Genomic DNA, 56,859 nt, shown 5'->3' with positions numbered 1-56,859 from the left:
AGTCCGCCAGCATGGGGTCATCAGGCCAGGTGGTGATGTGGGGGCGGGTGGCCATCAGTACCTGCAGATTGGCGGCATGCAGATGGGTACAGGCGGCCAGATTCACCGGGCCGCCGGGGTGCTTGAGCAGCCAGTCGAGCAGGGTCTCGGCGTCCTCAACGCCCAGTATGTCACTCACCCGCAGGGTGTCTGCGTTGGTTTCGATGCCCATCACAGCAGTTCCCGGGGATTGAGCACCAGCAGTACCGAGCCGTCCCCCAGCAGGGCGGAGCCGGCATAGCCCTGCAGGTTGCCGAGGAAACCGGCCAGGGGTTTGAGGATGATGTCCACGGTCTCGCGACAGTCATCCACGATGATGCCGAGAAGATCATTTTCGATGCGTACCACCACCACGGCCATTTCACCATCCTCATTGGGGTGCTGGGCTTCGTCCAGGGCCAGCAGGTCGTTGAGCGCCACCAAGGGCACCACACGGCCCCGCAGAACCGTGGTCATCCGGTGCTTGATGCGCCGGATATCAGTCTGTGCCACCCTCACGGTTTCCGCCACCGCATCCATGGATACCCCGAAGCGCTGTCCGGCGGAAACGATGATCATCACGTTGGTCACGGCCATGGACAGGGGCAAGGACAGCCGCAGTCGGGTTCCCTCGCCGGGCCGGCTTTTGAGGTCTATGCTGCCGTTGACCCGCGCCACCGCCGTGCGCACCACATCCATGCCCACGCCCCGCCCGGACAGGTCGGACACCTGGCTGGCCGTGGAGAAGCCCGGGGCGAAGATCAGATTCAGTGCTTCCTGATCCGTCAGCCGCTCCAGCGCCTGTTCGTCGATGATACCCTTTTCGTAGGCCTTCCGGCGGATCACCGCGGGATCGATGCCGCGGCCGTCGTCGGTGATCTCGATCACCACCCGGTCCGATTCGGAGCGGGCGCTGATGGCGAGGCGGCCTGCGGCGGGCTTGCCGGCAGCGCGACGTTCCTCGGGGGGTTCCAGACCGTGATCCAGGCTGTTGCGGATGATGTGGACCAGGGGGTCGGCCAGGGACTCGATGACGTTCTTGTCCGCCTCCGTGGCCTCGCCTTCCAGCACTAACCGTACTTCCTTGCCCAGTTTGTGCGCAGTATCCCTGACCAGTCTCGGGAACCGCTGGAAGACGAAGGACACCGGCAGCAGCCGAACCTGCATGATGGCGTCCTGCATTTCATCGGCGATGCGATTGAGGGTGCCGTACTGCCCCTTGATCTCCCGGGATAGCTCTCGCACCCCGAACACATCCTCGGCACGGGCGGCCAGATAGGGCAGGGCATTCTTGGCCACGATCATTTCGCCGATGAGGTTCATCAGGCGGTCGATCTTGGCCTGATCCACTTTGATGGCACTGGGGCCGGCATGGGCGTCTTCCATGCGCCGCCCGAACTTACGGGTGTCACCGGGACCGTTTCCCGTGCCTGGGGTTGCGGCAGGGGACACGGGTGCGGCGGTGGGGGGTGCGGCCGGTACGGGATCGGTCCCGACCTTGGCCGGCAGGGCATGTGCGGCCAGCCATCGGGCCAGAGGGGCGGATGCGCTCTGATCCAGGGCGGCCTGCAGGGCCTCATCCAGACCGTCAAGGCGCGTGAGTTGTCCTGCGTGGGTGAAGGCGGCCCGCAGGCTGGCGGCGACGGCCCGCAGACGCCCGGGGAGCCAGGGGGGGGCATCGCTTAAGGCGAGGATTTCGGCCTGGGTCTCGATGATGCCGGCAATGGGGTCGGTGATGCCCTGCACGCTTGCTGCAAGGGAGGGTGGGGCGGCAGCCTTGGCGGTGTCAGTGCCTTGGCTGATACCCGCCCCGTGGCGGATCTCGTCCAGCAACTGTTGCTGCAGCGGGACGTCCTCCGGTCGGGTTTCCAGCACCAGCAGCAGCCAGCGCAGGGCCGAGGCCACCCGCAGCCCGGGTGATGACAGTTCCAGCAGGAGGCGGCTGGCCTGGATCAGGCCTTCATGGTCACCGGACTGCAACTTTGCCGTGGCGGTCTGCAGATATTCCGCCGTGGGGATGCCGTCATGGGCATCCCCGGTGGGCATGACCAGCATCGCCGGGGAAAGGGGACTGAGCTCCACCTGATCGGGGATATAGCGGAAGTGCTCCGTCAGCGCCTGCAGGTCCATCGGGATGATGGATTCAAAGTGGAGCAGGCAGCGGTAGGCATCCAGGGTTTCAGGGGCGGACCAGGGTTCCCGCGCACTCACCCGGCGCCAGAGGGGGGTGGGGAGCTGGGTGATCTGATAGAACGGATCTTCCCCCTTGAAAAAACAGTCTTCGTCGGGCCGATAGCTGACCCAGGAACAGGGTTGTCCATGGACCATCCGGCGGTACGCATCCATGCGTGCGGCTTCGGGTATCCGCGCCAGGGGGAACGTCGAGGCCGGTGGCTCATCGGCACATGAGGTCGTTACCGGAGCAGATGCCATCGCGGGCTCGGGGGCGGGTGTTGCGGGGTTGATCCGTGCGCCCTGGCCCGTGATCAGCTGCCTCAGGGCGTCGGTCAGTGCCAAGGCGGCTGCGGTGCGTTCACTCTCGGCCGGCAGATCACCGTTGCCGTTGCGGAGGATCTCATCCAGCAGGGCGGAGACAAAGTCCATGGCATCAAGCAGCTGATCCGCCAGCGATTGGGAATAGCTGATCCGGCCATCCCTGACCGCATCCATCAGATCCTCGGCGCCGTGCAGCACCCGGGTCAGCTCGGGGAAATCGAACAGCCCGCTGTTGCCTTTGAGGGTATGTACCAGCCGGAACAGTTCATCCATGAGCTCATGATCAGTCGGCGCGTTTTCCAGCTGCAGGAGTCGTTCGCCGATGGACTGGATGGCGTCTCTTGATTCGCTGATGAACTGGTCCAGCAACGGATTCATGACGAATCCCCCTCTCCAAGCAGGCCCCGTACCTGGGGCAGCAGCTGCTCAGGTCTGATCGGCTTGATCATGTAGAGGTTGGCGCCGGCGATCAGGGCACCTTCACGGTCCCTGGGGGATGATTCGGTGGAAATCATGATGGCCGGTGCCTGCGGCATGTTTTTCTCGCGCAATGCCTTGAGAAAACCGTAGCCGTCCAGCTTGGGCATGTTGATATCCACCAGGTAGAGATCGAAGTGACCTTCCGTTTCCAGTTTCTCCAAGGCCTCCAGGCCGTTGATGGCCTCGGTGACGGCGAAGCCCGCCTGTTCGAGGATTTCACGGTGATAGAGCCTGACCGTGGCCGCGTCATCTATGACGAGAATGCGTTTCATCTCGCCTCCAGAGGTTTCTGATACACGATAGCTTCGGGAAAACGCCGGATCTGGAACAGCGAGGAGATACGGCTCATGGATTCGGAATGCCCCAGGCAGATGAAGCCGCCGGGATTGAGGGCATCAAAGAAGGACTCGGCGGTTTTCTTGCGTGACAGGTCGTCGAAATAGATCAGCAGGTTGCGGCAGAAGATCACATCAAACTGTCGGTGACTGCGCATGTCGGCGGTGTCGTGGACGTTCACCCGAGTGAATTCCACCGCCTCCCGCAGACTCTGGCTGATCTGGTAATGGCCGTCCACCCGGCGGAAATATTTCTTCAGCAGCGGGCCGGGCATGTTCTGGATCGCCCGGGCGGCATACAGTCCGTTGCGGGCCTGTTCCAGGATCCGGGTGTCGATATCGGAGGAGATGATCTCCACGTCCCACTGTTCAAGCAATGGCCAGTGTTCCAGCAGATAGATGGCAATGCCGTAGGGTTCCTCGCCGGAGGAGGAGGGGACGGACCAGATACGGATGGGGCGGAAGGACGAGCGCCGGGCAACGATCTCGCGGAGGATGGAATCCACCAGACAGCGGAACTGATACTCCTCGCGGAAGAAGTAGGTTTCGTTCACCGTCATGGCATTGATCAGCGCCTGCAGTTCGGCACCCGAGGCCTGGAAGCGCAGCATGGTGAAGTAACTGCGAAAGCTCTCGTTGTCGGTGGCGGCCATGCGCTCCAGCAGACGCTTGTCCACGAAATAGCGCTTGCCGTCTTCGAACAGCATGCCGGTTTTTCGATAGAAGAATTCCCGGAACTTCTGAAAATCCTCATCACTGATGACGGAGGGTTTCTGCACGAGCATCACCCGACCCCGATGCGCTTGAGGGCCAGATCGGCGGCAAACCGGATATAGGGCTCCTGGGGAAAACGCTGCTTGAGTGTCTGCAGGGCTTCCCGCGCCCGCAGACTGCCGACTTCACCCAGAAGGTCCAGGGCGGTGGCGCAGACGTTGACCTGATCGTCCTTGAGGATGACCTCGATCAGCCATTCCTCCACGTTGGGGTGGCGCAGGGATTCCAGTACGTTCACGGCAAAAATACGCACATCCGGGTCAGGATCGTGCAGAAGCTGCCCCATGTGGGGCGCCACCGGCTCGGGCAGTTCCTTGAGTACTTCAATGGCGGCATTGCGCCGCAGGGCATGTTCTGAGTACAGGCAGTCAATCAGTCCTCGAACAGCGACATCGTTGGCCATGCAGCCCAGCGAGGTGACGATCACCTGCAGTACGGTGGTATCCGTCTCATGTTGCAGCTGAGTGACCAGGGCCACGGCCGCCGCCGGGTGTTCCGCCAGATCACGGGCGGCCCAGCGACGTTTCATGGGGTCCTCGTCCAGCAGGGTCTGCAGCAGGGTTTCCAGGTTCCTGGGCTCCTGGCGCTCCCCGGGACTGTGGCAGGCGGGTGTGGGTTGTCCCTTTTTCAGTGCCATGAGGGATGCCGGGTGCGCGATGGGGTCAGCATGTCCTTACCCACTTGATGATCTGTTCGGCAATCTTTTCCACCGGCAGTACGGTGGTGGCGCCGCCACGCTTGATGAGTTCCGCCGGCATGCCGAAGACCACGGCTGATTGCTCGGATTCGGCCACGGTGCGCGCCCCCCGGTGCTTGAGTTCGGTGAAGCTGTCCGCTCCGTCGTAGCCCATGCCGGTGAGCATGACACCGATCACCCGACGCGGATCACAGTGCTGCAGCACCGAGCGCCCCAGCAGTTCCACCGAGGGGTGCCAGAGCATGTCCGGTGACTCCGGGCGGGCACTGACCAGGAGTCGGCCAGCCCGGCGCGTGACCAGGATATCGGCGCCGCCTCGACCAATGTGGATCTGGCCGGGTACCAGTTCCAGCGGTCGTCGCAGTTCCAGGACTTCCAGGGCGCACAGGCCATTCATGCGTTCCGCGAAGGGGCGAGTGAAGCTGGGGGGCATGTGCTGGGCCACCAGAACCGGCCAGGGGAAGTCCGCCGGTAACTGAGGCAGGATCTCTTCCAGGGTACGCGGCCCTCCGGTGGAGACGCCGATGATGACCAGTCCGTCACCGGAGATCTCCTCTCCCATCGGCGGAGGCTGTGAGGTGCGGGCAGGCCTGGCCGCCGCAGTAACACTCAGGTTGCCGCGGATACGGGAAGCCAAGCCGCGGGATTTCCGCAGGCGGGCACCGGCGGCGGCCCGCACCTTGGCGATGATCTCTGCTTCCACCTCGGTGATGGACAGGGAAATGGTGCCGCCCGGCTTGGGGATGTAGTCTACTGCCCCCAGGTTGAGGGCCTCCAGGGTGGCGATGGCACCCTTCTCGGTGAGCGAGGAAACCATCACCACGGGTACAGGGCGCTCTGCCATGAGCAGGGACAGGGCGGTCAGTCCGTCCATCTGCGGCATGTTGATGTCCAGGGTGATGACATCCGGCTGGAAGCTCCGGTTGAGTTCCACCGCTTCCTGGCCATGACGGGCCACTTCCACCTGGAAGTCCCCTTCCGCCATGAAAATGGCCTTTAGCTGGCGGCGCATCAGCGCGGAGTCATCGACAATCAGCAGCTTGATCAAGGTCCGCCCCGGGTCCTGTTGGCATTGAAGTGAAGCCGGTGCCGGCGTGGCCTGGCCCGGTTGTTGTTATGGGCTTTCGCCGTTTTCGTGATCCGTCAGGGTCGCGAGCGCTTCCCGCTGCTCCCGGGCAATCAGGCATGATGGGTCGATCAACTGAATCAGGCGTTTGTGTTGCTCCAGATTGGCCACCCGGGCGATCAGGCGGGCCTGCTCCACGGACAGTTGCGGCGCGGGTTCGATGGCGGCGCGAGGGATCTTGAGGACCTCGGCCACGGAATCGACGATGAAGCCGGTGCGCATGCCGTCCAGCAGGAAGACCATGATGCGCTGACGGTCGTTGCGCGGGGTGGGGGGCAGGCCCAGCCGGCGCCGCTGGTCGATGACCGGCAGCACCGAGCCACGCAGATTGATGACGCCCTCGACGAAGGTGGGCGCCTTGGGCACCCGGGTGAGTTCATCGGGGACCCGCACGATCTCCTGCACGCTGCTGATGGGGACGCCGAATTCCTCCTTGTCGAGACGGAATACCACCACCTGCTCTTCATCGTCGTCCTGTTCTTCCTGGCCGTCCGGCGCGGACGGATCGTCTTCTTGCATGTTTTTCACGGTGCTGACCGCCTCCTGAATGGAAGAGTGCCGGAACAGGTGCTCGATGGCGATGATGGAGACCAAGCGTTTGCCATCCTGTCCCAGGCGACAGATCCGGGAGATTTCCCCCATGTCACCGCTGCCGGCGAGCATGGCCGGCATGGCTTCCACGGCGGCCAGTGGCACCCGCAGCACTTCGTTGACACTGTCCATGACCAGTCCCACGGTTACCGTACCCAGTCGCACCACCACGATGCGGCTGTGCTCATCAGGGGTGCGCACGGGGAGTTCGAACAGGCAGCGCAGCGAGACCAGAGGCAGCAGTCGGTTGCGCAGGGTCATCACCCCCAGTACGTGGGCCTCGGAGCGGGGCACCTTCACCACATGCTCGGGGAACTGGACGATCTCCTGGGTATGCTCGATGGGGATGGCGTACTCCTGTTCCGCCACTTCGAAGCTGACCAGCTGGAGTTCGTCCAGAGCATCCTCGTTATCGTCCTCATCGCCGTTTTGTTCCTGGGCCAGGGCCCGGGCCGCGGTGTTTCGGGCCATGCGGGCGATCTCGGCAAATTCCGCGCTGATCAGACGCTCGAAATCCATCACCATGACCATGGGAAAGCCGCCCACGCCCTTGAGCAGGCCTGCCAGCATCTCGGTATTCACCGTCGTGCTCAGGTCGGTGATATCCTCGATCTGTTCCGGTTCCACCGCCACCACGCTGCTGACCCGGTCGACGACGAATCCCAGCGGCTGGCCCAGGTCGATCACCAGGGCACGGGAGGCATCGTCGCTGTCCCGTTCCTCAAGGCCGAACAGGCGGCGCAGACTGATGATGGGCAACACCTTGCCGCGCAAATTGGCCAGCCCTTCCAGGGTGGCTGGGCCCAGCGGCACCCGCACCACCTCAGGGACGCGGATGATTTCCTGCACCGGGGCCATGTCCACCCCGAAGACCTCGTTACCGCAGATGAAGATCACGAACTGCCGGACGTCGGATTCGTGCTCCGGGTCCGGTGACTGAGTATCACCCCCGCCTGGGGGGGATGATGCGACCGTTTCGTTGGTCATGACGATCTCCCGCAATACGGTGGCTGAGGTCAGGCGCTCTGCAGTTCATCGGCCAAAGAGGCAATCTCTTCGATGGCCGCCGCCAGTTCCTCGGCGCCCTGTGCCTGCTGACCGGCAGCCGAGGCCGCTTCGGCGGAGGCCTTCTCCGCTTCTTCGGCGGCGGCGGCGATCTGTTCGACACCGGTTTTCACCTGGCCGATGGCGGTGGCAATCTCGGTGGCGGCATTGAGTACCTCCAGCGCATTTTTCTGCACCGTGGCCACGTCGGTTGTTGCCGTCTGCAGGCCCTGGGTGATGGACCTGGCCTTCTCGGCCTCGACATTGGCGGTATTGATGTTTTCTTCCAGGTCTCGCCAGACGGTATCGATCTGATCCTGTACTGCCTTCACCAGGTCCTTGATGCGATCGGCGTTCTCCGCCGAGTCATGGGCCAGGTTGCGGATATCCGTGGCCACCACCACGAAACCCTTGCCGAATTCGCCGGCGCGGGCGGCTTCGATGGAGCCGTTGACCGCCAGCATGTTGGTCTGGATGGAAACGGTGGTGATGGCATCCACGATCTTGTCGATACGCCGTGAGATCAGTTCCAGGTTCTTGATTTGGCGCAGGCTTTCCCGGGACGCATCAGCGGATTCCGCAACGCCTCGGATGAGGTTTTCCATGCCGTCCTGGTTGGACTTGAGCAGCTGTGTGATGTTGCGGATATTCTCATCCGCGCTCGTCGCCCGGTGCTGGGCAACCTCCAGCCCTTTTTCGATCTGGTTTACGGCGGCGGCGGATTCCTCGGTGGCGGAGGACTGCAGCTGGGCACTCTTGCGGATCTGGTCCAGGGCCGCCATGACCTGCGCTCCGGACCGGTTGATCTCCTGTACCGCCGACGACAGCTGTTCCGCGGCCGAGGCCACTTCTTCGGCGCTCTTGCTGATGTCGGTGGAGCTGCGCAGTTCTTCCGCCAGTTCGGACAGGCTCTGGGCTGCCTGCTCGCATTCACCCAGTGCCTGGGTCTGTTCCGCCACGGTCTTGGCGGATTCTTCGGCGGCGGCGGATTGCTCCTCGGCGGCGGTGGCGATCTCTTCGGTGCCTTTCAGGGCCTGCCTGGCGGCGGTCTCGGACTGCTGTGCGCCGGTGGCGATTTCCTGAATGCCATTGGTGATCAAGGCGGTGTCATCGCGGATTCGGTCCAGTTGCTGGGTGATCTGCTTGCCGTTTTCCACTTCCTGCCCGACCTTGCCGGCGGAAGTGTTGATGCCTTCGGAGATCTGCTTGACGTCGTTCTGTATCTGGGCGACCAGATCCTGGATCTGCTTGGCGCTCTTCTCCGAGGTTTCCGCCAGGGTGCGAACCTCGTCGGCGACCACGGCAAAACCCTTGCCGTGCTTGCCGGCCCGGGCTGCCTCAATGGCGGCATTGAGGGCCAGCAGGTTGGTCTGATCGGCGATGCGGGCCACGGCCTTGACGATATCACCGATGTTGGCCGCCTGTTGCTCCAGTTCTCTGACCATCTTCACCGACTCACCCTGACGCTGGGCGCTCACCCCCACATTGGTGATGAAGCCGGCGATCTCGCCGCTGACCCCCGTGACCAGCTCCTTGAGGGTCTCCACCCTGGTTTGGGCGCTGTTGGCGTTTTCCAGCTGACGGTTCAGGGCCTGCGTGACTTGCTTGAAGGCGGTGAGGGATTCCTGGGCGGCACCGGAGGCCTCCTCGGCGCCGGAAGCGATCTGATCGGAGGCACGTTTGAGTTCTTCGGCGGCGGAGGCGGCCTCATTGATGCCGGAGGCCAGCTGGGCGGTGGCGGAGGCGATGCGCTCGGCGGCCTGCTGTTGCTTCGCCAGGGTGCGAGCGCGTTTGCGCTGGGCTTCTGCGTCGCGGGCCGCGGCGGCATGGGTGCGGGCATCCTCACCGCCGGCGGATGAGGGCGAGGTGCCGGGAGTCTTTTTCACGAGGGCCATGGCGCGTTCCTGGACTGGGTGACCAATCAAAAGAGGGGGGGCGAATGCAGCGACGCTCACCTGATTCTAGACCTGGTATCGGCAGCAAGGCGGGATTCTGGATGGCCGCGAAAGGATTTCGGACAAGCGCGCAGGGATGCGTGTCACGATCTAGACCTCCTGGCCGGTTACTGCGCATTTCGGACAGGCGCGCAGGGATGCGCGTCTCAGTTGAGCCCATGTTTCCGGGAATCGCTGACGGGATGGCTCGCCGGAGGATGGCCGCATGAATTCCATGTGGTGCGGCCGGCTCGGCTCCGGCGGCCCATGATTCTCAGCCCCCCAGCTTGCCCGCGATCCGCGCCACGTGGCTACCCTGCAGCCGCGCAATCGTCAGTTCCTTCTCACTGGGTTGGCGGCTGCCGTCGCTGCCGGCGATGGTAGCGGCGCCGTAGGGGCTGCCGCCCCGGACTTCGGAAATGTCGGTGGTTTCCGGTATCGCATAGGGGACGCCGACGATCACCATGCCGTGATGGGCCAGGGTATGCCAGAAGGAGGTGATGGTGGTTTCACCGCCGCCGCCGGTGCCGGTGGACGTGAACACGCTGCCCACCTTGCCCACCAGCTTGCCCTGGACCCACAGGCCGCCGGTGCGATCCAGGAAGCTGCGCATCTGGGAGGCCATGTTGCCGAAGCGGGTCGGGGTGCCGAAGATCACGGCGTCGTAATCCGCCAGTTCGTCGGGCTGGGCGATGGGGGCCGACTGATCCAGCCTGGCACCGGCCTTGCGGGCATCTTCCTCGCTCATCAGCTCCGGCACACGCTTGATGTCCACGACGGTGCCTTCCACGCTGCGCGCCCCTTCGGCAACGGCCCGGGCCAGGGTCTCGACGTGACCGTACATGGAGTAATACAGGACCAGGACCTTGCTCATGGTGATCTCCTTGAAAGAGGGATGTGTGCTTTGATTGGAGCCCTTCTACTGTGCTTGATAAACCCGGCTATCGGCATAATATCAATGCATGAAAAACATCAATCTGCCGGACTTTGACCTTGTACGCGCCCTGCGGGTCTTCGTGACCGTGGTGGAGTGCGACGGCTTCAGCGCCGCTTCGGAGCGGCTGTGCCTGGCCCGAGGGCAGCCCAGTCGTTATGTGAGCAAGCTGGAGCGCCATCTGGGTACCCGGCTTCTGCAGCGCACCACCCGCCGCCAGTCCCTCACGGAGGCGGGCAGCGCCTTTTATCCGCGGGCGGTGCGCATTCTGCAACTGGTGGACGAGGCCGAGCAGGACCTGGCCCTGGAAACCGACACGGTGCGGGGCCGTCTGCGTCTTTCGGCGCCGGTCAGTTTCGGGATTCGTCATCTGGCGCCGGCCCTGGCCGAGTTCAAACGGCAACATCCCCAGGTGTCACTGGATGTGACCTTCAACGACCGTATCGTGAACCTGGTGGAGGATGGGTTCGATCTGGCGATCCGTGTCGCTTCCCAGCTCAATCCCACCCTGGTGGCCCGGCCGCTGGCCACGGTGGACCTGGTGCTGTGCGCCGGTCCCGGCTATCTGCGGGAACGGGGCTCCCCCGCCCATCCTCGCGATCTGTCGGATCATGAATGTCTGGTGTACACCAACGATCCCGCCGGCCATGACTGGCGGTTTTGCCACGACGGGGATGAGCAGGTGGTCCGGGTGCACGGTTCGGTGCGGTCGGACAACGGCGAGATGCTGGTGGCCGCCGCCGAGGCCGAATTGGGCTTGGTGCTGATGCCTCGCTTCCTGGCTGCCGATGCCCTGGCGCGGGGCCGACTGGTCACCTGCCTGGATGCCTGGCAAGCGCCGACACTGACCGTATATGCCGTGTATGCCGACCGACGCTGGCTGCCGCCCCGGGTGCGGGCGCTGATCGATTTTCTGGTGGCGCGGTTTGAAGACGGGGTGTAGGGGGCTCGTTCGTCTGATCGACATCGTTGATTCGATTATCCTGTCTATGCCGACCGACGCCAGCCCCCCGAATCACCCCGGAGGAGCCCCCCATGTTTCGTTCGATCCGATGTCTGATTCTCCTGATGGGCCTGTGCATGGCAGGGCCTTTGGCGGCGGATCCACCTCCCCATGGTGTTGCCACCCCCCATCCCCTGGCCACCGAAGCCGCCCTGGAGATACTGGCCCGGGGAGGGAACGCCTTCGACGCCGCCGTGGCCGTGGGGGCGGTACTGGCGGTGGTGGAGCCTTACGGATCCGGTCTGGGCGGGGGCGGTTTCTGGTTGTTGCATGAGGGCGAGACGGGGCGTCAGATCATGGTGGATGCCCGGGAGCGGGCGCCGTTGGCGGCCCGCTCCGACATGTTCATGGACGATGAAGGCGAAGTGAACCGTGACCGGGTGATGAACGGCCCCTTGGCGGCCGCCATTCCCGGTACGCCCGATGCCGTTGACCATATCGCGCGGAAATACGGTGCGCTGCCCCTGTCGGTATTGCTGGAACCCTCCATCCGTCTGGCCCGGGAAGGGTTTCCGGTGGACCCGATCTATCATCGGCTGACATCCTTTCGCCGAGACACGCTGCGGGAGTGGCCCGAGGCAGCGGCGGTCTTTCTGGATGGTGGCGAGGTCCCGGAAGAAGGCTTCGTGATCCGTCAGCCGGATCTGGCCCTGACCCTGGAGCGACTGGCGGAATCGGGACGTGACGGATTCTACAGGGGACCCGTGGCCGAGCGGCTCATCCAGGCCATGGACGAGGCCGGGGGGATCTGGACCGAAGAGGACCTGTCGAGCTATCAGGTGGTGGAGCGCGAACCGGTGACCTTCGGCTACCGGGGCATGCGGGTGGTGTCGGCGCCGCCGCCTTCCTCCGGTGGCATCGCCCTGGCCCAGGCACTGCAGGTGTTGGCCCATGTGGATCCGGATGCCGGGGATGACGCTGCCCGCGTGCATCATCAGGTGGAGGCCATGCGCCTGGCCTATCATGACCGCGCCCGCTACCTGGGCGACACGGACTTTGTGCCGGTGCCCGTGGAGCGTCTGACCGATCCGCATTACGCCGCCGGTCTGGCCGCCACCATCCACCCGCGCCGTGCCCGGCCCAGTGATCAATTGCCGGGGGTAACGGATGTCCCGGGTGGCGAGGACACCACGCATTTTTCCATCATCGATGCCCGGGGTAACCGGGTGTCGGCCACTTTGTCCCTCAACTACCCCTTCGGCTCCGGCTTCATGCCCGCCGGCACCGGTGTGGTGCTCAACAACCACATGGATGACTTCACGGCCGCGCCGGGGGCACCCAATGCCTATGGCCTGATGCAGTCCATGGCCAACCGCATCGAGCCGGGCAAGCGCATGCTGTCGAGCATGTCACCCACCTTCCTGGAGATGGACGGGCGTATTGCCGCCCTGGGCACACCCGGCGGCAGCCGCATCATCACCATGGTGATGCTCGCGGCGCTGGAGTTTCACAAGGGGGCGGATGCGGAACGACTGGCGTCGTTACCTCGCTTCCATCACCAGTACCTGCCGGATCATATCGAGCATGAGCCCGATGCCCTGGATGATGACCTGAAGACCTCCCTGCAGGCCAAGGGACACGCACTGGAGGCCCGTTCCCGACCCTGGGGCAATCTTCAGGTAGTCATCGTCGAGCCGGACGGTCGTTTTGAGGCCGCCGCCGACCCGCGCGGGGTCGGCACTGCTTCATCTGAAAGTCGGTCGCTTGCACCCTGTCAATAACGGGCCGGAGCCCGTACCATGCTCGGTCCGGTTTTCGGGCCCTCATCGCCGTTCGGCGACGACACCATCCTTTTCCCGCAGGACATTCTTTTGATCTCCACCGCCAATATCACCATGCAGTTCGGGGCCAAGCCCCTCTTCGAAAACGTATCCGTCAAGTTCGGCGGGGGTAACCGCTACGGCCTGATCGGCGCCAACGGCTCGGGCAAGTCCACCTTCATGAAGATCCTGGGGGGCGATCTCGAGCCTTCCAGCGGCCAGGTGATGCTCGAGCCCAATGTGCGCCTGGGCAAGCTGCGCCAGGACCAGTTCGCCTATGAGAAGCACAGCGTGCTGGACACCGTGATCATGGGTCACGAGGCGCTGTGGAAGACGCGTGCCGAGCGCGACCGCATCTATTCCCTGGCGGAGATGAGCGAGGAAGACGGCATGAAGGTGGCCGAACTGGAGACCGAATTTGCCGAAATGGACGGCTATACCGCCGAAGCCCGTGCCGGCGAGCTGCTGCTCGGCCTGGGGATTCCGCTGGCGCAACACAACGGGCCCATGAGCGAGATCGCACCCGGCTGGAAGCTACGCGTCCTGCTGGCTCAGGCGCTGTTTTCCGATCCGGAAGTGCTGCTGCTGGACGAGCCCACCAACCACCTGGACATCAACACCATCCGCTGGCTGGAAGGCATCCTGACCTCGCGTAACAGCACCATGATCATCATTTCCCATGATCGCCACTTTCTCAACAGCGTCTGCACGCACATGGCGGATCTGGACTTTTGCGAACTGCGCCTGTTCCCCGGCAACTACGATGAATACATGACGGCCGCCACCCAGGCCCGCGAGCGCCTGCTGTCCGACAACGCGAAGAAAAAGGCCCAGATTGCCGAGTTGCAGACCTTCGTCAGCCGCTTTTCGGCCAACGCCTCCAAATCCAAGCAGGCCACCAGCCGCGCCCGGCAGATCGAGAAGATCCAGCTGGATGAGGTCAAGCCCTCAAGTCGGGTCAGCCCGTTCATCCGCTTCGATCAGTACAAGAAGTTGCATCGCCAAGCCGTGATCCTCGACAAGGTCAGCCAGGGGTTCGACGGCGAGCCGCTGTTCAAGAACCTGAGTCTGCACATTGAGGCCGGTGAGCGCGTTGCGATCATTGGCCCCAACGGCATCGGCAAGACGACGCTGCTACGCACCCTGGTGAATGAACTGCCGCCGATGACCGGCACGGTCAAATGGGCCGAAAGCGCTGATCTGGGCTATTTTGCCCAGGAACACGCCGATGATTTCAAGAACGACGAGACCCTGATCGACTGGATGGCGCAATGGACCCTCGGTGGCGACCAATTGGTGCGCGGCACCCTGGGCCGCATGCTGTTCTCCAACGATGACATCCTCAAATCGGTCAAGGTGATTTCCGGTGGCGAGCAGGGCCGCATGCTGTTCGGCAAGCTGATCCTGCAAAAACCCAACGTGATGATCATGGACGAACCGACCAACCACCTGGACATGGAATCGATCGAGGCGCTGAACCTGGCCCTGGAGAACTACCCCGGCACGCTGATTTTCGTCAGCCATGACCGTGAGTTCGTCTCCAGTCTGGCAACACGCATCATCGAGCTGAACGAAAACGGCGTGACCGATTTCAACGGCAGCTACGATGATTATCTGCGTGACTTGGGCGTGGCGGTCTAAGCGCTGCTTCAGCAGCAGGCCTCCTCCACCCAGGTGAGCAGGGCCTGGGTGTCCTCATCACCGCATTCCTCGAACAATTCCCGGATCTGATTGATGTTGGCATGGATGAGAAACAGATCATCCGGCTTGGGTCCGGACTTGGGATTGCGCTTGCCCAGGAAATAATCCCAGAAGGGGGACTGCTGGGCCGGATCGGCGGTGTACTCCTCGATCAGGCTCATGACCATGCGGGCGTTGCCGTCACAGTCCAGGTCCTTGAAGCTGATGTAGCGGGCGTTGGCGGCGTCGGGGTGGAGATTGGGACGGGTCACGAACGGGCTCCTTGATTCGGTTTTTCTGAATATTATGCAAATATCGAGCCAGTTTTTTGAGTTTGTAAGTGTTTGTTAATCTTCTGGAATTGCCGGAGCAGGGCGCAGGATGTGCGGGGGATTGTAGTGAATGTGACAGGTTGGGGGCTTTTTGAGGCCCTCACCCCAACCCCTCTCCCGCCAGCGGGAGAGGGGCTTTGACCCAGTGCGCGGCCTCACAGTCGTCGGATCTTCTCCAGCTGGGCTTCCAGCTCCCGCAGGGTCGTTCCCATTTCGGCCACCCGCTCCCGCTCCTTGGCCACGACTTCGGCCGGGGCACGCTCCACGAAGCCCGCGTTGGCGAGCTTGCCCTCGCACTGGGCCAGGTTCTTCTGCACCTTGGCGATTTCCTTTTCCAGACGGGCGATTTCCGCGTCCTTGTCGATCAGACCCGCCAGGGGGATCAAAAGGCGCATCTCGCCCACCAGGGTCATGGCAGATTCCGGGGCCTCGGTGCCTTCCAGCCACTGCACCGACTCGGGTCTGGCCAGGAACCGGATGAAGCCCTGGTTGGCGGCGAAGCGGGCCTGATCTTCCGGCTTCCAGTTGTCCAGCAGCACGGGCAGGGGCTTGCCGGGGGAGATGTCCATTTCGGCGCGGATGCGGCGCATGCCCAGGATGAAGGTCTTCACCCACTCGATCTCCTGCTCTGCGTCGGCATCTTTCAGGGCCTCGTCCACCAACGGGTAGGGGCGGTGCATGAGGGTGTCGCCGGTCACGCCGGCCAGCGGGGCCACCTGGCGCCAGATGGCTTCAGTAATGAAGGGCATCACCGGGTGCATCAGGCGCAGCAGGGTCTCCAGCACCTGCACCAGGGTGCGGCGGGTGCCGCGGCGGGCGGCCTCGCTGCTGTCTTCGCCGGTGAGTACCGGTTTGCACAACTCCAGATACCAGTCACAGTAGTCGTACCAGGTGAACTCGTACAGGGCCTTGGCCGCCAGGTCGAAGCGATATGCCCCCAGCTGGCGGTGGGTCTCGGCGATGGTGTCCTGCAGGCGGGAGGTGATCCAGCGATCCGCCAGGGACAGTTCTACCGCTCCGCCGCCGAGGCCCGTGTCCTGGCCCTCGGTGTTCATGAGCACGTAGCGGGCTGCGTTCCACAGCTTGTTGCAGAAGTTGCGGTAGCCTTCGATGCGGCCCAGGTCGAACTTGATGTCCCGGCCGCTGGAGGCCAGGGCCGCCAGGGTAAAGCGCAGGGCGTCGGTGCCGAAGGCGGGGATGCCGTCGGGGAACTGCTTGCGGGTGGCCTGAGCGATGCGCTTTTCCATCTGCGGTTGCATCAGCCCGGTGGTGCGCTTGGCCAGCAGGTCTTCCAGGCTGATGCCGTCGATGAGGTCGATGGGGTCGAGCACGTTGCCCTTGGACTTGGACATCTTCTGGCCCTCCGCATCGCGGATCAGGCCGGTGACATAGACCTCCCGGAAGGGCACATCATCCATGAACTTGAGGCCCATCATGATCATGCGGGCCACCCAGAAGAAGATGATGTCAAAGCCGGTGACCAGTACCGCGGTGGGGTAGAAGGTTTTGAGTTCCGAGGTCTGCTCCGGCCAGCCCAGGGTGGAGAAGGGCCACAGGGCGGAGCTGAACCAGGTGTCCAGCACGTCCGGGTCCTGGGTCAGGCGCACCTCATCCCCCAGTTGGTGCTTGCGGCGTACTGCGGTCTCGTCCTCGCCCACGTAGATGTTGCCGGCCTCGTCGTACCAGGCGGGGATGCGGTGGCCCCACCAGATCTGGCGGGAGATGCACCAGTCCTCGATGTTGCGCATCCATTCGAAATAGGTCTTGCTCCAGTTCTCGGGCACGAAGCGGATGCGGCCGTCTTCCACCGCCTGGATGGCGGGCTCGGCCAGGGGCGCGGCCTTCACGTACCACTGGTCGGTGAGGAAGGGCTCGATGACGGCGCCGCTGCGGTCACCCCGGGGCACCATGAGCTTGTGGTCGTCGATGCGCTCCAGCAGGCCCTGGGCCTCCAGGTCGGCGATGATCTGCCGACGGGCGTCGAAGCGGTCCAGGTCGCGGTAGGTTTCGGGCGCGGCATCGTTGATGCGGGCATCCACGGTGAAGATGTTGATCATGGGCAGATCGTGCCGGCTGCCCACGGCGTAGTCGTTGAAATCGTGGGCGGGGGTGATCTTCACGCAGCCGGAACCGAATTCCGGGTCCACGTAGTCGTCGGCGATCACGGGGATCTCGCGGCCGGTGAGGGGCAGGATCACGGTCTTGCCGATGAGGTGGCGATAGCGCTCATCCTCCGGATTCACCGCCACGGCGGTATCCCCCAGCATGGTTTCCGGGCGGGTGGTGGCCACCACCAGATGACCGGAACCGTCGCTCAGGGGGTAGCGCAGGTGCCAGAGCTTGCCCTGTTCCTCCTCGGAGATCACTTCCAGGTCGGAGACGGCGGTGTGCAGTACCGGGTCCCAGTTCACCAGGCGCTTGCCGCGATAGATCAGGCCTTCCTCGTACAGGCGCACGAAGACCTCGGTCACCGCCCGGGACAGGCCGGCATCCATGGTGAAGCGCTCCCGGTGCCAGTCGATGGAGGTGCCCAGGCGACGCAGCTGTTGCTGGATCTGGTTGCCGGAGTGGTCCCGCCATTCCCATACCTTGTCCAGGAAGGCCTCCCGGCCCAGGTCGTGACGGGACTGGCCGTCCCGGGCCAGCCGGCGTTCCACCACCATCTGGGTGGCGATGCCCGCATGGTCGGTGCCCCCCTGCCAGAGGGTGTTGTCGCCCCGCATCCGGTGGTAGCGGATGAGGGTGTCCATCAGGGTGTCCTGGAAGGCGTGGCCCATGTGCAGGGTGCCGGTGACGTTGGGTGGCGGCAGCATGATGCAGTAGGGCGTGCCCTCACCCGCGGGAGCGAACCAGCCGCGGCCCTCCCATTCCTGGTAGATGGCTTGCTCGATGGCGTGGGGGTCGTAAGTCTTGTCCATGGTGCCTGTGTCTGGGTGCGGGCGGAAGTGGCGGATTATATGATGCTTTTCGGTGGGAGTGGTCATCCCAGCGGGTGGTGGTGCAGGTCGCAGCCGTGTTCCCGGTAGTAGCGGAAGCGGTCGCGCCCGGCCTGTTTCACCACGGGATCCTCGTTGACGATCTCCGCCACCCGGGCAAAGCCTTCATAACCCTGGGGCACGGTCTCGGCCAGGTTCAGCAGCAGATCCCGCGCCGTGGGCGGGACCCGGTCATGGCCGATGCTTACCGGCATGTCGGTGTCCTGGGGGTTGATCTCGTGGGGGATGAAGGCATCGTCCCGGAAGGTCCACAGCAGTTCATCCAGTTGTCGTGACAAGCCGGGGGCGCCGGTATGCACATGCACCCGGTGCCCCAGTCCGAAGGCCTTGTGGATCAGCCGGCAGGCGGTGGTCAGACGGGCCTGGGGCTGGTCGCTCTTGATGGTGTAAAAATCGACTCGGGTCATGGTGTGCCGCATTCGTTGTCCGGTGGCCGGTTTTCCCCTCATCCCCGGCCCTTCTCCCCTTAGGGGAGAAGGGTGGTAAAAGCCCCATCCCAAGGGAAGAAGGCTGGTAAAAGCCCCTCTCCCCTTGGGATGGGGGTTGTGGGGTGAGGGAAGGGGTTCCCCGGAGGAGCAGGATGCCGTCTAGTCCTTCACCCGGTCGGCCAGAAACTGCATCAGCAACGGCACCGGACGCCCGGTGGAACCCTTTTCCTTGCCGCTCTTCCAGGCCACCCCCGCGATGTCCAGGTGGGCCCACTTGTACTTCTTGGTGAACCGGGACAGGAAACAGGCTGCGGTGATGGTGCCTGCGGGACGACCGCCGATATTGGCCATGTCGGCGAAATTGCTCTTGAGCTGTTCCTGGTATTCATCCCACAGGGGCATCTCCCAGACCCGGTCGCCGCTGTGCTTGCCCGCGGCCAGCAACTCGTTGATGAGCGGGCCGTGATTGCCCAGTACCGCCGAGGCCTGATGGCCCAGGGCGATGATGCAGGCGCCGGTGAGCGTGGCCATGTCCACCACCACTTCCGGATCGAAGCGTTCCACATACGTCAGGGCGTCACACAGCACCAGCCGGCCCTCGGCGTCGGTGTTGAGGATCTCCACCGTCTGCCCCGAGAGGGTGGTGACGATGTCGCCGGGCTTGATGGCCTTGCCGTCGGGCATGTTCTCGGCGGCGGCGATGACACCGATGATGTTCATGGGCAGTTTGAGTTCGGCCACGGCCTTCATGGTACCCATGACCGCCGCCGCGCCGCCCATGTCGAACTTCATCTCGTCCATGGCCTCGCCGGGCTTGATGGAGATGCCGCCGGTGTCGAAGGTGATGCCCTTGCCCACCAGGACCACGGGCTTGTCGCCCTTTTTACCGCCCCGGTAGTCCATGACGATGAGTTTGGCCGGCTGTTCGGAGCCGCGGGAGACCGCCAGCAGGGCACCCATGCCCAGCTTTTCCATCTCTTCCTCGTCCAGTACTTCCAGTTTCAGGTCTTTATAGGCCTTCTTGAGTTGCCGGGCCTGTTCCGCCAGGTGGGTGGGGGTGCAGACATTGCCGGGACGGTTGGCCAGGTCCCGGGTCAGGGCCATGCCCAAGGCGGTGGCAGAGGCGCGGGCCATGGCCTGGGCGCCGGTTTCCAGATCCTTGGCATCGGCTACGTTGAGGACCATGCGCTTGAGGGCGCCATGGCCGGATTTCTTGCTGCTCTTGAATTCGTCGAAGCGGTAGAGGCCGTCTTCTACCACCAGCACGCTCTGCACCAGCTTCCATTCCAGGTCATGTCCCTTCACCGGCAGATCCGTGAGATAATTGTGCACCCTGTCGGCGCCGCTGTGCCGGAGGGCGCCCACCATGGCGGCGGTGACCTGGCGGAAGGCGGCTTCACCGAACTCCCGTTCCTTACCGCAGCCGACCAGCAGGATCCGGTCCGCGATATCGTTGGGGACGTGATGCAGCCACAGGCACTGCCCACGCTCGCCGTCCATGTCACCCCGCTTGACGAGGGTGCTGATGGCGCCGCCGGTGGCCTCGTCCAGGGCTTTGGCGGCGGCGGAGAGCTTACGGCGCTCGAACACCCCTGCAACGAGGCAGGCGCTGCGCTGTTCTGCGGGGTGGGTACTTTCGACTGTGAATTCCATGCCGTTCCTCGGGGGATGCTGGGGAGTATGGGGGAGGGCAGGGGTCGTGCCCATCAGCCCGCCCACGACTGACAAGAGTTTGTCCATTCTATGGAAAATCCGTTCTCTTCACCAACAGGCGCCCAGGGCGTCGGGGCCGCGGCGGCATGCGCCTGAAGGTGCTTGACCGCTATCTGGTCCGGGAGATGCTGTTCACCCAGCTCGCCGTGACCCTGGTGTTGCTGCTGATCATCATGGGCGGTGTCCTGGCCCGGCTGCTGCGGGAAGCGGCCGAAGGCCGCATCCCCGGTGATGTGCTGCCGCCCATCCTGGTCCTGGGCACGTTCAACGGCCTGATCCTGCTGTTGCCCGTCTCCCTGTTCCTGGCGCTGATGCTTTCCCTGGGCAGACTCTACAAGGACAGCGAGATGGCGGCCCTGATGGCCGCCGGCGTGGGGTATGGCCGCCTGTACCGCACCATCCTCATCCTGGCCCTGCCGCTGACCCTGATCCTGGCCCTGATGTCCCTGTTCGTCTCACCCCAGACCTCCCTTATGGTGGACCAGATCCGTGCCGAGGCGAGCCAGCGTTCCGATCTCATGGGGGTCACGCCGGGACGGTTCACCCGGGCCGGGTTCGGCGGCGTGGTGCTGTTCGTGGAATCCTTCTCTGATGAGCGCCGCACCATGAACAACGTCTTCATTCAGCGCCGCATGGGAGACCAGACCGAGGTGGTGGTGGCGCGCACGGCCACCCAGCAGGTGGACCCGGCATCCGGCCAGCGTTTTTTCGTCCTGCGGGATGGTTTCCGCTACGAGGGCAGTCCGGGGGACCTGGATTTTCGCATCATCGAATTCAAGACCCATGGGGTGAGGATGCCGGAACCCGATGCCGTATCGGTGCGCAGTCGTACTGACAACGTGCCCACCCTGACCCTGCTGGGATCGGAGCGGCTGGACTACCGGGCCGAGCTGCAATGGCGGCTGGCGGCCCCCATCTCCATGCTGTTGCTGGCCCTGGTGGCGTTGCCGTTGTCCTATACCTCGCCTCGACAGGGCCGATTTGCCAAGCTGGCCCTGGGCGTGGCCGTCTACGTGGTCTATGCCCAGCTGCAGATCATGGCTCAGTCCTGGTATGCGGATGGTGTCTCTCCGGCCTGGCTGGGTATGTGGTGGGTGCATGCCCTGGTGGTGGTCCTGCTGATCCATCTGCTGGTGCATCGCTATGGCCTGCGCTGGTTGATGATGGCCTGGCGTCGCAAGGAGCTGCCGGCATGATGATCCTGCGCCTGTACATCGCTCGCCAGGTGATCGGCGGCACCCTGCTGGCCCTGCTGGTGCTGACCGCACTGGATGTGGCCTTCACCTTCATCGGTGAGCTGGATGACGTGGGGCAGGGGGCCTACGGCTGGATCCAGGCCGTGACCTACACGGCCCTCACCATTCCCCGTCGGCTCTATGAGCTGTTTCCCACCGCAGTGCTGCTGGGCACTCTGCTTAGTCTGGGTACCGCCGCCGAGAACAGCGAACTCACCGCCATGCGGGCGGCCGGGTTGTCCGTTTCCCGCATCGTCAACGCCGTGCTGCAGGCCGGGCTGGTCATGATGGTGGTGGCGGTGCTGCTGGGGGAGGTGGTGGCGCCGGCCGCAGAGCGTCAGGCCCAGAGTCTGCGCACCTTCTCCCATTCCGATCAGGTCCATGTGGGCAGTGGCGGTCTGTGGGCCAGGGACGGGGATCGGTTCCTGAATGTCCGCACCATCATGCCGGGGCTGCGGCTGCAGGATCTGCGCATCTACCGGTTCGACGATACCGGGCGCCTGGTGGAGTCGGTCCAGGCCGGTCAGGCCCGTTACCGGGAGGGTGTCTGGATCATGGAAGACGTGGTGCGCAGTCACATCTCGTCCACGGGGATACGGGCGGAACGGGTGGACATGGAACGATGGGACCGGCTGCTGGCCCCTGAGCTGTTTGACGTCATCGTGGTGGAACCCCGGCAGATGTCTGCCTGGTCACTGGCCCGCTACATCACCTATCTGCGGGAGAACAACCTGGAGTCGGCCCCCTACGAGCTGGCCTTCTGGACCCGCTTCACCACTCCGTTGTCCAGTCTGGTGATGCTGCTGCTGGCGATACCCTTCATATTCGGTTCCCTGCGCACCGGTGGGGCGGGGCAGCGGTTGTTCATCGGCATCCTGATCGGGGTAGGGTTCCACCTGCTCAACCGCACCCTGAACCACATGGGGCTGGTGTACGGGATCCCCCCCTTTCTCAGCGCCGCGCTGCCGCTGACGGTGTTTCTGTTGGTGGCCCTGTGGGCCTTGCGCCGGGTGCGCTAAGCCCGGGAGTCATCGGCTGTTCAAACCCCTTTTTTCTTGTGATCCGGCAGGCGCACCAGACGGGTGTCCGACAGCAGGTCATGCAGCATGAGTTTCTGGGGGTGGCGCCAGCTCCAGATCAGCCCGCCGCCTACCACCGCCAGCACCCCCAGCGCCACGGGCCACAGGCCGGTGCGCCAGGCCTGGATGCCAGCCAGTATCACCACCCACTGCAGCAGGGCCGTCAGGAAACGGCGCATGGCATGCATCCAGGTGACGGTCTGCCCCCGCCTGCCCACCAGCTGGATGCGCCAGGTCTGCATGGCCAGGGAGACGCCGCCCCGAGTCCAGAACCCGCCGAAATACAAAAAAGCCACGCACAGGATCAACAGGGTAAACAACGGAAAGAGGGGGCTTTCCTCGGTGATGCCGGTGAGCAGGGTGATCCCCAGCGCGGCCAGCATGAGCACGGCCAGGAGCAGCATGCTCTCATAGAGGATGCAGACCAGGCGGCGCAGGATGCCGATGGGCGGAAGGGGTACGGGCGTCTGGGGGTCGGTCATGGCAAGTTCCGGCTGCGTCGGTGCGTGTCTGTGGGACTGATGAAGCCACGGGATGGGCGGGCATTATAGCCCCGGCCGTGGGCTTTTCAGCAAAGCACCCGTCGCGGTCTTATACTCGTGGGAGATCGGTGGATGACCGGATCCCCTGCCACGAGCATGCGACGAGGACCCCATGAGCGAAGAACACAGTCAGGAACGGCGGCATTTTCATCGGGTCAGCTTCAAGGGTGTGGCCTACATGACCCTGGAGTCTCCCGACGAGACCCCGGTGGAGTTGGTGGATCTCTCCCTGCAGGGGGTACTGGTGCGAACTTCCCGGTCCATGCCGCAACGTCGGCTGGGCGAATACGCCTACCTGCGGGTGCCCTTGGCCGAAGACCTGGACATCCTGCTCATGGTGCAGCTGCAGCGTATCGACGGTCGGGATCTGGGGCTTCGGATCACCCAGATGGAACTGGAGAGTGCCCAGCATCTCAAACGTCTGGTAGAGCTCAATCTGGGTGACGAGTCTCTGCTGGAACGTGACCTGGCCGCACTGTACGAGGTCCATTCGTCGTGATACGCATGATCCGATCCTTCCATTCGTCCCGATCATTTCCTGCCCGGCTGATGCTATGGTTCCTGCTGCTGTGCCTGGGGGGCGGGCTGGCCTTCGTGAGCCAGGCCCGGGAGGGAAGGATTGCCCTGATCCTGAACGTGGAAGGTGCCATCGGACCCGCCACCAGCGATTATTTCGTGCGGGGGCTGGAGAAGGCGCGGGAGCGCAATGCCGAGGTGGTGGTGGTCCGCATGGACACCCCCGGCGGCCTGGATACCGCCATGCGCGACATGATCAAGGGTATCCTGTCCTCGCCCGTTCCCGTGGTCACGTATGTATCGCCTTCCGGCGCCAGGGCGGCCAGCGCGGGGACCTATCTGCTCTATGCCAGCCATATTGCCGCCATGGCCCCCGCCACCAACCTGGGTTCGGCCACGCCGGTGCAGGTGGGCGGGATGCCGGGCATGCCCGACGAACCCCAGGACCGGCCGGGGGGCGACTCCGAACGGCGCCTGGATGTGGCGGCGGGCAATGGGACCGCAGATGAGGGAGGAGGATCGGCTGCCGCAGAAGCCGATGTCGAAGAAGAGGCCAGGCCACTGCCGCGCCGAGGCACCACGGCCATGGAACGCAAGGTACTGGAGGATGCCGTGGCCTACATCCGCGGACTGGCGGAGTTGAGAGGGCGTAATGCGGACTGGGCGGAGGAGGCCGTGCGTGAGGCGGTGAGCCTGACCGCCAGCGATGCCCTGGAAAAGAACGTCATCGACGTGGTGGCCGAAAGCCTGGAGGATCTGCTCGGCCGGATCCATGGCCGGGTGGTGAAGCTGGAGGTGGGCGAACGTGAACTCAACACCGAGAACCTTCAACTGGTGGAGCTGGAACCCGACTGGCGCACCCGCCTGCTGGCGGTGATTACCAATCCCAACATCGCCTACATCCTCATGCTGGTGGGCATCTACGGCATCATCTTCGAGTTGGCCAATCCCGGCAACATCTTCCCCGGGGTGGTGGGGGCCATCTGCCTGGTACTGGCCCTGTACGCCTTCCAGGTCCTGCCCATCAATTACGCCGGTCTGGCCCTTATCTTCCTGGGCATCGTCTTCATGATCGCGGAGGCCTTCCTGCCCAGCTTCGGCATTCTGGGCTTCGGCGGCATCGCCGCCTTCGTGGTGGGTTCCATCATCCTGGTGGACGAGGCCAACCTGCACATCTCCCTGCCCCTGGTGGGCGGCACCGCCCTGGTCTCCGCCATCTTCCTGATGTGGGTGCTGGGCAAGCTGGTGGGCATCCGCAAGCGACAGGTCACCACCGGACGGGAAGAACTCGTCGGCGCCACCGGCACCGTCATGAAGCGTTTCTCCGGCGGCAGCGGGCGCGTATGGGTCCATAGCGAATCCTGGCTGGCCCGCTGCGATGTCCCTCTGGCCAAGGGAGATACCGTCCATGTCAAGGCCATCGATGGGTTGACGCTGACCGTCGAGCCCGTCTCCGACAAGACCATCACGACAGGAGTGTCCACGCCATGATCACAGCACTATTGGTCCCTTTGGGCCTGATTCTCGGCTTTTTGGTGATGTCCATCCGGATTCTCCCGGAGTACGAACGGGGCGTCATCTTCTTTCTGGGGCGATTCCAGCTGGTCAAGGGACCGGGTCTGATCATCGTCATCCCCGGCATCCAACAGATGGTGCGGGTGGACCTGCGGGTCATCACCCTGGACGTGCCCAGCCAGGACGTGATCTCCCAGGACAACGTCACCGTGCGGGTGAACGCGGTGCTCTATTTCCGGGTGGTGGACCCGGCCAAGGCCATCATTCAGGTGGAGGACTATAACAACGCCACCAGCCAGCTGGCTCAGACCACCCTGCGCTCCGTGCTGGGCAAGCACGACCTGGATGAAATGCTCTCGGAACGGGACAAGCTCAACGACGACATTCAGAGTATCCTGGACAGCCAGACCGACGCCTGGGGCATCAAGGTGGCCAACGTGGAGATCAAGCACGTGGATCTCAACGAGACCATGATCCGCGCCATTGCCCGGCAGGCGGAGGCCGAGCGTGAGCGGCGGGCCAAGGTGATCCATGCCGAAGGGGAGTTGCAGGCGGCGGTGAAGTTGACCGAGGCCTCGGACATCCTTGCCAAAAGCCCCCATGCCCTGCAGTTGCGTTATCTGCAGACCATGGGTGACATGAGCAACAAGAATGCTTCTACCGTCATCTTTCCCTTCCCGATGGACCTGATGAGCGCCTTCAAGGGCCTGATGGGGGACGGTCTGCCCCGGGTGGTATCGAAACAGGACGAGGACAAGGGTTGATTCGTGGCGGAGGGACTCAAGGATCAGCCGGTCATTGACCGGTTTCTCGATACACTATGGATGCAGGAAGGCCTGAGTGAGCACACCCTGTCGGCCTACCGGGCCGACCTGAGCGGTCTGGCCCGTTATCTGGAGGCGCAAGACACATCCCTGGTCACTGCGGACCGGGGGCGGTTGCTGGCCTATCTGGCCCAGCGGCTGGAAGCGGGCGCCAAACCCCGCAGTCTGGCGCGGCTGTTGTCCACCCTGCGCCGTTTTTATGGATTTCTGCTCCAGGCCGGCCGGATCCGGGATGATCCCACGGCCCGTATCGATGCCCCACGGCTGGGGCGCCCGCTGCCCGATACCCTCACCGAGGCCGAGGTGGAGGCCCTGCTGGCGGCCCCGGAGGTGGCAGACACCAACGGCCTGCGTGACCGGGCCATGCTGGAGGTGCTCTATGCCACCGGACTGCGTGTCTCGGAGTTGGTGGGGTTGCGCCTGGGACAGGTCAGTCGTCGTCATGGGGTGGTGCGTACCCTGGGCAAGGGCGGCAAGGAACGACTGGTCCCCCTGGGAGAGGAGGCCATGGACTGGCTGGAGCGTTATCTGGCTGAGGGCAGGCCGGCACTCATGCAGGGCCACGGCCAGTCGGAGGCCCTGTTCGTCACCCGCCGGGGTGAGGGCATGACCCGTCAGGCGTTCTGGTATCTGATCAAGCGTCATGCGCAAAACGCGGGGATTGACAAGCATCTGTCACCCCATACGCTGCGCCATGCCTTTGCCACCCACCTGCTGAATCATGGGGCTGACCTGCGGGTGGTGCAGATGTTGCTGGGCCACTCCAGTCTCTCCACCACCCAGATCTATACCCATGTGGCAACGGAGCGGCTCAAGGACCTGCATGCCGCCCATCACCCCAGGGGGTGAACCCGCTGCCGGTTCCCGCTACCATGGCCCCCTTTTGATGAATCTCATACTCTGTCAGGGGATCGAATGACGCCTTGCCTTGTCATACCCTGACACCGCTGTGATTTGCAGCGACAGCCAAACATCACCAAAGAGTCACCTACATGTATAGATACGGTCTTTCTCTTGTCCTCGTTATCCTGCTGGTGGTGCCGGCCGTGGCTGGTGCGGACGCCCAGACTCTGCGACAGCTCCAGGAGCGGGTGTCCCTGCTGGTGCCCAACGCCGAGCCCAGCAGTATTCAGGAAACGCCGGTGAAGGGACTCTACGAGGTGAGATATGGGGCTCAGCTGTTCTATATCAGTGCGGATGGCCAATATGTGCTGGATGGTGAACTGGTGGAACTGGATACCCGTCGCAGCCTGACATCCGAGGCCCGTTCAGTGGGGCGACGCGACATGCTGACCGGGATGGATGAGTCCGGCATGGTGATCTATGCCCCCAAGGGGCGGACAGAGCATGTCATCACCGTGTTCACCGACGTGGACTGTCCTTATTGCCGTCGCCTGCATGAAGAAGTGCCGGCATTGAACGAGCAGGGCGTGAAGGTGCGTTACGTGATGTTCCCCCGCTCCGGCGAGGGTAGCCCCACCTTCCGCAAGATGGTGGGCATCTGGTGTGCCGATGACCGGGCCGGGGCCATGGATCGGGTCAAGGACGGCAAGAACATCGATGAGAAGAACTGCGAGACCCCGGTCAGAGAGCACGTCATCACGGGGCAGATGATGGGCATCAACGGCACGCCGGCCATCCTGCTGGAAAGTGGCGACCTGATCCCCGGCTATCGTCCGGCCGGGGACATCATGGAGATGATCCGGCACGTGAAGTCGGTGCAGCGCTGATCATCGCATGGAACCTCGTACCCTTCTCCCCACCGGGGGGAGAAGGGGCGGGGATGAGAACATTCAGTACATCAGCGCCATCATCTTGCGCCGATACTCATTCACCAGCGGGTGTCTGGCCCCTAAAAGCTCGAATGCCGCCAGCAGGGCCTTGTGACCGGCATCATCCCCATACCTGCGATGCTGGCGCATGAGCTGGATCAGCTTGTCCAGCCCGGTCTGATGTTCCCCCTCAAGGATCAGTGCACAGCCCAGACGATGCAGGGCTTCCGGGTCGTCCGGCTCGGACTCCAGTCTCTTCTTCAGCACCGGCAGCGCGTCCGGCTTCCCGACCGCCCGCGCAAAATGGAGCTGTGCTTCCAGTAGTCGCACCGAGGCCTGTTCATACAGGTCCATGGGCAGGGTCTTGATGGCTATTTCCGCCTCATCCGCCCGTCCGGCTTGAATCAGGGCCTTGGCCAAGTCGATCTTCAGGGCCTGCCGGTCAGGGTGATCTTCCAGCACCGCTTCCAGCAGCGACACTGCCTGCGCCGCATCACCCGCAGCCAGCGCGGCTTGCGCCGCCTGACGCCCTTGCGCCTCGGGGCCGGGCAGGTATTTCTCCAGTTGGGCGCGGATGCTCGATTCAGGCTGCATGCCCATGAACTGATCCACCGGTCGTCCATCCTGGTAGAAGATCACCGTGGGGATGCTGCGCACCCCGTGCTCCACGGCCAGTCCCTGTTCCCGGTCGCTGTTCACCTTGGCCAGCACGAACTTGCCGCCATACTCCTCGGCCAAGGCCGAGAGCAGGGGTAGTAGCATCTTGCAGGGCTGGCACCAGTCGGCCCAGAAGTCCACCAGCACCAGGTGCTCATGGGAGCCCTCAATCACCACTGACTGGAAGTCGGCTTCCGTGACATCGACGATGAAGGGAGAGAGGCTCATGGGCAGAAAGATCCTGTGGTTGTAGGGTGTGACCCTTTGGATGTTCCGAGCAAGTCACTCCCGCGCAAGCGGGAATCCAGTCACAGACCGGAAATTCCGGACCCCGCCTTCGCGGGAGTGACGGGGAAGTTGCTCGGTGTTTCTCTTTACATTGTTGGGGCTACCGCCGTTCTCTTTCAAGGATGTTCTCAATAAGTCATTCCCGCGCAAGCGGGAATCCAGCCTGCTGGAAATGAGATGCCTTCCCCTAATTCCGTCATTCCCGCGCAAGCGGGAATCCAGTTGCGGACTGAAAATTTTGGACTTCCACCGTCGCGGGAGTGACGGCAAAGGAGGCGTTTCCCAGCCCTGCATGCTTGTAACTTGTCCTGATGTTTCATACATTAGGCGCGCCTTTGTAGCCGGATGTCATTGCGCATGAGCGCCAGTTCCTATACCGCCTCCGATATCGAAGTCCTCTCCGGACTGGACCCGGTGCGCAAGCGCCCGGGCATGTATACCGACACCACTCGGCCCAATCACATGGCCCAGGAGGTGATCGACAATTCCGTGGACGAGGCCCTGGCGGGTCACGCCGGACGCATCGACGTGGTCCTCCACGGCGACGGTTCCCTTTCGGTCACCGATGACGGCCGCGGCATGCCCGTGGACCTGCACCCCAAGGAAAAGCGCCCGGGGGTCGAAGTGATCCTGGGCACCCTGCACGCGGGCGGCAAGTTCTCCAACAAGAGCTACAAGTTTTCCGGTGGTCTCCACGGGGTGGGGGTCTCCGTGGTCAATGCCCTGTCCCAGAAGTTGGAGGTCTGGATTCGTCGCGACGGCAAGGAACATCACATGGCCTTTGCCGACGGCCACAAGGTCAGCGACCTGAAGGTGGTGGGCGAGGTGGGGCGCCGCAATACCGGCACCATGCTGCGCTTCTGGCCCAACCCCCAGTATTTCGACAGTCCGAAATTCTCCGTGCTCCGGCTCAAGCATGTGCTGCGGGCCAAGGCGGTGCTCTGTCCGGGTCTGGCCATGTCCTTCTACGACGAGGTCACCGGTGAGCGTTGCGACTGGTGTTACGAGGCAGGTCTCAAGGACTACCTCATGGAAGCCCTGCAAGGGGCGGAGATCTTTCCGGAAGAGCCCTTCATGGGCAGCATCTCCGGCGAGACGGACGCCGTGGACTGGGCCGTGGTCTGGCTGCCGGAGGGTGGCGAGGGCGTGGCCGAGAGCTATGTGAACCTGATTCCCACTGCCCAGGGCGGTACCCATGTAAATGGCCTGCGCACCGGTCTGACCGATGCGGTGCGGGAATTCTGCGAGTTTCGCAACCTGATTCCCCGGGGCGTCAAGCTGGCCCCGGAAGATGTCTGGGACGGGGTGTCCTACATCCTGTCCTTCAAGATGCTCGACCCCCAGTTCGCCGGTCAGACCAAGGAGCGCCTGTCCGCCCGGGAGGCGGCCCCGTTCGTCTCCGGGGTGGTCAAGGACAGCTTCAGCCTGTGGCTGAACCAGCATCCGGCGGCGGGCGAGCGCATCGCCGAACTGGCCATCTCATCGGCCCAGCGCCGGCTGCGAGCGGGCAAGAAGGTGGTGCGCAAGAAGGTGACCCAGGGGCCGACCTTGCCCGGCAAGCTGGCCGATTGCGCGGCCCAGGATCTGGCACGGACCGAACTGTTCCTGGTGGAAGGGGATTCTGCCGGCGGCAGCGCCAAGCAGGCCCGGGACCGTGAGTTCCAGGCCATCATGCCCCTGCGGGGCAAGATCCTCAACGCCTGGGAGGTGGATCCGGATCAGGTCCTGGGCTCCCAGGAGATCCATGACATCAGCGTGGCCATCGGCGTAAATCCCGGTTCCGCGGACCTGAAGGATCTGCGTTACGGCAAGGTCTGCATCCTGGCGGACGCGGACTCCGATGGTGCCCACATCGCCACCCTGCTGTGTGCCCTGTTCCTGCGTCATTTCCGCCCGCTGGTGGCCCAGGGGCGGGTATACGTGGCCATGCCGCCCCTGTTCCGGATCGATGTGGGCAAGGAGATCTTCTACGCCCTGGACGAGGAAGAGAAGCAGGGAGTCCTGCAGCGCATTGCGGCGGAGAAGAAGAAGGGCAAGGTAGCGGTGACCCGATTCAAGGGGCTGGGGGAGATGAATCCGCTGCAGCTGCGGGAAACCACCATGGCCCCGGATACCCGGCGTCTGGTCCAACTCACCCTGGATGACGGGGACGGGACCGATGCCCTGCTGGATATGCTGCTGGCCAAGAAGCGGGCGGGGGATCGCAAGAGCTGGCTGGAAAGCAAAGGCCACCTGGCTGAGGTGATCTGAAGGGTTCATGGCATCCCATGACACTGTGGGAGCGGCCCGCCCGCGAAAATGCGATCCCCCAGCACTGCTTCAGCGTGAGATTCACACACAACAGGAGCTTGAAATGGCAACACCCATCGGATTCGGAAAGCGCCTGGCGCTGATCCTGCTCAGTTTTGCGGGCATCATCATGGCCATGGCCGGCATCCTGGAGCTGGCCACTGCCGGCCTGGGTGGCGTCTATCCGCCGGCTTGGCGCTTCCCGGGCTACGCCTGGGTGCTCACCGTGGGAGGCTACCTGCTGATGATTCCCATGGGCTGGCTGTATTTTCAGGACATCAAGTCCGAAGAGGACTGATGGTCCTGATCCCTTGCCCGCAATCGACGGACATTCATGAGCAATTACGACCTGAATCTGGAAGGCGTCGAACGCCTGCCGCTCAAGACCTTTACGGAAAAGGCGTACCTGGACTATTCCATGTACGTCATCCTGGACCGGGCTCTGCCCCATGTGGGGGACGGGCTCAAGCCCGTGCAGCGGCGCATCATCTATGCCATGAGCGAGCTGGGCCTGTCCGCTGTCTCCAAGCACAAGAAATCCGCCCGTACCGTGGGGGACGTGCTGGGCAAGTTCCATCCTCATGGTGATTCCGCCTGCTACGAGGCCATGGTGCTGCTGGCGCAGCCCTTCTCCTCTCGCTATCCCTTTGTGGACGGCCAGGGTAACTGGGGCTCGCCGGATGATCCCAAGTCCTTCGCGGCCATGCGCTATACCGAGGCCCGGCTGTCCGCCTATGCCCAGCTGTTGCTGTCGGAACTGGGGCAGGGGACCGCCGACTGGGCGCCCAACTTCGACGGTACCCTGGAAGAGCCCAAGGTCCTGCCCGCCCGTCTGCCCAATGTGCTGCTCAACGGCGGCACCGGCATTGCCGTCGGCATGGCCACGGACATCCCGCCCCATAACCTCAGGGAAGTGGCCGCCGCCTGCATCCACCTGCTGGCGCATCCGGAGGCCTCGCTGGAGGAACTGTGTCGGCATATCCAGGGGCCGGACTTTCCTACCGAGGCGGAGATCATCACCCCCCGTCATGAATTGGCGGCGCTGTATCGCACCGGTCACGGCAGCCTGCGCATGCGGGCCCGTCATGAACGGGAAAATGGCGACATCATCATCACGGCACTACCCCACCAGGTCTCCGGGGCCAAGGTGCTGGAGCAGATCGCCGCCCAGATGAACGCCAAGAAGTTGCCCATGGTGGAGGACCTGCGGGATGAGTCGGACCACGAGCATCCCACCCGCCTGGTCATCACCCCTCGTTCCAACCGGGTGGATATCCCGGGCCTCATGGCTCACCTGTTCGCCACCACGGACCTGGAGCGCAGCTACCGGGTGAACCTGAATGTCATCGGCCTGGACGGCCGGCCTCAGGTGAAGAACCTGGTCCAGCTCCTGACCGAGTGGCTGATCTTTCGCACCGAGACCGTGCGCCGCCGTCTGCAGTGGCGCCTGGACAAGGTGGAAAAACGGCTGCACATCCTGGAAGGTTTGCTGATCGCTTACCTGAACATCGATGAAGTGATCCGCATCATCCGTGAGCATGACGCGCCCAAGCCGGTGCTGATGGAACGCTTCGGACTCACCGATACCCAGGCCGAAGCCATTTTGGAACTCAAGCTGCGCCATCTGGCCAAGCTGGAAGAGATGAAGATCCGCGGTGAACAGGATGAGCTGTCCCGGGAACGGGAACAGCTGAAGGCCATCCTGGATTCCAGCGAATTGCTCAGAAACCTGGTGCGTGACGAGATTGCCGCCGACGCGGAGAAGTTCGGTGATGATCGCCGCTCCCCCATCGTGCAGCGGGCCGCCGCCCAGGCCCTGGATGAGTCGGCCCTGATCCCCTCGGAACCCCTGACCGTGGCACTTTCCCGCATGGGGTGGGCGCGTGCCGCCAAGGGTCATGAAGTGGACGCCGCCGGACTCAGCTACAAGTCTGGTGACGGTTTCCTGTCCGCCGCCCTGGGGCGCAGCAATCAGCAGGCGGTATTCATCGATTCCACCGGGCGTACCTATGCCCTGGCCGCTCATACCCTGCCGTCGGCACGGGGGCAGGGGGAGCCCCTGTCGGGGCGGCTGTCGCCGCCGGACGGTGCCCGCTTTGTCGGGGTGATGATGGGGGCATCGGACGATCTCTATCTGTTGGCTACCGATCATGGCTACGGCTTCATCTGCACCCTGGACGACATGATCTCCCGCAACCGGGCGGGCAAGGTGGTGCTGACGGTGCCGGAGGGGGCCAACGTGTTGCCGCCGGTCCGGATCCGGGATCCGGAGCGTCAGCGTTTGGCGGCGGCCACCACCGATGGCTATCTGCTGGTCACGGCCTTGTCGGACCTGCCCAGGATGGCCCGGGGCAAGGGCAACAAGATCATCAATATCCCCTCGGCCCGCCTCAAGGCCCGGGAGGAATGGATGGTGGAGCCGGTCCTGTTGGCGGAGGGCGAAGTGCTCAATGTGGTGGCCGGCAAGAAGTTCAAGGCGGTGAAGGGCGCCGAACTGGAAGAGTATCTGGGTGAGCGGGGCCGCCGGGGCAAGAAGTTGCCCCGGGGATTCCAGAAGGTGGATGCCCTCAACGCCGTCACCCCGTAGATCAGGTTCAGGAGGAAAGGACTCGGCTTTCGCGGCCAAGGCCCGCCCCCACGTGGGGGCGGGCCGACTACGGCTGCAGCTTTTTTGTGCTTGAATTTTTCACGCCAAACCCCATCTAATACGCCGGACCTTTGATTGACAACCCCCAACCTTCAGATCATGGAGACAGCATGAAGCGCATCGCCCTGTTCCTGGCCACTAACCTGGCCATCATCGTGGTGTTAAGCATCACCCTGCGGATTCTGGGAGTGGAGCGCATCCTGGATGAATCAGGGACCAACCTGAACCTCAGCAACCTGCTGGTCTTCGCCGCCGTCTTCGGCTTCGGGGGCTCTTTCATCTCCCTGGCCATTTCCAAGTGGATGGCCAAGAAGACCATGAACGTGCAGGTCATCGAACAGCCCCGCAGCGAAACCGAGCAGTGGCTGGTGGAAACCGTACGCCGCCAGGCCCAGCAGGCCGGTATCGGCATGCCGGAAGTGGGCATCTTCGACTCCCCGGACCCCAACGCCTTCGCCACCGGCATGAGCAGGAACAATGCCCTGGTGGCCGTGAGTACCGGGCTCATGCACAACATGAACCGGGATGAGGTGGAGGCCGTACTGGGGCACGAAGTGGCCCACGTGGCCAACGGCGACATGGTCACCCTGGCCCTGATTCAGGGGGTGATCAACACCTTCGTGATCTTCCTGGCCCGCGTCATCGGTCACCTGGTGGATCGGGTGGTGTTCAAGAACGAGGAAGGCCATGGCCCGGCCTTCTGGGTGACCACCATCGTGGCGGAAATCATCCTGGCCATTTTGGCTTCCATCATCGTCATGTGGTTCTCCCGTCAGCGGGAATTCCGTGCCGACGAGGGCGGTGCCAAGTTGGCCGGCCGGGAGAAGATGATCGCAGCCCTGGAGCGTCTGCGTGCCGCTCAGGGGCAGCCCAGCCAGATGCCCGACCAGATGCAGGCCTTCGGCATCCGTGGCGGCATGGGGCAGGGGATCAAGAAACTGTTCATGACCCACCCGCCGCTGGAAGAGCGCATCATGGCCCTCAAGGCCGGCGGCCGCTGACCTTCGCTGTCCTCCCTTCTCCCCTCAGGGGAGGAGGGAGGGTCAGCCCATGGATGAGAAATCGTATTCCAGGGCGCCGGAGGGGGCCTGCAGGAAATTCCCCTGAATGAAGTTCACGCCCAGCCCCCAGAGTATGGAGAGTGTGGCGGCCTCTTCCACCTGTTGGGCAATGATCATCTTGCCCTGGCTATGGGCCGTATCCGTAAGATGTTTGAGCACTTCCTGGTCCTCAATGCTCTTCGCCAGGTTGCGGGTATAAGAACCATCCACCTTCAGGTAATCCACCGGGATGTGCTGCAGTATCTGGAAGGGATTGAGTCCGACGCCGAAGTCGTCCAGGACGAACTGACAGTGAATGCTCTTGAGCGACTTTACCAGTTCCCGCGCCTGCTTGAGGTGGGCGACGACGGTGGCCACCTTGATCTGGAACACCGCGCACTCGGCCGGGATGCGGTGCTCCTTGAGCCGGTCGGCAATCCAGGGGACCATGCCTGGGTCATGGAGGGTGCCGCCGGTGATCTTGATGAAAAACACCGTGTCATACCCTGCCTTGCGTCGTGCCGCCAGGGTACTGAGTGCCTGGCCGATGACCCATTGATCCAGTTGCCGTGCCAGGTCCGTGCGTTCCGCGCTGGGCATGAATTGGCTGGGGCTGATGGCCTCCCCCCCTTTGTTGAGGAGGCGCATGAAGACTTCGTAACGTTCGCCGGCCTCTCCATGGAGACTGATGATGGGCTGGAACAGCAGGACCAGCCGGTTGCTGTCCATGGCCTCGGTGATGCGCCTGGACCAGGTTTCATCCAGTTGCTTCTGGGTCATCTCCCCCTCTTTGGGTTGGTAGATGACTGTCCGGTTGCCGCCCGATGTGGCCGCTTCCTCGCAGGCCTTGTGTGACCGGGACAGCAGTTCGTCGATATCGGGCGCATTCTCGTCGACCTGCGCGGCCCCGATGGAGGCGGTGAAACTGATGGACCGCCCTTCCACCTCGCAGATGTGTTCTGAGATCCGGCTCAGCAGGTCACGGGTGAATTGCAGGATCTCCTGCATTTCCCAGTGCTGACAGAGAATGCCGTAGGCCTGTCCTTCCAGCCGCGCAACGATGTCGGATTGACCGCAGGCCTCTTCCAGCAGCTTGCCCAAGTCGCTCAGCACCAGGTCCGCACCGGCAACACCGACCAGTTCCCGGATACCGCTGAACTGGTCTACCGTCAGTTCGATCAGCGTGGCATTGGCTTTGCTCTGGGTGGCCTGCCCCAGGGCCTGTTGTACGCACTCCAGGAAATATTGCCGATTGTACAGGCCGGTGATCAGGTCCCGTTGCGACAGGTAGTTGAGTTTCTTTTCCAGTTCCAGCGTGTTGCCGCCGGCGTTGGATCGGATGAGTATCTGGATGCAGGGCTCGCCATCAATGATGGCGCTGCTGAATTCCATTGGCGCAGAAAAATTTTCCCCTGAAATGCGCTTGAGCTGCAATTCCTGGGGCTGTGGGGGGGAGTCGGGATGCGCGTCCGCATTCTGGGTGTCGTCATACTGACGCAGACATTCCTTCAGTTTCTGTTGCTCCTCACGCACCACCATGTCCATGATGGGGATGCCTTCGATCTCCTCGATGTCGGCGAAACCGAACAGTTCCAGGTAGGCGGGATTGGCGTAAAGGTGCATGCCTTCGTGAACGTAGGCAATGGCATCTCGGGCATTGTCCAGGAGCATCTTGCAGCGACGCTCCGTCTCCCTCAGGGAGGACTCAAGGACTTTCAGGGAGCGCCACTGCTGCTGAAAGGCCAGTGCCCGCGTGATCACCAGTCGTAGATGGTCCATATGATTTTTCCGGACCATGTCATGCGCACCCAATTCCAGACACTCCACAATGTCGGTGTCGGAACTGGTGGCAACGGCGACCACGGGAGCATGTCGCCCCATCTGGCGGCTGCTCTGAATGACTTTGTCGAGGGAAAGGGAAGGGTGCCCGAGGGCGCAGATGATGACATCCGGGGTGTGGTGCTTCAGTTTGGTCAGCAGGTCTTCTTCGTCTTCGGCGCGCTCAGGTCTGACGGCCAGGCCGGCGGACTTGAGCGTGCTCACCATCATCTCGGCGTCGTTGAGGTCGTCGTCAATGATCAGTAGGCGTAGAAGGTTGTCCATTCGGTGCCTGGCCTGAGTGCGGGGGGATTGGGCCGGGCTGGTCACCGGCGGAGATCACTTGCCACGATTATATAGACAAGCAACCCGATACCGCCAATCAGCGGTGCAATCAGGCCAGCCCCCGATGTGCTCGGGGGAGGGGCAGGCAAAAGCTAGATGCTGGACCAGACCAACTCGGTTTTCGAGGCCTGATCGACGCCTTTGGGTTCTACGGGCAGGTTTTTTACCGGTTCATAGGTGAATTGCTCGAAGCGGCTGGAGTACTCCAGTTTGCGGGTGAGTCTCACAGGCAGGGTCCGACCAGCCAGATTCACGGCCAGTTCGTCACCCACCTGGAAAACACCGGCAGGACAGAACAGGCTGGTGGCCTGTTGCAGTATTTGGATGGTCGGCGACATGAGACCCTCCAACGGCTGCCCGTGGGCCAGTCGGCGCTTGGCGCGCCTGATCGTGATCGGCAGGCTGCGGGGGGCCAGAATCTGGACGCCGATTTCAAGGCCGGTTTCCGGGTGAAGCATCATCCAGCGCACGATGCCCAGCAGCCAGCTTACACAGGCGCCGTCATGGTTGCGCAGGCCGATGATCTCTCCCACCTGGACTCGCCCGGCCTGAGGCTTTTCCCAACGCAGGCGGAAGCCACCGGCACTGCTGTCCACCAGAGACCACGGTTGTGGGAGAGAGCTATGATCCGGCTGCATGGAATCGGTGTCTGCATCTGCAAAGGTGTTGCCGGTTATCAGGTTGCCCTTGGCAATGCTGTCCCAGGCGGAAGACCCCAGATCCTTGGGCATGTCCGCCAGATACTGCACCGTGATGCCCATATCCAGGGAGTGCAGGTTGTTATCGATCTGTTGTAGGGACAGGTTGTCGTAAACCGTGTTTGCAGGTTCGTTGCCTGGGTGGGCATTGATTTTTCGGGTGATACAACGATGGATCCCGGTCAGGCCGGTCGCTACATCGATCCAACCGGCCCTGCCTGCACGGTTGAAGCGGCGTCGTGCCGTATTGGTCCAGGAAACCAGGGTTCTGTGGATCAGGTCATTATCCAGTGCCTGGTTATCACCCCCGCGAGCCATGTCACGCAGTTGACGAATCAAGGGTGCGATCTGCAGGAATCGGTTTTTTTCCGCCCCGTCCATTTCATCCTGAGTGATGTACTCCGGTCCCCGGTCGCTGGACAGATCGATCCGGTAGAGCATGCCGACACTATCGGGCAGGGCGTCCGGTCCGATACGGCACAGCACACCATGTTCCTCAAGGTAGTGGTAGAGCCGATCGGATTCCCCCTGGCGCAGGGTCAGGGGGGCGGCCAGGGCCAGCAGCGCAATTTGCAGGTAGGCGTGGGCGGGGGTGCGCTGCCTTGTTTGTTCATCCGCGGTCACCTGGTGGAGAAGACCATAGTCTTCCGCCTGGGCCAACAGTTCGTGCATGGCTTGCCAGGTCCCCGGCGGTGCAGGCAGGTACAAACGTGAAGCATGTCTCTGCTGGGTCCCCAGCATGCGCAGGCCCTGGTAGATGGCCGTCGTCAGCTGTTTGTTGGAGAGCCCCGTCTTTTCCATGCCCCGGATATCTCTGAGTATCCGCAGATAGCCGGCACTGGTTTCCGCCAGCAACTCTCCCGCGATATGGGCAATCTGCAGACTCCGAGGGGGCAGCGGGAGGGAGCGGCTGATGAAGTGGCGCCCCAGGTGATCCTGGGCCATGAGCAGGGAGGGGCGGATCAGCTCCATGATCTCGAGACGATCGGCCGCCGGCAGCGCCTGGCCGTTCAGTTCCCGGATCGCTTGCAGCAGCCTGCGTGTCGTCTCCCCCATGTTGGCCAGGGGCAGTGCCTTCAGCCAGCGTTTGACCTTCCTTGGTTGTAAGGGTAGGGCGTCATCGCCTTGAAATTGCACCATGGGGGTTCCGACCAGCATCTCACTTGACTCTTGAATAGGGGCCTATGTCTCGGCCTTGAGACTGGTTTTTTGTGACGTAGTTCACCATTTTAATGCCTGTAGCCCCTATTCTTCCAGTTTTCAAAGCACGGAATTACCAATGGTAGGGAATGAGCGTACCAGTGGTGTCTTGCTGTCCCGTCCCGGGATGTCCTGAACCAGACGCGGGATCAGGTAGCCGGGAAGCTGCTGGGTCAGATGGTCCATGATGGCCAGGGCATGTGTCTCGGAAACGGCGAAATGCGCAGCACCCTGGACCGGGTCCAGCGTATGCAGATAATAGGGTTGTACACCGCTGTCGAACAGGGCGTGACTGAGTGTAGCCAGGACGTCCGGATCATCGTTGACCCCCCGCAGCAGAACGGTCTGATTAAACAGGCGCACCCCGGCCAGTTCAAGGCGTTCCATGGCGGCGCGCGTGGTGCCGTCCAGTTCCCGGGCATGGTTGGCATGGATGACCATGACCGGGCGCAGGCGAGTGCCGGTCAGCCAGCCCAGCAGGGTGTCGTCGATTCGTTCCGGCACCACCACGGGCAGCCGACTATGCAGGCGCAGAGTCCGCAGGTGAGGGATGCCGGCCAGGTCCGAAATCATCGCCGCCAGCTTGTCATCGCTCAAGGTCAGCGGGTCGCCACCGCTCAGGATCACCTCCCGAACTTCTTGATGGGTGCGCAGGTAGAGCAGGATGCGCGGCCAGGCTTCCCGGATGGCCGAGGCGTCCCGATAGGGAAAATGCCGACGGAAGCAGTAGCGACAATGGATGGCGCAGGTGCCGGAGGTCACCAGCAGCACCCGGCCGTGATACTTGTGCAACAGTCCCGGGATCGGCATCGATTCCAGGTCACCCACCGGGTCGCAGTGAAAGTCCGGGACTTCGAGACATTCCTCGCCCAGAGGCAGGACCTGCCGCAACAGGGGGTCGTTGGGGTCCCCCGGGGTCATGCGCCCCAGGTAACCCAGGGGCACCCGTACCCGGAACTGTTTCGAGGCCTCCCTGGCAGCGGGCAGCAGGGCCGGGTCCAGCCCCAGGCGCTTGAGCAGCTCTTCCGGATCGGTCACGGCCTGGGCGAGGGCGCGTTGCCAATCCGCCGACTGACGGTGGACATTTAATCGCGTTATCATAGGCGGATTTTTCAGGGTGAATCGTGGCAGGCCGTCCCATTGTGCCGGTTTTGGCCATCTCTTTGCCAGATTCCCCGCCCACTCGGGATTGTCCCTGTTGGAAACCCCTTCGAGCCCTGGCTCGATCCGGAGATGCATCGTTATGGCAATGTACAGTACCAATGAATTCAAGAGCGGGCTCAAGATTCTGCTGGATGGCGATCCCTATGCCATCGTGGAGAACGAGTTCGTCAAGCCCGGCAAGGGACAGGCCTTCAACCGCGTGAGGATGCGCAACCTCAAGACCGGTCGCGTACTGGACAAGACCTTCAAGTCCGGTGACTCGGTGGAGGCCGCCGACGTCATGGATACGGACATGCAGTATCTCTACGCCGATGGTGAGTTCTGGCACTTCATGATGCCCGAGAGTTTCGAGCAGTATGCCGCCAATGAGGCCGCGGTCATCGATGCCATGAAGTGGCTCAAGGAGCAGGATATGTGTACCGTGACCCTGTGGAACAACGTGCCTTTGTCGGTCAGTCCGCCTAATTTCGTGGAACTGAAGATCACCCAGTGTGATCCGGGCATCCGTGGCGACACCGCCACCGGCGGCACCAAGCCGGCCACCCTGGAGACCGGCGCAGTGGTGAAGGTGCCCCTGTTCGTGAACGAAGGTGATGTGATCCGCGTGGATACCCGGACCGGCGACTACGCCTCCCGCGCGTGAACTGGTCTCCCTCCGCCTCCCCGGCGATGCTGCGTCGCCGGGCGGATCTGCTGCGATCGATCCGTGATTTCTTCCATGCGCGGGGGGTACTGGAAGTGGAAACCCCCTGCCTGTCCCGGGCGGGGGCCACGGACCCTGCCATCGAGAGTCTGGCCGTGACTCTGCCCGAGGGGTGTGTCTGGCTGCATACCTCGCCCGAGTTTCCCATGAAGCGACTGCTGGCCGCGGGGGCGGGGGACATCTATCAGATCGCCCGGGTCTTTCGCGCCGGCGAGGCCGGGCGCTTTCACAATCCGGAATTCACCCTGCTGGAATGGTATCGGGTCGGGTTTGATCACCATCGGCTGATGGCGGAAGTCGATGACCTGGTGCGTGAACTGGCGGGTGCCCGGCTGTCCCGCCCGACCGGCTATCTGAGTTATCGGCAGGCCATGCTTGACCATGCCGGTATCGACCCCCTGAGCGCCGATGTCGGGGACCTGGCGATCAGGGCGCGGGCGCTCGGGCTGGATGTCCGGGGCGAGTTGGACCGGGATGGCTGGCTGGATCTGATCATGTCCATGGTGGTGGCACCCGCCCTGCCTGCGGACGGTCTGACCTTCATTCACGATTATCCCGCCAGCCAGGCCGCACTGGCCCGGATCTGCCCGGAGAACCCGGCGGTGGCCGAGCGCTTCGAGCTGTATTGGGGCGGGGTGGAGTTGGCCAACGGTTTTCATGAACTGGGGGATGCGGCGGAGCAGGGCGCCCGCTTCGAGGCGGACAACCGCCGCCGCCGGGACGCGGGGCAACCGGCGGTGGCGGTGGACCATCATCTGCTGTCTGCCCTGGCGTCGGGCCTGCCGGACTGTGCCGGTGTCGCCTTGGGCGTGGACCGGTTGCTCATGTGTCTGAGCGGCTGCGACCACATCCGCCAGGTGCTGGCCTTTGACTGGGAGCGGGCCTGAAAACAGGGCTTCGTTGATTCTTTGCCGTCACTCCGTTGATTCTCTGCCGTCACTCCGCTGATTCCCTGCCGTCACTCCGCGGATTCTTTGCCGTCACTCCCGCGAAAGCGGGAGCCCAGGGTTTTCAGTTCGTTGCTGGATTCCCGCCTGCGCGGGAATGACGGATTCAGGACACCTTTCAGGTAATCACCGTCGGCGCCTCGCGCCCGGTATGTTCCCGGATGCCCGCCATCTCATGGGCAATGGCAATCAGCGGCGCCAGTGCCGCCTGAGTCTCCAGTTCGTGCTGTTGCGGGTCCGGCTCATACCGTTCCACATAGAGCCGCAGGGTCGCTCCCGCCGTACCTGTACCCGACAGCCGGAACACCAGTCGCGACCCGCCCTCGAACAGGATGCGGATCCCTTGTCCCTGACTGACGGACCCGTCAATGGGGTCTTCATAGGCGAAGTCATCCGCCAGGCTCACGGTGTGCTCACCCAGGCGTCTGCCGGCAAGGCTCGGCAAACGATCCCGCACCCGGTTCATCAGGGCATCCGCCCGCTGGGCATCCACTTCCTCATAATCATGGCGGGTATAGAAATGCCGGCCGAACTGACGCCAGTGGGACTTGACGATGCTTTCCACCGATTCGTGGCGTACCGCCAGCAGGTTGAGCCAGAACAGCACCGCCCACAGCCCATCCTTTTCCCGCACATGATCGGAACCGGTGCCGAAACTCTCCTCGCCGCAGAGGGTGACCCGGCCGGCATCCAGCAGGTTGCCGAAGAACTTCCATCCGGTGGGGGTCTCGAAACACTCGATCCCCAGATGCTCCGCCACCCGATCCGCGGCCTGGCTGGTGGGCATGGAGCGGGCAATGCCGATGATGCCGCTGCGGTAACCCGGTACGTGGTGGGCATTGGCCGCCAGCACTGCCAGGCTGTCGCTGGGGGTGACGAAGAAGCGGCGTCCCAGGATCATGTTGCGATCTCCGTCGCCGTCGGAGGCGGCGCCGAAGTCGGGGCCGTTGCGTCCGTTCATGGCCTCCACCAGGTCATGGGCATGCACCAGATTGGGGTCCGGGTGATGACCCCCGAAATCCGCCAGGGGTTCGGCCCGCATCACCGTGCCCGGCGGGGCGCCGAGCATATCTTCCAGGATACGCCGGGCATAGGGACCGGTCACCGCGTGCATGGCATCAAAGCGCATGCGAAAAGGCACACTGTTGAACAGGGCACGCATGCGGTCGAAGTCGAACAAGTTCTGCATCAGCGCCGCGTAGTCCTGCACCGGGTCCACCACGGCAATTTCCATGGCGCCCAGCTTGCTGCTGCCCAAGTGGTCGATGTCCACATGCTGGATATCGGCAATCCGGTACTCGGTCAGCTTCAGGGTGGCGGCGTGAATCTCGTTGGTGACCTTTTCCGGCGCCGGCCCCCCGTTGGGGGTGTTGAATTTGATGCCGAAATCCCCCTGGGGGCCGCCGGGATTGTGGCTGGCGGAGAGGATGAGTCCGCCCTGGGTGCGATAACGCCGGATCAGGCAGGAGGCCGCCGGGGTAGACAGGATGCCGCTGCGCCCCACGATGACCTTGGCGACCCCGTGAGCCGTCGCCATGCGCAGGATGATCTGGATGGCCTCCCGGTTGAAGTAGCGGCCATCACCGCCCAGCACCAGGGTGCCGCCCTTGAGGGCCGTCTGGGTATTGAAGACGGCCTGGACGAAGTTTTCCAGATAATGGGGCTGCTGGAAGACGCGTACCTGCTTGCGCAGGCCGGAAGTGCCCGGTTTCTGGTCTTGGAAGGGGGTGGTGGCAACCAGGTTGATGTTCATGGGCTCGCGGCGGTGAGTGGCTGGAGTCACTGAAGTTACCAAATACGCGGTCATCTGTCCCGGTCAGGCACGCAGATGCCCCGAGTTCGATGGCTTTCCCAGCGTTCTCCTTGGTAATATGCCGCCCATGTTGCTTGAGGCCCGCAAACCCGCCTATCTGGACCCTCGGCCCCGCAGCTTTGCGGCGCTGATGGACCTGTATGAGGCTAATTACATCCGCCTGCGCCGGCTGTGTCCCGAGTTGCGGTCACTGCAGGGTGTGCGGGTCTCCCGGGTAGCGGGAGCGATGGACGTCCACCTGGAAGTGATCGAGCGCTGCCCCTACACCACCACGCTGGTGCTCACCTACTACTTTGAAGGCGACGAGGGACGACACCGGCGCAAGAGCCCCAATCTGTATCTGAGGGTCTATCACGATGCCCGTCAGGCGGAAGTCATGGGACGTGCCTGCCACCGCTCGGGCGAGGAGATCAGTGTGGGTGATCATCCTGACTGGCAAGCCCTGGAGCATCGCTGGCGTTTCAACCGCTTTCTTTACAAGTGGCTGGGTTATTGCCTGCATCAGGGACATCGGTTCGAGGGTCCCGGGGCCCTCTGAGCCGCCCGCCGGGTTTCCCTATTCCCCGACCTCCCGCAAGAAAAAATTCTTGACTAGTTTGGTTGGTTTTGTGAGACTGCCTCTAAACCTGACTTGCCAAGTCGGGAAATATGAAGCCTGACAACCGAGGAAGGGGGCATCCATGAAACTGTCAACCAAGAGTCGATATGCGGTGACCGCCATGCTGGACCTGGCCATCCACGACGGGATCGGTCCTGTGACCCTGGCGGATATTTCCCAGACCCAGGGGATTTCCCTGTCCTACCTGGAACAGCTCTTCGCCAAGCTGCGCAAGCATGGCCTGGTGGAAGGGGTGCGCGGCCCCGGTGGTGGCTATCGCCTGGCGCAACCCGCCGACGAGATCACCGTGGCGAGCATCATCACTGCGGTGGACGAGAACGTGAAGATGACCCGCTGCCTGGGCACCGGTGATTGCCACGACGGGCAGCGTTGTCTGACCCACCAGCTTTGGGATGAACTGAGCCAGCAGCTGTTTGCCTTCCTTGATGGGATCACCCTGGATCAGTTTGCCAATCGTCCCGAGGTCCAGCAGATCGCCCGGCGCCAGGAGCAGCACCACCCGCGCCACGCCCATCAGCATTTCATTTTCCGTCGCTCCGCCGCCTGAGGAGGCCCCTATGTCATCAAGAAGGCCCATCTACCTGGATTACGCCGCCACCACACCGGTCGACGAGCGGGTGGCCGAAGCGATGTTCCGGTTCATGACGTTCGGCGGTGCCTTTGGTAACCCTGCCTCCCGTTCCCACAGCTTCGGCTGGGAGGCGGAAAAGGCGGTGGAGGAGGCCCGCGAACAGGTGGCGGCCCTGGTGGGTGCCGATCCCCGGGAGATCGTCTGGACCAGCGGCGCCACCGAGGCGGACAACCTGGCCATCAAGGGTGCGGCCCATTTCTATCAGAAAAAGGGGCGTCATATCGTCACCGTCAAGACGGAGCACAAGGCCGTACTCGACACCTGCCGACAACTGGAGCGGGAAGGTTTTGAAGTCACCTACCTGGACCCGGAGCCCAGCGGCCTGCTGGATCTGAATAAACTGGAGGCCGCCCTGCGCAATGACACGGTGTTGGTGTCGGTGATGCAGGTGAACAATGAGATCGGCGTGATCCAGGATATCGAAGCCATCGGCAACCTGACCCGGTCCCGGGGCATCCTGTTCCATGTGGATGCCGCCCAGTCCACTGGTAAGGTGCATCTGGACCTGTCGAAACTGCCGGTGGATCTGATGAGCTTTTCGGCCCACAAGACCTACGGTCCCAAGGGTGTGGGTGCCCTGTATGTGAGTCGCAAGCCCCGGGTGCGGCTGGAGGCCCAGATGCACGGGGGCGGCCACGAGCGCGGCATGCGCTCCGGCACCTTGGCGCCTCACCAGATCATCGGCATGGGCGAGGCCTTTCGTATCGCCCGCGAAGAGATGGGTGCGGAGAATGAGCGTCTGCGCATGCTGCGGGACCGGCTCTGGGAAGGGTTGTCCACCATGGATGAGGTCTACCTCAACGGAGACCTGGAGCGGCGGGTGGCCGGCAATCTCAATGCCTCCTTCAACTTCGTGGAGGGGGAGAGCCTGATCATGGCGCTCAAGGACATCGCCGTATCCTCCGGTTCCGCCTGCACCAGTGCCAGCCTGGAGCCTTCCTATGTGCTGCGTGCCCTGGGGCGGGATGACGAACTGGCTCACAGTTCCATCCGCTTCTCCGTAGGCCGCTATACCACGGTGGAAGAGATCGACCATACCATCGCCCTGGTGACATCGGCGGTGGAGAAACTGCGTGAACTCTCACCACTGTGGGAGATGCACCAGGAAGGGGTGGATCTCAAGAGCGTGGAGTGGGTGGCCCACTGATCCATGCAGGACAACCGAATTCGAGAGGTAACCGAACATGGCCTACAGCGATAAAGTCATCGACCATTATGAAAACCCCCGCAACGTGGGTTCCCTGGACAAGGCCGACCCTCACGTGGGTACCGGCATGGTGGGTGCCCCGGCTTGCGGCGACGTGATGAAACTGCAGATCCGCGTCAATGATGCCGGCGTCATTGAGGACGCCAGGTTCAAGACCTACGGTTGCGGTTCCGCCATTGCCAGCTCCAGCCTGCTCACCGAGTGGGTGAAAGGGAAAACCCTGGAGGAGGCCGGCGCCATCAAGAACACCCAGATCGCCGAGGAATTGGCCCTGCCGCCGGTGAAAATCCACTGTTCGGTCCTGGCCGAGGACGCCATCAAGGCCGCCATTGAGGATTTCCGCAAGAAGACGGTCCAGGCCCCTCCTGCCGATCATGAAGAACCCCGGCGACTGTCGGCATGACCGGCATCGCCCCCTGACAAAGCCCGGCTCACAGGGACGTGAGCTTGTTTGCTTCCCTCCCCATGGGGCTTTGTACCCGCCGGCAACGGCGGGTTTTTTGGATCAGACCCTGATCCGGCGCAACAGCCCGCGTAGCCGTCCGAAACGTTCCGGGTCGGGGCTGGCACCGTAGCGCAGGGCCACATACTCCCGGGTGAAGGCCATCACCGGTTCCGCTAGTTCCGGGCGTTCCCGGGCGATGCGTCGGGCAAAGTCCATGGGGGGTTCATGGGGGGCACGGGTGAGCCCGCCACGGGCCAGTCGACGGCAGAAGTGCCGGTACACCACCGCCAGCGGGTCGGCCACGGGTAGACGGTTACGCCACAGGAAGATGGCCGCGAACACCAGCACCACCACGCCGACAAGCGCCACCATCAGGGTGATCATCCCGCGCCAGTCCAGGCGTCCCAGGCCCAGGCGCTCCAGCAGTTCCCCCTGCCGCTCGGGGCCGAAGGCCAGTACCCAGCCGCTCCAGTAGTAATCGATGCTGTCGCGCCATAGCGCCCACTGCAGCCGCACTATGCCCCAGTCCAGGCTGCGGCGGATGAAGTCCGGGGCACCCAGGTCCCCGGACAGGGCGGCCCGGATCCCTGACTCGATCCGCTCAGGCGACACCGCCGCCGTGGGGTCCACCCGCACCCAGCCCCGGCCTTGCAGCCAGACCTCGGCCCAGGCATGGGCGTCGGATTGACGTACCAGCAGGTAATTGCCCAGGCGGTTGTATTCGCCGCCTTGGTAGCCGGTGACCACCCGCGCCGGGATGCCGGCGGCCCGCATCAGCACCACGAAGGCACTGGCATAGTGCTCGCAAAAACCGGCGCGGGCCTCGAACAGGAACTGATCCACCGGGTCCCGTTCCAGGCGGGGCGGCGACAGGGTATAGAAAAAGGGCTCTTCGTTGAAATGGCCCAGGGCGGTCCGGATCAGCGCCTCATCATCCTCATGCCGTGATCGCCAGTCCTGTGCCAGGGCCTGCGCCCTGGGGGCCGCACGGGCCGGCAGGTTCAGCGCCTGACGGCGACGCGCCTCGGACAGTTCCGGTTCCAGAATCAGGTCCGTCCGTGAGGCCAGGGTGTACTGCACCAGGCGCCGTACCGGCCGGCTGGACACCAGATAGTGATCCTCGATCATGCGGGCATCGGGCGGTACGGAGACGGGGATATCCAGGGCCAGCAGCCAGCGGCGTTCGTGGGGTTCCAGATTGATGGTGTAGGTGACGACCCTCTCAAGATCCGGTGCCTGGGGCAGGGCATCGACCTCCGTCTCCCGGCCTGCGCGCCAGGTACGCCCGTCGAAATGCGCGAATACCGGTCCGCGCCAATAGCGCTGCGCCGGTACGGGCGGATCGTCGGTGAAAGAGACACGGAAGGCGGGGGCGTCGGATTGCAGCAGCTGGCTGATGGAGCCGGGAGACATGCTGTCGGACAGGCCGGTGACGCCGGTGGTGCTGTCCTGGGGCATGCCCCACAAGGGTCCGGGCAGGCGGGGGAAGAGCAGGAACAGGATGATCATCACCGGCACCGCCTGGCCCAGCATGAGGCCGGCCAGGCCGAAGGATTCCCTTACCGGCTGTATCGCTTCACCGGCATTGAGTCGTACCAGGGCCGCCGTGGTGGCGAACACCGCCACCAGCATGTAGAGGGCGACCGGGATCTCCTGGGAGTAGAAGAAGTTGGTGATGATGACGAAATACCCCAGGAACACCACCAGCATGGCATCCCGATAGGTGCGGGTCTCCAACAGCTTCAGGCCGGTCATCAGGACCAGCAGGGCCACCCCGGCATCCCGGCCGAAGAGAGTGCCGTAGCGGCCCAGGACCAGCCCGGTCATGAGCACGGTGAGCAGCACCAGTATCCAGCGAGGGGGCATGGGCAGTCGGCCCAGGTGGACGCCGCCGCGCCAGGCCAGGGCCAGGGTGGTGGTCAGCACTACCCAGACGGGCTGATTGAACAGATGGGGCCCGATGGCCACGCCGGTGGCGGCAATCACCCATAGCAGGGCGCCGGAGCGGCCCGGTAGCCGATCTTCCAGCCGCATGGGTGCCGCGGCGCTCATGGACAGGATTCCGCCGGCAGGGCGAAGCAGGCCAGGTATTCCAGGCAGCGGCGCTGGTGGGCCTCGCCCGTCTCCGGCTCCAGGGCCAGGCCGGGCATGCGCAGGCCGAAGCGCAACCCCTGGCCCTGGGCCTGCAGAACCTGGTGACACATCATGGACAGCCGGGTCTCCAGGTCGCCCGCCGGCAACTGGTCCCAGTCCAGCCAGATCTGTCCGCCACTCACTTCGCCGAACTGCTTGATGTAGAGATCGCCGGTGCGGGCCAGGGCCTTCCAGTCCAGATGCCGGGGCGAGTCTCCCGGCTGATAGCCCCGTACCCCGGCAAACTCCTCTCCGGCGGGATCGGTCCGTTCCCGACTTTCGCCTTCATCCTGCCCGGCAAAGGGGGGCGCCTGATCCATGGGCAGGGGCTTGGGGTAGACCAGCACGGATTCATCGAAATACAGCCAGGACCAGGCCCGGAACAACCCCATCGGATAACGACCGTGAAGTCGCAGGCGACCGGGCCGCAGCACGCCCCGGCGCCGGGTGGGCAGGTCCAGCGTGACCTGGTTTTCCCCCCGGGGGTTGACGTCGAAGGGGACCGGCGCCCCATCCAGGGTTTCCAGTAGCAGGCCGCGACGGGCAACCCGGCTGGGGTTCTCCACCGTATAAACGAACTGGGCGGTCTGGCCGGCAAAGACCGGCTGGGCCGGTCGGCGGGTGATCCGCAGTCCCAGCAGGTTTCTGTGGGTATGCCACATGGCATTGGCGCCCAGGGCCGCCAGCAGGAAGGTCAGCATGAAGGCCATGCTGTTGCTGTAATTGATGGCCCCCAGCAGCATCACCAGCAGGATCAGGGCAAAGGTGTAACCCTGGCGGGTGGGCAGGATGTAGATACAGCGCCGATGCAGGCGCAGGGTCCGACCCTCCGGTAGCTGGCGCCGGGTGATCCAGGTAATGAACCATTCCCGCAGCCGCCGACGGTCCGGAACCAGGGCCTTCATCACGGGACCGGTACCGCCTCGATCAGACGCCGGGTGACCTGTTCCGGTGCCAGACCGGGGGACTCGTTGAGCTTCAGCCGATGACCGGCCACCGGCGGCAGGACTGCCTGGATGTCCTCCGGTAGCACGTGGTCCCGGTGATCCACCAAGGCCCAGGCCTGGGCGGCCCGCATCAGTGCCAGTGCCGCCCGCGGCGACAGGCCCATCTGGTAAAGCGCCGGCCGACGGGTATGGGCTACGATGGCCTGCAGGTAGTCCAGAAGGCCATCGGAGACATGAACCTGAGTCACCTGCCGCTGCAGGGCCAGCAGGGCCGGGGCATCGACTTGGGCGGGCAGTTCCTCCACCAGTTCGCGGCGATCCCGACCCCGCAGCAGGGCCCGCTCCGCAGCGGCATCCGGATAGCCCAGGTGGATGCGCATCAGAAAACGGTCCATTTGGGATTCGGGGAGGGGAAAGGTGCCGATCTGTTCCTGGGGATTCTGGGTGGCGATGACGAAGAACGGCTCCGGCAGACGCCGGGTGGTGCCTTCAATGGTGACTTGCTGTTCTTCCATGGCCTCCAGCAGGGCACTCTGGGACTTGGGCGTGGCGCGGTTGATCTCATCTGCCAGCACCAACTGGGAGAATACCGGGCCGGGATGGAATTCGAAGCGCTTGCGTTCCGTGCTGAACACCGAGACCCCCAGGATATCCGCCGGCAACAGGTCACTGGTGAACTGGACGCGCTGGAACTGCAGTCCCAGGGTGCGGGCCAGGGCGTGGGCCAGGGTGGTTTTGCCCACGCCGGGCAGGTCTTCCACCAGCAGGTGACCCCGGGCCAGCAGGCAGGCCAGTGACAGCCGGATCGGGCCGGGCTTGCCGAAGATCACCGTATTCAGCTGGGCCAGAATGGCGTCGATGCGAGCAGCCATCGTGGTATCGGGCAGGGTCTTGTTCATGGGCGGCTCCGGCCCTCCGTGATCAGAAAGCCTAGAGGGACTTGACCCAGAAGACCATGGTCTTTTCCGATTCTCGCTGTTCACCCAGGTCTTTCCAGGAGAAAACGGTGGTGATACTGGGTTGTTTGCGATAACCCCGTTTCTTCCAGAACTCATCCAGCGGCTTGTAGTCGGAAGGACGGCGGGGGTCATCCTTCGGTCGATAGACGGCGCAGAAGGTGGCATGGGTGAAGCCGCCCAACGACTTGGCGTGGGCCTCCCGTTCCTGGAAGAATCTCACGCCCAGGCCTTGACCTCGATATTCGGGTAGGAGCACGGATTCGCCCAGATAGAAGACCCGTGCCGGATCGTAGCCTTGCTGACGCAGGGGGCGGATCACGTTCTCTGGCTCTCGAATCAGGGGTAGGGCGGTGGAGGCACCGACGATCCTGTCACCGTCTCGGACCATCACCACAATGCTTTTGGGGGAGGTGATGTAGGTGGCCAGGTAGTTCTCCTCGTAGTCCGTATCGCCATCGTAGAGATAGGGATAGGCACGAAAGACACTGATCCTGAGCCGGGCCAGTTCAGGTAGCCAGGGTGTGGCCTGCGACCCCACCAGGCGTTCGATTTGCAGGGTACTGGACATGACGATCCCGGGTGCTTTGTCAGAAGGGAATTGGACTACCCCCGCGCATGCGGGTTCACTGTCGCTTTCTTCTCGTGTTCAGTCTGGCAATATGGAGCGACATGTTCAATGGTTTGCCATGGAGTCCGCGTGTTCCCGTGGGTAAAAAGACATCAGTGAATGAAGGCGGCGCACAACTGAACGCATCCGTGGGCCCGGCGGGTGAATGCATCCTGGCACTGTCCGGGCGCCTGGATGCCTATACGGTGGGCGGTTTCTGGTCCCGGGCCCGGCGCCTGCTGGATGATCACCCTGCGACGCCGGTGCGGGTGGATCTGACGGCGGTGGAATATTGTGACGGCGCCGGGGTAGCCCTGTTGCTGGATCTGTTGCGCCAGCCCCGGGCAACGGCCGCGGAGGTGGCGCTGGTGAATGTGCCGGCCAAGGTCAGTCAGTTGCTGGAACCCTTTGATGCCAAGGCGTTGGTGGAGATCCCCGGGTCGCGTCGTCCGCCCGGCCTCAGGCAACGGCTGGCGGACAGCCTGCACGACCTGGGCCGTGATCTCTACCTTCACATGGTCTTTATCGGCGAGGCCGCGGCCGCCCTCGCCCATGGCCTCACCCATCCCGCCCGGGTACGCTGGAAAGATGCCCTGCGCATCGCCCAGGAGGCCGGGGTCAATGCCCTCCCCATCGTCGCCCTCATCGCCTTTCTCATGGGCGTGATCCTGGCGTTTCAGTCCGCCGTGGCGATGAAGCAGTTCGGTGCCGAGATCTTCGTCGCCAACCTGGTGGCATTGTCCCTGTTCCGGGAACTGGGTCCGCTGATGACGGCGATCCTGCTGGCGGGTCGATCCGCCTCCGCCTTTGCCGCCGAGATCGGTACCATGAAGGTCAACGAGGAGCTCAACGCCCTGACCACCATGGGGGTTGACCCGGTGCGCTTCCTGGTGGTGACACGGGTGCTGGCGGCGGTGATCATCGCGCCGCTGTTGACCATCTTTGCAGACCTTGTGGGGCTGATGGGGGGGGCTATGGTGATGATGACCTTCGATGTCCCCTTTGTGGCGTTCATGAACCAGGTCAGTCAGGCGGTCTCGCCGGGGGATTTCCTGGGCGGGCTGTTCAAGGCCGCCGTGTTTGGTCTGGTCATCGCCGGGGTAGGCTGTTTGCGTGGCCTGGAGACCCGTGCCGGTGCCTCGGCCGTGGGTATTTCCACCACCCGGGCGGTGGTCAGTGCGATCATCCTGATCGTGGTTCTGGACGGCCTGTTTGCCGTGGTCTTCTTCCATCTGGGTATCTGATGCACTCCGCTTCGCAAAATCCACCGCCGATCATCCAGGTGCGCGACCTCACCCTGGGGTTCGGTGGCACGCCGCTGCTGGAGCAGCTGTCCTTCGACGTCGCGCCGGGGGAGGTCTTCGTGATCCTGGGGGGGTCCGGTTGCGGCAAGAGCACCCTGCTCAAGCACATGATCGGGCTGTATGAACCCATGGCCGGGAAGGTGATCATCGGCGGGGAGGTCTTTACCGGCACCGAAGGCAAGGCGCGTCGGGACATCCTGCGGCGCTTCGGCGTCATGTATCAGATGGGTGCCCTGTTCGGCTCCATGACTCTGCTGGAAAACTTGCGTCTGCCCCTGGAAGAATTCACCGACCTGCCCGAAGAGGCCATGGACCTGGTGGCCCGGCTCAAGCTGCAGCTGGTGGGGCTGGCGGGTTTTGAACAGCACATGCCGGCGGAGATCTCCGGGGGAATGCAGAAGCGTGCCGCCATCGCCCGGGCCATGGCGCTGGACCCCGACATTCTGTTCCTGGATGAGCCTTCGGCGGGCCTGGACCCCATCACCTCGGCGGAACTGGATCAGTTGATCCTGCGTCTGAGCCGCATCCTGGGCATCACCTTCGTGGTGGTGACCCACGAGTTGCCCAGCATTTTCGCCATCGCCGACCGGGTAATCATGCTGGACAAGGAAACCCGGGGTATCCTGGCAGAGGGCGATCCCGCCCATCTGCGGGACCACAGTGAGCACCCCTGGGTGCGTCGTTTCTTCAACCGTGAAGCCGCGGAGGCATCGTGAGTAGTCGTGCCGGATATTTTCGCCTGGGATTGTTCATCGTCGGCGCCTTTGCTGCCACCGTGGTGATCCTGCTGGCACTGGGGGTGGGGGCGCTGCTGCGGCCCAAACTGATGATGGAAACCTATTTCGACGGCTCCATCCAGGGGCTGGAGGTGGGGGCGCCCATCAAGCTGCGGGGCGTCACCATCGGCGAGGTGAGCCAGATCAGCTTTACCTACGCCCATTATCAGAAGGATCTGCCGGTCGTTCGGCGCGCTCAGTATGTGATGGTCCGGGGCTGGTTGCGCCCCGACCTGCTCAGTGCCTCCATGGGGGATGTCAATGATGAACTGGCACGGTTCGTGGATCGGGGGCTGCGGGTGCGCATGACCAGCCAGGGCGTCACCGGCATCAACTTTCTGGAGCTGGATTTCTTCGATGCCGATACCTTCACTCCCGTGGAGATCGACTGGACCCCGGAGTACCTGTACATCCCCTCCGCCCCCAGTACCATGACCCAGTTCCTGCAGTATGCGGACAACATCATGCGCCGGGTGGACAGGATGGACGTGGAGTCCATCCTGTACAACATTGAGCGTTTCACCATCAATCTGAACGAGATCGTGGAGGGGGTGGACGCCAAGCGACTCATGAGCGAGCTGGCCGGCAGCCTGGAGCAGATCCACGATATCCTCAAACGGGTGCAGGGCCTGGCGGACTCGCCACAACTGGCGAAGATCCCGGAAGACCTGGGAGCAACGGCGCAAAATCTCCGGCGGCTCTCGGAGTCGCCCGAGATTCGGCGGTCGCTGGAAGGTCTGACCCGATCCCTGGAGCAGCTGCAGGGTACCGTGGGCCGCACCGATGACCTGATTGCCGGCCATGAACAGGATATCGCGGCCTCACTGGACAACCTCCGTACCATGACCGACAACCTGCGCGACCTGACCGAGGACCTGCGCCGTCATCCCGGTGCGATCCTCAATCGTCCCCCTGAGCCCGCCGAGCTGACCCGATGATCCGGAGCCTGACCATGCCCCAAGTACCCAAGATCCTGTTGATGCTCATGCTGGTGCCGGCCCTGTTTACGATCGGTGCCTGCAGCGTGAGTCTGGAACGTGATCCCCCGGTACGCATGACCTATCTGATGGAAGCCAAGCGTCCGGCGCTGCAGCCGTCGGGTCCAGCCGTCGGCAGTCTGGCGATGGGTACGGTGCGGGTGGCACCCGAATTCTCCACCAGGGGCTTGATCTACCGCATGGACGACACCCGGTATGTCTCCGACTTCCATCATGACTGGTTTGCCCCGGTGCGGGACCAGGTATACAGCGCCGCCCGGGACTGGCTGCATGAGGCCCGGGTGTTCCAGACCATCTTGCCCCCCAGCCTGGCCCGCGAGGCGGACTATCGCCTGGATATCCTGGTCAATACCGTCTACGGTGATCTGCGAGATGCCCAGTCTCCGACGGCGGTCCTGGAGATTCAGGCCTATCTGTCGTCCCGGGCGCAGGCGGGCGAACGCCGTATCCCGCTGGCATCCACCCTGCAGTCCCGTCAGCCGCTGTCCGAAGCCACGCCGGCTCAGGTGGCGACGGGGCTGTCCCGGGGGCTGGCGGATATCCTGGGCCAACTGGAGATGGAAATCATGCAAGCCCTGCCGTAGAGCGGGCAAACCATCAAGACCATCAACAGGAGGGACGGCGGATGTATCGAGCCATCGTACTGAACAAGACCGAAAACGCAGTCGAGGCGACATTGGAACACCGGGATGAGCAGGCACTTCCGGAAGGCGATGTCACCGTCAAGGTGGCCTGGTCCACCCTCAACTACAAAGACGGTCTGGCGATTACCGGCAAGGCCCCCGTGGTGCGCCACTACCCTATGGTCCCGGGGGTGGATCTGTCCGGCACGGTGGAGCACAGCGACCACCCCCGCTGGCGACCGGGCGATTGCGTCATCCTCAATGGCTGGGGGGTGGGGGAAGCCCACCCCGGCGGCCTGGCCGAGAAGGCTCGCCTCAAGGGTGACTGGTTGGTCCCGCTGCCGGAGGCCTTCGATCTGCGCCAGGCCATGGCCATCGGCACCGCCGGCTACACGGCCATGCTCTGTGTGCTGGCCCTGGCGCGCCAGGGTGTCGATCCGGATCAGGGCGAGATCCTGGTGACCGGAGCCGGGGGTGGCGTAGGGGGCATCGCGGTGATGCTGCTGGCAGGGCGTGGCTACCGGGTGGTGGCATCCACCGGGCGTCTGCAGGAGGCGGCATACCTCAAAGGCTTGGGTGCGGCGGAAGTGATGGATCGGGCGGCACTGTCCTCGCCCGGCAAGCCCTTGGGTAAGCCCCGCTGGGCCGGGGCGGTGGACACCGTGGGCAGCCATACCTTGGCCAATGTGCTGGCCTCCACCCGCTATGGCGGCAGTGTGGCCGCCTGCGGTCTGGCCCAGGGCATGGACCTGCCGGCCACCGTGGCCCCTTTCATCCTGCGGGGTGTCAATCTATTGGGGGTGGACAGCGTTTACATGCCCATGGAACGACGCCTGGAGGCCTGGGATTGCCTGGCCCGGGAACTGGAACCGGACCGGCTGGCCGCAGCCACCACGGAGGTGGCGCTGGCGGAGGTGATCCCGCTGGCTGAAAAGATCCTGGCCGGACAGGTGCGGGGGCGCGCGGTGGTGGACGTCAACCGCTAGGAAGCCGAGGAAACTGGATCTCGATCCGGGTGCCTTCATTGAGGCGGGATTCGATCCACATGCGCCCCTGCAGGCGCTGGGTCACCCAGTAGGCCTTGGTCAGACCGAACCCCCCGCCGTAGGTTCTGCGGTTCTGCACGTTATCCGCCCGAAACCCGAGCCTGACGACATCCTCGATCTGTCCGGGGGGAATGCCGACGCCGGTATCTTCCACCACGAAGCGGATTCTTTGGCCGTCATCATCCAGACCTGACAGGATGCGCCCGCCAGGTGGGGTGTACTTGCGTGCATTGGCCATCAGGTCACGAATCACGTCGTTGAACACGGCCGGTATGAAGATCTGGTCTCCATCCTGACTGGTGATATCGAACTTCACCAGATAGTCTCGTTCTTTCTGTCCGGCGATGTTGTGCTTGATGCCGAAGCCCCCGTTGCTTTTCTGTTGCATCACCTGAAACAGTATCGCCAGATCCTCCCTGAGCAGCTCCAGGTCATGCCATTGCCAGATCATCGGCACGCCGGCGCGGGCCGTCAGTTCCCTGACCCGGGTCTTGAAAATCACCATGACGGCTTCAATGTTGTCCAGACATGCCTGGGCATCCGGGGTCGGTGGGGGGCCGGCCACGGCGGTTGCGACCGCTTGCTGGATTTCCCGGTGAATGGCATCAACGTCCTGGACCCAAAGTCTGGCCTGAAAAGGGTCTTGGAGGGCCTGGGCAAATCCATGCACGATGCTGATGCCTTGTTTCAGCGGCTCAGGCCGATCCAGGTAAAAGGCCAGCAGATCCATCTCTGCCGAAAGCACGTTGAGCACGTTCAGGAAACTGTGCAGATCCACCAAGGCTTCCTGCTCCGGTGTGAGGTTCAAAGCCTTGATGATTTCTACCACAACGTATACGCCTCCCCGCGGCATGGATGACAGCACAGTCTAGCGGCTCCGGAAGGCAGTGAATTTCCGGCTATCGGTGATCCTGGCGCATTTGTCTTCGGTATCGGCCGCGATACCGTGAGCAGCGTCCGCCAATCCCGCGAAAGCGGGAATCCAAAACCTCCAGCCGGCGACCGGATCCCCGCCTGCGCGAGAATGACTTATCCCGAATATCTTTAAAGAGATCAAGGGGGGCGGGGGGGGGGGGGGGGGGGTTAGCCCCCCCCCCCCCCCCACAAATTTTTAAAACTATGTGAAAACCG

Annotated in this window: 49 protein-coding genes (1 of these 49 only partly in view); 25 read left to right on the top strand and 24 right to left on the bottom strand. The window is 63.4% G+C overall.

Going from position 1 to position 56,859, the window contains the following annotated elements; genetic code table 11:
- The 9 genes from LQ956_RS07015 to wrbA all read right to left on the bottom strand — a co-directional run.
- Window positions 1-211: the 5' portion of a hypothetical protein gene (locus LQ956_RS07015; RefSeq protein WP_238622362.1), read on the bottom strand. Its footprint begins 32 nt before the window's first position; 211 of the gene's 243 nt are visible here — the first part of the coding sequence; its start codon is at window positions 209-211; the stop codon falls past the left edge of the window.
- Complete coding sequence (locus LQ956_RS07010; RefSeq protein ID WP_238629656.1) at window positions 211-2,892, bottom strand: chemotaxis protein CheA; 2,682 nt, start codon at window positions 2,890-2,892, stop codon at window positions 211-213. Before LQ956_RS07010 ends, LQ956_RS07015 begins: the two co-directional genes overlap by 1 nt.
- Window positions 2,889-3,266, bottom strand: a complete 378-nt coding sequence (locus LQ956_RS07005; protein ID WP_238621840.1) for a response regulator — start codon at window positions 3,264-3,266, stop codon at window positions 2,889-2,891. Before LQ956_RS07005 ends, LQ956_RS07010 begins: the two co-directional genes overlap by 4 nt.
- On the bottom strand, window positions 3,263-4,114 hold the full coding sequence (locus tag LQ956_RS07000; protein WP_238621839.1) for a CheR family methyltransferase: 852 nt from the start codon (window positions 4,112-4,114) through the stop codon (window positions 3,263-3,265). Before LQ956_RS07000 ends, LQ956_RS07005 begins: the two co-directional genes overlap by 4 nt.
- Window positions 4,114-4,740: a HEAT repeat domain-containing protein gene (locus tag LQ956_RS06995; RefSeq protein WP_238629655.1), complete on the bottom strand. Its 627-nt coding sequence runs from the start codon at window positions 4,738-4,740 to the stop codon at window positions 4,114-4,116. Before LQ956_RS06995 ends, LQ956_RS07000 begins: the two co-directional genes overlap by 1 nt.
- Before the next feature lie 25 nt (window positions 4,741-4,765).
- On the bottom strand, window positions 4,766-5,848 hold the full coding sequence (locus tag LQ956_RS06990; RefSeq protein ID WP_238621837.1) for a protein-glutamate methylesterase/protein-glutamine glutaminase: 1,083 nt from the start codon (window positions 5,846-5,848) through the stop codon (window positions 4,766-4,768).
- A 66-nt stretch (window positions 5,849-5,914) separates the two neighbouring features.
- Window positions 5,915-7,504, bottom strand: coding sequence for a chemotaxis protein CheW (locus LQ956_RS06985; RefSeq protein WP_238629654.1), 1,590 nt, complete (start codon window positions 7,502-7,504; stop codon window positions 5,915-5,917).
- Window positions 7,505-7,533: 29 nt separating this feature from the next.
- Window positions 7,534-9,456 (bottom strand): methyl-accepting chemotaxis protein, encoded by a 1,923-nt coding sequence (locus LQ956_RS06980; RefSeq protein ID WP_238629653.1) that lies wholly within the window; start codon window positions 9,454-9,456, stop codon window positions 7,534-7,536.
- Between the two features lie 313 nt (window positions 9,457-9,769).
- Complete coding sequence (gene wrbA / locus LQ956_RS06975; protein WP_238621834.1) at window positions 9,770-10,369, bottom strand: NAD(P)H:quinone oxidoreductase; 600 nt, start codon at window positions 10,367-10,369, stop codon at window positions 9,770-9,772.
- Window positions 10,370-10,457: 88 nt separating this feature from the next.
- Here wrbA and LQ956_RS06970 point away from each other — a divergent pair, with 88 nt between their 5' ends.
- The 3 genes from LQ956_RS06970 to LQ956_RS06960 all read left to right on the top strand — a co-directional run bounded on the left by LQ956_RS06970 (window position 10,458) and on the right by LQ956_RS06960 (window position 14,833).
- The gene (locus tag LQ956_RS06970) at window positions 10,458-11,372 is read left to right on the top strand and encodes a LysR family transcriptional regulator (protein ID WP_238621833.1); all 915 of its coding nucleotides are present in this window, start codon (window positions 10,458-10,460) and stop codon (window positions 11,370-11,372) included.
- A 92-nt stretch (window positions 11,373-11,464) separates the two neighbouring features.
- Complete coding sequence (ggt, locus tag LQ956_RS06965; RefSeq protein ID WP_238621832.1) at window positions 11,465-13,153, top strand: gamma-glutamyltransferase; 1,689 nt, start codon at window positions 11,465-11,467, stop codon at window positions 13,151-13,153.
- An 18-nt stretch (window positions 13,154-13,171) separates the two neighbouring features.
- A complete protein-coding gene (locus LQ956_RS06960; protein WP_238621831.1) occupies window positions 13,172-14,833 on the top strand; it encodes an ABC-F family ATPase in 1,662 nt (553 codons plus the stop codon).
- 8 nt (window positions 14,834-14,841) lie between these two features.
- Here the strand turns inward: LQ956_RS06960 and cowN are convergent, their stop codons facing one another.
- The 4 genes from cowN to LQ956_RS06940 all read right to left on the bottom strand — a co-directional run bounded on the left by cowN (window position 14,842) and on the right by LQ956_RS06940 (window position 20,281).
- Window positions 14,842-15,144: a N(2)-fixation sustaining protein CowN gene (gene cowN, locus LQ956_RS06955; protein WP_238621830.1), complete on the bottom strand. Its 303-nt coding sequence runs from the start codon at window positions 15,142-15,144 to the stop codon at window positions 14,842-14,844.
- A 215-nt stretch (window positions 15,145-15,359) separates the two neighbouring features.
- The gene (locus tag LQ956_RS06950) at window positions 15,360-18,122 is read right to left on the bottom strand and encodes a valine--tRNA ligase (protein WP_238629652.1); all 2,763 of its coding nucleotides are present in this window, start codon (window positions 18,120-18,122) and stop codon (window positions 15,360-15,362) included.
- A 62-nt stretch (window positions 18,123-18,184) separates the two neighbouring features.
- Window positions 18,185-18,607 (bottom strand): DNA polymerase III subunit chi, encoded by a 423-nt coding sequence (locus LQ956_RS06945; protein ID WP_238621828.1) that lies wholly within the window; start codon window positions 18,605-18,607, stop codon window positions 18,185-18,187.
- A 180-nt stretch (window positions 18,608-18,787) separates the two neighbouring features.
- Window positions 18,788-20,281, bottom strand: coding sequence for a leucyl aminopeptidase (locus LQ956_RS06940; protein ID WP_238621827.1), 1,494 nt, complete (start codon window positions 20,279-20,281; stop codon window positions 18,788-18,790).
- A 146-nt stretch (window positions 20,282-20,427) separates the two neighbouring features.
- On the opposite strand from LQ956_RS06940, the gene lptF reads away from it, so the two are divergent.
- Window positions 20,428-21,537, top strand: a complete 1,110-nt coding sequence (lptF, locus tag LQ956_RS06935) for an LPS export ABC transporter permease LptF (protein ID WP_238629651.1) — start codon at window positions 20,428-20,430, stop codon at window positions 21,535-21,537.
- Entirely contained in the window at window positions 21,534-22,595 is a 1,062-nt protein-coding gene (gene lptG / locus LQ956_RS06930) for an LPS export ABC transporter permease LptG (protein WP_238629650.1), read from the top strand. The genes lptF and lptG overlap by 4 nt, the downstream gene beginning before the upstream one ends.
- A 20-nt stretch (window positions 22,596-22,615) precedes the next feature.
- On the opposite strand, the gene LQ956_RS06925 is transcribed toward lptG, so the two are convergent.
- Window positions 22,616-23,137 carry an RDD family protein gene (locus tag LQ956_RS06925; protein ID WP_238629649.1) on the bottom strand — a complete coding sequence of 174 codons (522 nt, stop codon included), beginning with the start codon at window positions 23,135-23,137 and terminating at the stop codon, window positions 22,616-22,618.
- Between the two features lie 172 nt (window positions 23,138-23,309).
- Here LQ956_RS06925 and LQ956_RS06920 point away from each other — a divergent pair, with 172 nt between their 5' ends.
- The 5 genes from LQ956_RS06920 to LQ956_RS06900 all read left to right on the top strand — a co-directional run bounded on the left by LQ956_RS06920 (window position 23,310) and on the right by LQ956_RS06900 (window position 27,782).
- Window positions 23,310-23,696 carry a PilZ domain-containing protein gene (locus LQ956_RS06920; RefSeq protein ID WP_238629648.1) on the top strand — a complete coding sequence of 129 codons (387 nt, stop codon included), beginning with the start codon at window positions 23,310-23,312 and terminating at the stop codon, window positions 23,694-23,696.
- A gap of 5 nt (window positions 23,697-23,701) precedes the next feature.
- The gene (locus LQ956_RS06915) at window positions 23,702-25,204 is read left to right on the top strand and encodes an NfeD family protein (RefSeq protein ID WP_238621822.1); all 1,503 of its coding nucleotides are present in this window, start codon (window positions 23,702-23,704) and stop codon (window positions 25,202-25,204) included.
- Window positions 25,201-25,992, top strand: a complete 792-nt coding sequence (locus LQ956_RS06910) for a slipin family protein (protein WP_238621821.1) — start codon at window positions 25,201-25,203, stop codon at window positions 25,990-25,992. Before LQ956_RS06915 ends, LQ956_RS06910 begins: the two co-directional genes overlap by 4 nt.
- A 3-nt stretch (window positions 25,993-25,995) precedes the next feature.
- Window positions 25,996-26,901 carry a site-specific tyrosine recombinase XerD gene (xerD, locus tag LQ956_RS06905; protein WP_347402216.1) on the top strand — a complete coding sequence of 302 codons (906 nt, stop codon included), beginning with the start codon at window positions 25,996-25,998 and terminating at the stop codon, window positions 26,899-26,901.
- A 143-nt stretch (window positions 26,902-27,044) separates the two neighbouring features.
- Window positions 27,045-27,782: a DsbC family protein gene (locus tag LQ956_RS06900; protein WP_238629647.1), complete on the top strand. Its 738-nt coding sequence runs from the start codon at window positions 27,045-27,047 to the stop codon at window positions 27,780-27,782.
- 63 nt (window positions 27,783-27,845) lie between these two features.
- Here LQ956_RS06900 and trxA read toward each other — a convergent pair whose 3' ends face one another.
- Complete coding sequence (trxA, locus tag LQ956_RS06895) at window positions 27,846-28,709, bottom strand: thioredoxin (protein ID WP_238621819.1); 864 nt, start codon at window positions 28,707-28,709, stop codon at window positions 27,846-27,848.
- Window positions 28,710-29,126: 417 nt separating this feature from the next.
- Here trxA and parE point away from each other — a divergent pair, with 417 nt between their 5' ends.
- The 4 genes from parE to htpX all read left to right on the top strand — a co-directional run bounded on the left by parE (window position 29,127) and on the right by htpX (window position 34,706).
- Complete coding sequence (gene parE / locus LQ956_RS06890) at window positions 29,127-31,019, top strand: DNA topoisomerase IV subunit B (RefSeq protein WP_238621818.1); 1,893 nt, start codon at window positions 29,127-29,129, stop codon at window positions 31,017-31,019.
- Window positions 31,020-31,122: 103 nt separating this feature from the next.
- Window positions 31,123-31,356, top strand: a complete 234-nt coding sequence (locus LQ956_RS06885; RefSeq protein WP_238621817.1) for a hypothetical protein — start codon at window positions 31,123-31,125, stop codon at window positions 31,354-31,356.
- A gap of 36 nt (window positions 31,357-31,392) precedes the next feature.
- On the top strand, window positions 31,393-33,645 hold the full coding sequence (gene parC / locus LQ956_RS06880) for a DNA topoisomerase IV subunit A (RefSeq protein ID WP_238621816.1): 2,253 nt from the start codon (window positions 31,393-31,395) through the stop codon (window positions 33,643-33,645).
- A 170-nt stretch (window positions 33,646-33,815) separates the two neighbouring features.
- A complete protein-coding gene (gene htpX / locus LQ956_RS06875; protein ID WP_238621815.1) occupies window positions 33,816-34,706 on the top strand; it encodes a protease HtpX in 891 nt (296 codons plus the stop codon).
- 42 nt (window positions 34,707-34,748) lie between these two features.
- Here the strand turns inward: htpX and LQ956_RS06870 are convergent, their stop codons facing one another.
- From LQ956_RS06870 to epmB, 3 genes are all read right to left on the bottom strand, one after another.
- The gene (locus tag LQ956_RS06870) at window positions 34,749-36,848 is read right to left on the bottom strand and encodes an EAL domain-containing response regulator (protein WP_238621814.1); all 2,100 of its coding nucleotides are present in this window, start codon (window positions 36,846-36,848) and stop codon (window positions 34,749-34,751) included.
- A 152-nt stretch (window positions 36,849-37,000) separates the two neighbouring features.
- Window positions 37,001-38,746: a hypothetical protein gene (locus LQ956_RS06865; protein ID WP_238629646.1), complete on the bottom strand. Its 1,746-nt coding sequence runs from the start codon at window positions 38,744-38,746 to the stop codon at window positions 37,001-37,003.
- Window positions 38,747-38,866: 120 nt separating this feature from the next.
- On the bottom strand, window positions 38,867-39,907 hold the full coding sequence (gene epmB / locus LQ956_RS06860; RefSeq protein WP_238621812.1) for an EF-P beta-lysylation protein EpmB: 1,041 nt from the start codon (window positions 39,905-39,907) through the stop codon (window positions 38,867-38,869).
- Window positions 39,908-40,049: 142 nt separating this feature from the next.
- On the opposite strand from epmB, the gene efp reads away from it, so the two are divergent.
- Both efp and epmA read left to right on the top strand, forming a co-directional pair.
- Complete coding sequence (gene efp / locus LQ956_RS06855; RefSeq protein WP_238621811.1) at window positions 40,050-40,613, top strand: elongation factor P; 564 nt, start codon at window positions 40,050-40,052, stop codon at window positions 40,611-40,613.
- Window positions 40,610-41,560, top strand: coding sequence for an EF-P lysine aminoacylase EpmA (gene epmA, locus LQ956_RS06850; RefSeq protein WP_430733400.1), 951 nt, complete (start codon window positions 40,610-40,612; stop codon window positions 41,558-41,560). The genes efp and epmA overlap by 4 nt, the downstream gene beginning before the upstream one ends.
- 178 nt (window positions 41,561-41,738) lie before the next feature.
- Here the strand turns inward: epmA and LQ956_RS06845 are convergent, their stop codons facing one another.
- A complete protein-coding gene (locus LQ956_RS06845) occupies window positions 41,739-43,373 on the bottom strand; it encodes an alpha-D-glucose phosphate-specific phosphoglucomutase (RefSeq protein ID WP_238623141.1) in 1,635 nt (544 codons plus the stop codon).
- Window positions 43,374-43,500: 127 nt separating this feature from the next.
- Here LQ956_RS06845 and LQ956_RS06840 point away from each other — a divergent pair, with 127 nt between their 5' ends.
- The 4 genes from LQ956_RS06840 to iscU all read left to right on the top strand — a co-directional run bounded on the left by LQ956_RS06840 (window position 43,501) and on the right by iscU (window position 46,293).
- Window positions 43,501-43,971: a DUF1249 domain-containing protein gene (locus LQ956_RS06840; protein WP_238629645.1), complete on the top strand. Its 471-nt coding sequence runs from the start codon at window positions 43,501-43,503 to the stop codon at window positions 43,969-43,971.
- A gap of 142 nt (window positions 43,972-44,113) precedes the next feature.
- The gene (locus tag LQ956_RS06835; protein ID WP_238623131.1) at window positions 44,114-44,599 is read left to right on the top strand and encodes an Rrf2 family transcriptional regulator; all 486 of its coding nucleotides are present in this window, start codon (window positions 44,114-44,116) and stop codon (window positions 44,597-44,599) included.
- 10 nt (window positions 44,600-44,609) lie between these two features.
- Window positions 44,610-45,830, top strand: a complete 1,221-nt coding sequence (locus LQ956_RS06830; RefSeq protein WP_238623132.1) for an IscS subfamily cysteine desulfurase — start codon at window positions 44,610-44,612, stop codon at window positions 45,828-45,830.
- Window positions 45,831-45,867: 37 nt separating this feature from the next.
- Window positions 45,868-46,293, top strand: a complete 426-nt coding sequence (gene iscU, locus LQ956_RS06825; protein WP_238623133.1) for a Fe-S cluster assembly scaffold IscU — start codon at window positions 45,868-45,870, stop codon at window positions 46,291-46,293.
- Between the two features lie 102 nt (window positions 46,294-46,395).
- Here the strand turns inward: iscU and LQ956_RS06820 are convergent, their stop codons facing one another.
- The 4 genes from LQ956_RS06820 to LQ956_RS06805 are packed head-to-tail and all read right to left on the bottom strand — an operon-like array spanning window position 46,396 to window position 50,942.
- Entirely contained in the window at window positions 46,396-48,387 is a 1,992-nt protein-coding gene (locus LQ956_RS06820) for a transglutaminase TgpA family protein (protein ID WP_238629644.1), read from the bottom strand.
- On the bottom strand, window positions 48,384-49,373 hold the full coding sequence (locus LQ956_RS06815; protein WP_238623135.1) for a DUF58 domain-containing protein: 990 nt from the start codon (window positions 49,371-49,373) through the stop codon (window positions 48,384-48,386). Before LQ956_RS06815 ends, LQ956_RS06820 begins: the two co-directional genes overlap by 4 nt.
- Window positions 49,373-50,314: an AAA family ATPase gene (locus LQ956_RS06810; protein ID WP_238623136.1), complete on the bottom strand. Its 942-nt coding sequence runs from the start codon at window positions 50,312-50,314 to the stop codon at window positions 49,373-49,375. Before LQ956_RS06810 ends, LQ956_RS06815 begins: the two co-directional genes overlap by 1 nt.
- Window positions 50,315-50,345: 31 nt before the next feature.
- On the bottom strand, window positions 50,346-50,942 hold the full coding sequence (locus tag LQ956_RS06805; protein ID WP_238623137.1) for a GNAT family N-acetyltransferase: 597 nt from the start codon (window positions 50,940-50,942) through the stop codon (window positions 50,346-50,348).
- Window positions 50,943-51,079: 137 nt separating this feature from the next.
- Between LQ956_RS06805 and LQ956_RS06800 the strand changes: the two genes are divergently transcribed.
- The 5 genes from LQ956_RS06800 to acuI are packed head-to-tail and all read left to right on the top strand — an operon-like array spanning window position 51,080 to window position 55,668.
- Window positions 51,080-52,225 carry an ABC transporter permease gene (locus tag LQ956_RS06800; protein ID WP_238629643.1) on the top strand — a complete coding sequence of 382 codons (1,146 nt, stop codon included), beginning with the start codon at window positions 51,080-51,082 and terminating at the stop codon, window positions 52,223-52,225.
- Complete coding sequence (locus LQ956_RS06795) at window positions 52,225-53,001, top strand: ABC transporter ATP-binding protein (RefSeq protein ID WP_238623139.1); 777 nt, start codon at window positions 52,225-52,227, stop codon at window positions 52,999-53,001. The genes LQ956_RS06800 and LQ956_RS06795 overlap by 1 nt, the downstream gene beginning before the upstream one ends.
- The gene (locus tag LQ956_RS06790; protein ID WP_238623140.1) at window positions 52,998-53,999 is read left to right on the top strand and encodes an MlaD family protein; all 1,002 of its coding nucleotides are present in this window, start codon (window positions 52,998-53,000) and stop codon (window positions 53,997-53,999) included. The genes LQ956_RS06795 and LQ956_RS06790 overlap by 4 nt, the downstream gene beginning before the upstream one ends.
- Before the next feature lie 14 nt (window positions 54,000-54,013).
- Window positions 54,014-54,643 (top strand): ABC-type transport auxiliary lipoprotein family protein, encoded by a 630-nt coding sequence (locus LQ956_RS06785; protein ID WP_238629642.1) that lies wholly within the window; start codon window positions 54,014-54,016, stop codon window positions 54,641-54,643.
- 41 nt (window positions 54,644-54,684) lie between these two features.
- Window positions 54,685-55,668: an acrylyl-CoA reductase (NADPH) gene (acuI, locus tag LQ956_RS06780; RefSeq protein ID WP_238629641.1), complete on the top strand. Its 984-nt coding sequence runs from the start codon at window positions 54,685-54,687 to the stop codon at window positions 55,666-55,668.
- Here the strand turns inward: acuI and LQ956_RS15060 are convergent.
- Window positions 55,658-56,557 carry an ATP-binding protein gene (locus tag LQ956_RS15060; protein WP_238622955.1) on the bottom strand — a complete coding sequence of 300 codons (900 nt, stop codon included), beginning with the start codon at window positions 56,555-56,557 and terminating at the stop codon, window positions 55,658-55,660. The genes acuI and LQ956_RS15060 overlap by 11 nt on opposite strands.
- Between the last annotated feature and the right edge of the window lie 302 nt (window positions 56,558-56,859).

Origin of the sequence: Ectothiorhodospira lacustris, from assembly GCF_022227845.1 — a bacterium.
GTDB lineage: Bacteria > Pseudomonadota > Gammaproteobacteria > Ectothiorhodospirales > Ectothiorhodospiraceae > Ectothiorhodospira > Ectothiorhodospira lacustris.
This window is presented reverse-complemented; position numbering and strand designations above follow the sequence as displayed.

What these genes read in the sequence shown, in the direction of transcription:
- LQ956_RS06980 (WP_238629653.1), bottom strand. Translation starts at nt 9,456, where the DNA reads ATGGCCCTCGTGAAAAAGACTCCCGGCACCTCGCCCTCATCCGCCGGC.
- LQ956_RS07000 (WP_238621839.1), bottom strand. Translation starts at nt 4,114, where the DNA reads ATGCTCGTGCAGAAACCCTCCGTCATCAGTGATGAGGATTTTCAGAAG.
- iscU (WP_238623133.1), top strand. Translation starts at nt 45,868, where the DNA reads ATGGCCTACAGCGATAAAGTCATCGACCATTATGAAAACCCCCGCAAC.
- LQ956_RS06915 (WP_238621822.1), top strand. Translation starts at nt 23,702, where the DNA reads ATGATCCGATCCTTCCATTCGTCCCGATCATTTCCTGCCCGGCTGATG.
- LQ956_RS06805 (WP_238623137.1), bottom strand. Translation starts at nt 50,942, where the DNA reads ATGTCCAGTACCCTGCAAATCGAACGCCTGGTGGGGTCGCAGGCCACA.
- LQ956_RS06840 (WP_238629645.1), top strand. Translation starts at nt 43,501, where the DNA reads ATGTTGCTTGAGGCCCGCAAACCCGCCTATCTGGACCCTCGGCCCCGC.
- parC (WP_238621816.1), top strand. Translation starts at nt 31,393, where the DNA reads ATGAGCAATTACGACCTGAATCTGGAAGGCGTCGAACGCCTGCCGCTC.
- LQ956_RS06785 (WP_238629642.1), top strand. Translation starts at nt 54,014, where the DNA reads ATGCCCCAAGTACCCAAGATCCTGTTGATGCTCATGCTGGTGCCGGCC.
- LQ956_RS06870 (WP_238621814.1), bottom strand. Translation starts at nt 36,848, where the DNA reads ATGGACAACCTTCTACGCCTACTGATCATTGACGACGACCTCAACGAC.
- wrbA (WP_238621834.1), bottom strand. Translation starts at nt 10,369, where the DNA reads ATGAGCAAGGTCCTGGTCCTGTATTACTCCATGTACGGTCACGTCGAG.
- LQ956_RS07010 (WP_238629656.1), bottom strand. Translation starts at nt 2,892, where the DNA reads ATGAATCCGTTGCTGGACCAGTTCATCAGCGAATCAAGAGACGCCATC.
- LQ956_RS06940 (WP_238621827.1), bottom strand. Translation starts at nt 20,281, where the DNA reads ATGGAATTCACAGTCGAAAGTACCCACCCCGCAGAACAGCGCAGCGCC.
- LQ956_RS06925 (WP_238629649.1), bottom strand. Translation starts at nt 23,137, where the DNA reads ATGACCGACCCCCAGACGCCCGTACCCCTTCCGCCCATCGGCATCCTG.
- LQ956_RS06835 (WP_238623131.1), top strand. Translation starts at nt 44,114, where the DNA reads ATGAAACTGTCAACCAAGAGTCGATATGCGGTGACCGCCATGCTGGAC.
- LQ956_RS06950 (WP_238629652.1), bottom strand. Translation starts at nt 18,122, where the DNA reads ATGGACAAGACTTACGACCCCCACGCCATCGAGCAAGCCATCTACCAG.
- LQ956_RS06795 (WP_238623139.1), top strand. Translation starts at nt 52,225, where the DNA reads ATGCACTCCGCTTCGCAAAATCCACCGCCGATCATCCAGGTGCGCGAC.
- LQ956_RS07005 (WP_238621840.1), bottom strand. Translation starts at nt 3,266, where the DNA reads ATGAAACGCATTCTCGTCATAGATGACGCGGCCACGGTCAGGCTCTAT.
- lptG (WP_238629650.1), top strand. Translation starts at nt 21,534, where the DNA reads ATGATGATCCTGCGCCTGTACATCGCTCGCCAGGTGATCGGCGGCACC.
- acuI (WP_238629641.1), top strand. Translation starts at nt 54,685, where the DNA reads ATGTATCGAGCCATCGTACTGAACAAGACCGAAAACGCAGTCGAGGCG.
- LQ956_RS06970 (WP_238621833.1), top strand. Translation starts at nt 10,458, where the DNA reads ATGAAAAACATCAATCTGCCGGACTTTGACCTTGTACGCGCCCTGCGG.
- LQ956_RS06995 (WP_238629655.1), bottom strand. Translation starts at nt 4,740, where the DNA reads ATGGCACTGAAAAAGGGACAACCCACACCCGCCTGCCACAGTCCCGGG.
- htpX (WP_238621815.1), top strand. Translation starts at nt 33,816, where the DNA reads ATGAAGCGCATCGCCCTGTTCCTGGCCACTAACCTGGCCATCATCGTG.
- ggt (WP_238621832.1), top strand. Translation starts at nt 11,465, where the DNA reads ATGTTTCGTTCGATCCGATGTCTGATTCTCCTGATGGGCCTGTGCATG.
- LQ956_RS06910 (WP_238621821.1), top strand. Translation starts at nt 25,201, where the DNA reads ATGATCACAGCACTATTGGTCCCTTTGGGCCTGATTCTCGGCTTTTTG.
- LQ956_RS06945 (WP_238621828.1), bottom strand. Translation starts at nt 18,607, where the DNA reads ATGACCCGAGTCGATTTTTACACCATCAAGAGCGACCAGCCCCAGGCC.
- parE (WP_238621818.1), top strand. Translation starts at nt 29,127, where the DNA reads ATGAGCGCCAGTTCCTATACCGCCTCCGATATCGAAGTCCTCTCCGGA.
- LQ956_RS06820 (WP_238629644.1), bottom strand. Translation starts at nt 48,387, where the DNA reads ATGAGCGCCGCGGCACCCATGCGGCTGGAAGATCGGCTACCGGGCCGC.
- LQ956_RS06815 (WP_238623135.1), bottom strand. Translation starts at nt 49,373, where the DNA reads ATGAAGGCCCTGGTTCCGGACCGTCGGCGGCTGCGGGAATGGTTCATT.
- lptF (WP_238629651.1), top strand. Translation starts at nt 20,428, where the DNA reads ATGCGCCTGAAGGTGCTTGACCGCTATCTGGTCCGGGAGATGCTGTTC.
- LQ956_RS06985 (WP_238629654.1), bottom strand. Translation starts at nt 7,504, where the DNA reads ATGACCAACGAAACGGTCGCATCATCCCCCCCAGGCGGGGGTGATACT.
- LQ956_RS06920 (WP_238629648.1), top strand. Translation starts at nt 23,310, where the DNA reads ATGAGCGAAGAACACAGTCAGGAACGGCGGCATTTTCATCGGGTCAGC.
- LQ956_RS06960 (WP_238621831.1), top strand. Translation starts at nt 13,172, where the DNA reads ATGCTCGGTCCGGTTTTCGGGCCCTCATCGCCGTTCGGCGACGACACC.
- epmB (WP_238621812.1), bottom strand. Translation starts at nt 39,907, where the DNA reads ATGATAACGCGATTAAATGTCCACCGTCAGTCGGCGGATTGGCAACGC.
- LQ956_RS06865 (WP_238629646.1), bottom strand. Translation starts at nt 38,746, where the DNA reads ATGGTGCAATTTCAAGGCGATGACGCCCTACCCTTACAACCAAGGAAG.
- LQ956_RS06830 (WP_238623132.1), top strand. Translation starts at nt 44,610, where the DNA reads ATGTCATCAAGAAGGCCCATCTACCTGGATTACGCCGCCACCACACCG.
- trxA (WP_238621819.1), bottom strand. Translation starts at nt 28,709, where the DNA reads ATGAGCCTCTCTCCCTTCATCGTCGATGTCACGGAAGCCGACTTCCAG.
- LQ956_RS06900 (WP_238629647.1), top strand. Translation starts at nt 27,045, where the DNA reads ATGTATAGATACGGTCTTTCTCTTGTCCTCGTTATCCTGCTGGTGGTG.
- LQ956_RS06885 (WP_238621817.1), top strand. Translation starts at nt 31,123, where the DNA reads ATGGCAACACCCATCGGATTCGGAAAGCGCCTGGCGCTGATCCTGCTC.
- LQ956_RS06845 (WP_238623141.1), bottom strand. Translation starts at nt 43,373, where the DNA reads ATGAACATCAACCTGGTTGCCACCACCCCCTTCCAAGACCAGAAACCG.
- LQ956_RS06810 (WP_238623136.1), bottom strand. Translation starts at nt 50,314, where the DNA reads ATGAACAAGACCCTGCCCGATACCACGATGGCTGCTCGCATCGACGCC.
- efp (WP_238621811.1), top strand. Translation starts at nt 40,050, where the DNA reads ATGGCAATGTACAGTACCAATGAATTCAAGAGCGGGCTCAAGATTCTG.